The following is a 57,137-nucleotide window of genomic DNA, read 5'->3' on the forward strand; positions in this document are numbered from 1 at the left end:
AATGGCACCAGGGAGAAGTGACGCTCGACCAGGTGTTTTTCCTGCGGCCCGCAGCCTCGTTCCAGCAATACAAGATGCCGCTGCCGGGGCTGTGGCTGTGCGGGGCGGGGGCACATCCCGGCGGCAACGTCTCGGGCGCCGCCGGCGCCAATGCGGCGCGAGAGATTTTGAAAGACTTGAAGAACGCCCGGAAAGGAGCTGCCTGATGACCCATGTTCAGCATCTGAAGCCGTTCCTGAAGAAGACACCGTTCCATGAGCCGATGGAAGCCCTGATGCATGGAGCGGGATGGATCCGGTGGCAGGGTTTCTATTCGCCGGCCTTTTACGATTCCACGCAGTCCGAGTACATGGCCTGCCGCAACGGGGCGACGGTCTATGACGTCTCGCCGCTGATCAAATATGCGATCCGGGGCAAGGACGCGGCAAAGTACGCCAATTATCTGGTGACGCGTGACCTCACCAAAGTGGCGCCGATGAATGTCGCCTATACGGCCTGGTGCGACGATGACGGAAGGATGATCGAGGAGGGGACGATCTTCCGCCTTGGGCCAAATGACTTCATCCTCAACGCGGCGCTGCATCAGCTGCATTGGCTGTCAGAGAGTGCCTATGGTTTCGATGTCGAGATTGAGGAGATTTCGGACCAGCTCGCCGGCTTGTCGCTGCAGGGACCGAATGCGCGGGTGATTCTGGAGACCTTGGGCGTCCAGGGCATCGGCAAGCTGGTCCATTTCGGCATCATGGAGACATCGGTCGACGGGCATTGGCTGCGCATCGACCGGGCGGGCTTCACCGGCGATCTCGGCTATGAGATCTGGGTGAAGCCGCAGGATGCGCTGTGGCTGTGGGAAACCCTGTTCCGCATTGGCGATCCGCTGAAGATCGCGCCGATGGGCGGTCACGCCCTGGAAATGACGCGGATTGAAGCGGGCTTCATCCTGGTCGATGTCGATTATATCGGCGCCCATCACGCGATCCGGCCGACGCAACGCGTGTCGCCGATCGAGGCGGGCATCGGCTGGGCGGTGGCGCTCAAGAAGGATGCCTATTTCGTGGGCAAGCGCGCCCTGCAGAAGGAGAAGGCGGAAGGGTCCTCGCGTTTCATCCTGAGCGGGATCGAGATCGAGGGGCGGAAGCCAGCACCCGGCGCCTTCCTCTATGCCGATGAGAAAGGGACCAAGGAATTGGGCCTCACAACCTCGGCCATGTGGTCGCCGCTCTTGAAAAAGAATATCGCCTTTGCGCAAATTCCACCGGCCTATACCAAGCCGGGCACGGAAATGTGGATCGAAATCTGGTATCCGAAGGAAAAGAAGATCGAGCGCAGCATGGTGCGCTGCTGGACCCGCAACCGGATGTTCTTCGATCCGCCGCGGAAGAAGGAGGTTGTGTGAGGATGACTCACTCGAAATCCCTCCCCCTTCAGGGGGAGGGTTGGGTGGGGGTCGAAGCGATGATTGCCGCAGGTCGAGACTGGACCGCCCCCCTCCCGGCCTCCCCCCTGAAGGGGGGAGGGGACGATATTGGAAGGTACTGCTAGATGGCCCGCAATCCCGGCATCCGCAGCAATCGAAAAAAGGAGCTCATTGAGGCGACGATCTATGTGATCGCAGCATTCGGCTATCATGGCACCACGGTCAGCCGCGTGGCGAAGTCGGCCAATGTCTCGGTCGGCTTGATGAACTTCCATTTCGAGAGCAAGGACAAGCTGTTCGAGGAAGTCTTCAAATACCTCGCCAATGAATACATGCTGGTCTGGAACACGCGGGTGAGATCGGCACCGGCCGAACCCTGGGCGCGGCTGGAAGCCATGGTCGAGACCTATTTCGATCGCGACGTGTTCACCGGCGAAAAGCTGGCGGTGTGGTTCGCCTTCTGGTCGGACCCGCAATTGCGCGACAAATTCCGCGAGGCAGCGACGGCGGTCGAGCGGCGTTACGTGAAAGAGCTGGAACACCAGATCTACAACATCTGCATCGCGCAGCCGTCCGGGGTGGCGCAGGCCAAGAAAGTGGCCGTGCGCGTCGCTGGCGCCTTGTCGGCGATGATCGACGGATTCTGGCTGCAGGCGCTGCTTTATCCCAAGACGTTCAAGGTCAAGGATGCGGTCCGGTCCTGCATGGCCTTCGTCAAGCTGCTCGATCTCTATTACGATCAGAGCCAGAAGCTGGCCGCGCTGGAGAAGAAGGCCAAGCCGGACGCCTGATTGGACCGTGGGCAAGAGGGGTTGCCATGCGCTTTACCGACAAAGTGGTCTTGGTGACGGGTGGTACGACCGGCATCGGCTTCGGCATCGCCAAGCGGGCGGCGCTTGAGGGCGCCAGCCTGGCCATTGTCGGGCGCGATCCGGCGAAGGGCGCCAAAGCCGCCGCGGAACTTGGCGCATTGCCGTGCGCGGTGGCATTTTTCGCGGCCGACGTCGGCGACGAAGAAGCCGCCAAGAAGCTGATCGCCGACGTGCTGGCGCGTTTCGGACGATTAGACGTCGTGGTCAACAATGCCGGCGCCGGGGCGCGGCGTTCGGGGGTCGAGCGGGCGGACACGCCGGGTGAACGGCTGCAGAAGATCATGGCGGCCAATCTCCATTCCGCCTATTTCGTCGCGGCCTATGCACTGCCGGCGCTGAAGGCGGCCGGCGGTGGGGCGATCGTCAATATTTCATCGACCGCGACTCTGCACGGCAATTGGGGCAGCTATGGGATGGCCAAGGCGGCGATGGAATCGCTGACGCGCGCCCTGGCGACCGAAGGTGCGCCGCATGGCATCCGTGCCAATGCGGTCTCGCCTGGCTGGATCAAGACAGAGACGACGGGCGGCAGTGGCGCGGCGGAGGATTGGGAGAAGGGTGCTTCGCTGCTGGGCCGCATGGGCACGCCTGACGAAATTGCGCGTGCCGTATTGTTCCTGGCCTCGGACGAAGCGAGCTTCGTGACGGGCACCGTACTGACTGTCGATGGCGGCTTGACCATCACCGACTATCCGTCACTGCCCTATCTCGATGCGGTGGGAGCTTGGAAATTGTTTCCAGGGACGATGTAGGAGCAGGAACCGAACCAGGATGCGGCTGCCATCGATCAAGATTGCTCGGTCTTGGCCCGGGGTTTCTATAAAGAAACGGCGCCGTGTTGCCACGGCGCCGTTTTGCGTCTTCAGGTCGGTAAAGTGATTTAGCCGCTGATGCCGGGCATCAGCTTGTTGGCATCCTCACGGCCCTTGGCGAGTTCGTCGAGGGTGAGGTCGACGGCTTCTTCGAACTTGCCCAGGGTCTCGGAGAGGCAGGCCGCATCGTGCGCCGAGGAGATGAACCACGGCTCGCGGCTGTCCGGCTCGCACATGATGCCCATGTCGATGAGGATACCGGCCATGGTGTCATAGAAGGTGTAGTCGGAGAGCTTCCAATTACGGTAGGTGGTCGGCGCCTCGGCGCTGAAGAAGAGGCCCGACATCGACTGGTGACCGGTGAAGCTGTGCGGGATACCGCGCTTCACGAGCACCTTGTGCATGCCGTCCTGCATGGCCTGGCCGTAGGCGGCGATGTTCTTCAGGGCGTCGGTGTCCTTGAGGATGGTCAAGGTCGCCTCGGCCGCCGCCAAGCTCATCGCCTGGGCGGTATAGGTACCGCCATGGGCAACGCCCTTGCCGTATTTCCGGAGGATCTCTTCCTTGCCGCCGATCGCCGAGATCGGATAGCCGTTCGCCACGGCCTTGGCGACCGTGAAGATGTCGGCTTCGATGCCATAAAGTTCCTGGGCGCCGCCCTTGGCGACGCGGAAGCCGGTCTTCACCTCGTCGACGATCATCAGCACGTTATATTTCGTGCAAAGGGCACGCACAGCCTTGATGAATTCCGGCTTCGAGGGGATGCCGCAGCAATTGCCGAGGATCGGCTCGATCAGAACGGCGGCGATGGTGTCGTGGTTCTTCTTCAGCACGTCTTCGAGGCGCTGCGCGTCGTTATACGGCACCTGCCAGAAGAGCTGGCGGACGGCCTGCGGAATGCCCAGGCCATAGGGAATGACCTTGGGGTCCTTGCTCTGGTCCTTCATGTCTTCCGGATCGGCGGTCCACATGGTGGCGTCGAAGAGGCCGTGATAAGAGCCCTCGAACGTGACGTAATTGTCCTTGCCGGTGTAGCCGCGCGCGAGGCGCAAGGCGGCCATCACCGCTTCGGTGCCGGAGTTTGAGAAGCGCACCAGCTCGGCGGCCGGCATCATTTCCTTGATCAACTTGGCGACGCTGACTTCCTTCTCGGTGCCAAGCGCATAGACCGTGCCGACCGACTGCGCCTCGCGTGCGGCGGCATCGACGATGTCATTGCAATGGCCGAGGATCGCCGGGCCATAGCCGAGGCGGTAGTCGATATATTCGTTGCCGTCGAGATCCCAGAGGCGGGCACCCTTGCCCTTCTTCACGAAGACCGTGTTGTCGTCGCCCCAATAGCGGAAGTTGGAGCTGACACCGAGGGGCAAATGCTTGATCGCCTCTTTGAAATGGGCGCGATTCTTATCCATTTTGCGACGATCGGTTTTGATCGTGGTCATCTGAAAATCTCCATTGGTCTCAAAGTGATGCGGTATTGCCCCGCGCTCCGGTTGGATGAATTGACGTCTATCGACGTGCGACGGTCACCGTCCGGTCATTGAATGTTTGTATAAAAAATCTATCATGCGATTCAGAAAAGGGCAAGATCGCTGAATGAACATTTAATGTTGCGAGTGCAGCAAAGTTAAATATATCATGTAGTTATCGCGATTCTCTCCCGATGGAGCCGAAAGGGTTAAAGCGCCAATGGCCAAGGCTGAAGCAGTCAAGGAAGTCCGGCGTAAGCAGTTGATAGATGCGACAATTCGCGCAATCGGGCGGGTCGGCTATGCCAACGCGACGCTCACCCATGTGGCCTCGGAAGCTGGGCTGTCCCCGGGCATCGTCAATTTCTACTTCAAGTCCAAGGAACAGCTGCTGATCGCCACGCTGGAGCAGATCGCCGAGGAATATTCGGCCTTCTGGCAGGCGGCGATCAACAAGGGGAAAGTGGCGCCGGCCGCGGGCCTCGAGGCGATGATCGAGGCCGACTTCCATCCTACCGTCTGCAACGTCGAGAAGGTCTCGATCTGGTACGCCTTCTGGGCGGAAGCGCGCGGCAATGCCGCCTATCACGACGTGGTGTCGCGGTTGGAGCAGGATTACCTCGCCCAGACCGAAACGCTCTGTCAGCGCATCATCCAGGAGGGCGGCTATGAAGGGGTGAGCGCCGGCGACGTCGCCACCGGCCTCAATGCCATGATCGACGGCATGTGGTTCGACTGCCTGATGGAACCCAAGGCCTTCAACCGGCAGGAAGCCAAACGCATTTGCCGGCTGTATCTCGCCTCGGTCTTCCCGGCGCATTTCTCCGGTGGCGTGAAGAAAAGCAAGGGCGATAACGACAATGGCGTGGTGCTGGCCATCGACCAGGAAGTGCAGGGGCGCAATGCGCACCGGGCGCGCCTCGCCGCGGCTTTGCGCAAGCGCCTGGAACCGGTGGGGCCCTTGCGCCGCGAGGTGCTGTCGGCGGCGGCCGGCATCTCGGTGAAGATCCTGGAAAGCTGGCTGGAGGGCCGCGCCGAGCCCAGTTCGTGGCAGATCGGCCGTCTCATCGTGGCGACCGATGCGCAATTGTGGATGGAGGTTTATGGCCCGATCCATGACGAAGCGCAGCGTCTGTTCGAGGCACGCCTCGCCAACGCACAGGAACAGGCTCTGCGCGAACGCGCGGCCTTGGCGACGCTAAAAGGGTCCGAATAAAAAGAGTCTATCGTCATGCCGAGACTTGATCCGGGGATCCACAAGCGGCGCCCGTGGATCCCCGGGTCAAGCCCGGGGATGACGATGTTGGGGAGGGGTTGTTGGCACACAAACTCGATCGGCTGCTGAAGCCGAAGACGGTTGCGCTGGTGGGCGCAAGTCCGAAGGAGGGCTCGGTCGGGCGTGGCATGATCACTTCGACCGGCATGGCGGGGACGCCGTCGAAGATCTATTTCGTCAATCCCGGTTACGCGGAGATCGATGGGCAGCCTTGCTATCCGTCGCTGAGCGCTTTGCCCGAAACGGTCGACTTGGCGGTGCTGGGCATCGCCAATGCACGGCTTGAGGCAGCGCTCGACGAGGTGATCGCCTGCGGCATCGGCGCCGTCACCATCTTTGCCAGCGGTTATCTGGAAAACGACTCCGCGCCCAAGCTCACCGATCGCATCGCGCGGAAGGCGAAGGCGGCGGGTGTTGCCATCTGCGGCGGCAATTGCATGGGCTTTTATCATCTCGATTTCGGTCTGCGTATCTGCGGCTTTCCGCCGCCGGATTGGATCCGGAAAGGGAATGTCGCCTTCATCACGCATTCCGGCTCGGCCTTCTCGGCGCTCTGCCATACGGACCGGCGCTTCGGCTTCAGTCTGGCGGTTTCGGCGGGACAGGAACTGGCGACCACTGTCGCCGATTATCTCGACTTCGCCCTCGATATCCCGGCGACCAAGGTCGTGGGCTTGTTCCTGGAGACCGTGCGCGACCCGCAGGGTTTCAAGGCATCGCTCGCCAAGGCACGTGCCAAGGGCATTCCGGTGGTGGCGTTGAAAGTGGGCCGCACGGCCGAGAGTGCCGCTTTGGCAGTGTCGCATTCCGGTGCCGTCGCCGGCAACCATGCCGCCTACCGCGCGCTCTTCGACCATTACGGCGTTATCGAGGTCGCCAATATGGACGAACTGGTGAACGCCCTGCATCTCTTTTCATCCGAGCGCAAGCTGGCGCCAGGCGGGCTGACGACGATGCATGATTCCGGTGGCTTCCGCGAATTGGTGCTGGATCTGGGAATCGAGGCCGGCGTGAGGTTCGCGAAGATCGGCGAGGCCACGCGCGACAAGCTTGCCGCAAGGCTGGATTTCGGGCTGGAACCCATCAACCCCCTGGATGCCTGGGGCACGGGGAACGATTGGGACGGCATTTTCGAGGATTGCCTGCAGGCCTTGGTGGACGATCCGGACACGGCCTTGGCGACGCTCTGCGTGGAGGCGCGCGACGGATATTACTTAAGCGCCGGCTATGCCGACATCCTGCGCAAGGTCGCTGCAAAGACGACGAAACCAATCTTCTACACCACCAATGTGGCAAGCAACGCCAATCTCGATGTGATCACGCGTCTCGCCCATGACGGCGTGCCGGTACTCTCCGGTGTCAATTCGATGCTGAGCGTGGTCAAGAAGGCGATGGCGGAGCGGGACCGCGCGGCACTTGGTGCGGACCACATTGCGCCGGCCCCGAAAGGCCTGCGGTCGAAATGGGCAATGCGCCTGGCGCAGGGCAATCTCTCGGAGGCGGATGCGCTCGATCTATTGGCGGATTATGGCGTGCCGGTCATCGCGCATCAGCATGCGTCGAGCCTCGATGAGGCCACGGCGATCGCCGCGCGCATCGGCTATCCGGTAGTGATGAAGACGGCGGAACCGGGCATCCTGCACAAATCCGATGTTGGCGGCGTCAAACTCGGGATCAAGGATGCGGCTGGTCTCGAGGCCGCCTATGCCGATCTCAAAGCGCGTCTCGGCGCGCGGGTGCTGCTGATGCCGATGGCGGGGAAGGGGACGGAGATCTCCTTCGGCATGACCGCGGACCCGCAATTCGGGCCGATCGTCATGGTCGGCGCCGGTGGTATTCTCATTGAGATGATGCCGGATCGGCGCTTCGTCCTGCCGCCCTTCGGCACCATTGAGGCAAGACGGCAGATCGATCAGCTGTCCTTGCGCCCGCTCCTCGACGGCAAGCGCGGCGCGCGGCCGGCCGATGTCGCCAGCCTTGCTCAAGCCTTCGCGGCCTTCTCTGCAATGGTCGCCGATCTCGATGGGTTGGTGAGCGAGATCGACGTCAATCCGCTGATTGTCAACGCCGATGGCGCTGTCGCAGTGGATGCGCTCGTCGTCAGCACTGGTGGGTAGGTCTTTGATCCTGCGGTGATTCTGCCGTTATCATCCTGTTAACTAAGGCAGAATAACCTGCTTCCCTGCCGTCGACTGTGCTGCGGAAGTATTGAATGCCTAGTTCAAACGATTTGAGCCTGATGCCGGCTCGTATTGACGAGATCATGGCAGGAAGGCCCGAATTGGTGACCGACCAGGTTGCCATTGTCGCCATTACCGATCTTGAAGGTACGATCACCTATGCCAACGATCTCTTCGTCGAGATCAGCGGCTATTCGCGGAAAGAACTGGTGGGGGCCAATCACCGGATCCTGAATTCGGGCCTGCACCCGAAGCGCTTCTTCGAGGATCTGTTCCGGACTATTTCCGCCGGTAAGATATGGCGCGGCGAAATCTGCAACCGCGCTAAGAGCGGTACGCATTACTGGGTCGATACCCACATCATTCCGACCTTCGACGCCGATGGTTCGCTGCAATCCTATACGGCGGTGCGGTTCGACATCACCAAACGCAAACAGGCGGAAGAGGCCTTCCGCAATATCGCGCAGCTGCAGACCGCCATCCTGGATCACGCCGGTTACGCCATCATCGGGACGCGCATCGACGGGACGATCGAGGTCTTCAATCACGCCGCGGAGGTCATGCTGGGCTATTCCGCGGCCGAGCTGATCGGGCGCGCCACGCCGGCGGTGTTCCATGAACCGCAAGAAGTATTCGCACAGGCGCAGCGGCTCAGCACCATGCTGCAGATTCCGGTCGAACCCGGCTTCGACGCTTTCGTTGCAGAAGCGATCGCCGGGCGGCGCAGTGAGCATGAATGGACCTATGTTCGCAAGGATGGCGGGCGCATTCCTGTCCTGCTCAGTGTCACGGCCTTGCGCGACGAGAATGACGAACTGACCGGCTTTCTCGGCATGGCGGTTGATATCACCGAGCGGCGGGAGCGCGAGGCGGCACTCAATCGCACGAAGACTGAATTGCACAATCGCCTCAATGAACTCGAAATGGCCAAGGAGCGCATCGAGATGGAGGCGGCGCGGCAGGTGACCTTGCTTGAAGACCTTGCCGAGGCCCGCGACGATGCCCAGGCCGCGAATATCGAAAAGTCGCGTTTCCTGGCAACGATGAGTCACGAGATTCGCACGCCGATGAATGGTGTCGTCGGCGTATTGGGCCTGCTGCAGTCTAGCCATCTTTCGGCGGAGCAGGCCAATCTTGTCGCCACTGCCCTGCGTTCGGCCAATGAGCTCATTCAAACGACATCGGATATTCTCGATCTGTCAAAGCTGGAAGCGCATAAGACCGAGCTGGAAGTCGCCGATTTCGACGTGAAGGAGCTGATGACGGATGTCATCGGCCTGCTGCGTCCGACGGCCATTGCCAAGGGAATTTCCCTCGAATGCGAAGTAGCGCCCGGCCTGCCGACCTATCTGAAGGGCGATGCTCACCGTATTCGGCAGATCCTTCTCAATCTTCTCTCCAACGCCATCAAATTCACCCTGCGCGGCGCGGTGACGCTGCTGGCGGATTACGCGGTGGTGGATGGCCGGGAGCCCCTTCTGGTCCTTCGCGTGAAAGATACCGGTATCGGACTGGATCAGGAAGCGATCAGGCGCCTATTTAACCGATTTACGCAGGCCGACCAGTCGACCTCGCGTCGCTATGGCGGTACCGGGCTGGGGCTTGCGATCTGCAAGCAATTGACGGAGTTGATGGGCGGGGAAATCGGCGTCGAAAGCCAGTTCGGGGTGGGCAGCACCTTCTGGTGCCGCGTGCCGATCGGGCTTGGCGAGCCGCCGCATGCCGGCGCGACGGATCAACGCGCCGATTCCGGTGTGCTGAACTTGCGACTGCTGGTCGCCGAAGACAATGCGACCAATCAGTTCCTGATGCGCGCGATCCTGGAATCGCTGGGACACAAGGTCACGATCGCAAATAATGGTGCCGAGGCGGTGGAGATGGCGAAGAACAATGCGTTCGATGCCATCCTGATGGACGTGCAGATGCCGGTCATGGATGGCCCGACCGCAACCCGCGAGATCCGCCATCTCGGCGGGCGCGTGGCGCAGATGCCGATTGTGGCGCTGACGGCGAATGCGATGCCCGGCGACCGCGAGAGCTACATGGCCGCCGGCATGGACGATTATGTGAGCAAACCGGTAGATCCCGCGAAACTTATGGAAGTCCTCAAGGGCCTCATGACATCCAAGGCGACCGTGCGGAACTGAACGTCCTCGCACATTGTTCCTGACATTCTTCGGAAGACAGCATTGACGGCTTGCCGCAAGGGCAAGCCGTCAGCCTGCCGATGGCAGTTTACGCAGCTTCGCGGTTCAAGGGTTGGCACATGCAATGGACGCCGCCGCCGGCCCAGGTGAACATGGTCATGTCGGGGTCGTAGACGGTGAAGCCGTTGGCACGCAGCTTGGCATTCAGATCCTTGGCGCCAAGCGTTGAAAGAATGCGGTCCCTGCCAAGCGCGACGACATTGCAGCCGAGCGCCATGGTTTCCTTGAAGGTTGCCGGGATGATCTCGATCTTCTTCTGTTTCAGGAAGTCGATGATGTCGTCCTCGGTCGTCTCGAGGCACACGGCGGCCACATGTTCGTTGAGCATGCAGACCATCAGGTCGATATGGACGTAGAACTGATCGATCGGTGCGAATTTGATCTCCCAGCCTTCATCCCGCATCCATTCTGAAATCTGGCGGGCGGAAACTTCTTCCGAGCGATGGTCGGTATAGCCGATGAGGGCGGTCTTGTCGGCGATGATGTTGAAATCGCCCCCTTCGAAATTGCCCGAACTCACCATGTCGTAGACCGGTATATCGTTCTCCATATAGAAGCGCAGGCAGGAAGCATATTCGCCACGGCGGCGCGGATTGGCCATCTGGCAGATGACGGCGCCGTAGGGAGTCATGAAGGAGGAGTCGCGGGCATAGACCTGGTAGGGGTTGTGCTCGTCCAGCGGCAGGAAGTGGCAATTGACCCCGGCACTTTCATAGGCGCTGACCATTTCGCGGTGCTGGCGCATGGCGAGCTGCTTGTCGAACTTGTAGCCTTTGCGCATGGTGTCGCGCACCAGGGATGACCAGGCGGCGTTCTCCAGCCCCATCCAGCGGAAGCCTTCAGCCGGCCCAAGCAGCACGTCCTTGAGCGCACCGGATTCCGAAGCGAGGTTCCATTTTTTCATGAGCGGCGTGCCGCCGCCGATCACGCGGCCACGGAGCGGGGTCTGGGTGCTGGTCATCGGCTCGTTCCCTGTCTGATGATTGGAGGCCAAAGACTAGCAGCGGCGGGGGAGCCCGGCCCAGGGAGTAAATCTGGGCACTTGGTCCACTTTAGCTCACAGTGAATTCGTCCGGTGCGCCGGCAAGGGCCATTTCAGCCTCCAGCCAGTCGGCAAAGGCGCGGGCCGCCGGCAAGACCAAGGGCGGGAGGACGATGAAGTAGGCGCCGAGATGCTCGATCGACTGGCGGAAAGGGCGCAACAGATGGCCGCGGGCCAGATCCTCCCCTGCGGTGATCCGGTCGGCGAGGCACAATCCAAGGCCCTGTTTGGCCGCAGCGAGCAATAGGTTGAAGTCCTGGAAATAGAGGGCGCGGGGCAGTTGAGGCAGGCTGACGCCAGCCCGCTTAAGCCAGCGTAGCCAGTTGGCGCCTTGGGGATCGTCCAACAGCAAGGTGTGCTGCAGCAGGTCGTTCGGTGTCGCCAAACCCGAACCTTCCGATAGAAGGAGCGGGCTGCAGACGGGAAAGGAGCCGACATGGGAAAGCAACCTGGCGGTGCCGTCCTTCCAGACCGGCTCACCGAACCGTACGGCCAGATCGAGGCCGTCGCCCAGCACGTCCCCGCCCGCGGAATCGTAACTGGCATTGGCCGAGAGCAGGGACAGCTTCAGGGCAGGCGCCGCGTCGACGAATTTGGCCAAGCGTGGCACCAGCCATTTCTCGGCAAAAGCGGAGGGAACCGAAACGCGGAGCTCACCGGCGATGGTCTCGCCCTCAAGCCGCGCGATGGCATAGCCTAATTGGTCAAAAGCAGTGGTCGCCGCTTTAAGGAGTTTCTGCCCCTGATCGGTGAGCTCGAGGCGATTGCCGAGCCGGTGGAAGAGGGGAAAACCCAACTGGTCCTCTAGATTGACGATCTGCTTGGAAACGGCGCCATGGGTGACGCCGAGTTCGTCCGCGGCCTTCCCCATATGCAGGTGGCGGGCTGCCGCTTCAAAGGTGCGGAGCGCATTCAGCGGGGGGAGATGGCGTCTCTGCAAGGTCTTGGCAGCTCGTTAAGAAATGCTCCGCGGATAGTTCATGGAATGGCCGGCTCTGTCCAGCGATCCATAAACCCGCTGATTTTAAGGCTTTGTGAGGGCCATCACAGCGTCTTGCCTGGGAGATTCGGTTGGTCGGTGCTAGATTGCTTTCACCGCCGCGGACGGGCGACGGACACTTTTCATTCATGGGAGCTTCAAAATGAAAGTTGGTAGCCTGATCGCCGCGGCCGCGGCGCTGATGATTTCTGCTGTTCCGGCCTTCTCGGCGTCGGGCGTCAATGTCGGTTCGCTTAGCTGCAATGTGGCCGGCGGCATGGGTTTTATTTTCGGTTCGTCAAAGACGATGTCCTGCGTGTTCACGCGCGCCGATGGCTCGGCCGAGGTCTATAACGGCGAGATCAATAAATACGGCGTCGACATCGGTTTCACCAAGGAAGCGCATATGATCTGGGTCGTCTTCGCCCCCGGTAATGTCGCTCCGGGCGCGCTGGCGGGGAATTACGGCGGTGCCACGGCGGATGTTGCTGCAGGTCTCGGCCTTGGCGCCAACGTGCTGGTGGGTGGCGGCAATAGCCAGATCGCTCTGCAGCCGGTGAGCGTCACCGGCAGCGTCGGCGTGAATGTCGCCGCCGGTGTGGCGCAGATCAGCCTGCGCCCGGGTATCTAAGCGCTTTTCTGGCTCTGGTCAGACAAATTAAAGAGGGTCGCGACCTCGGTCGCGGCCCTTTTTCTTTGTCGGCGCCATCAGAATGTGACCGCTCCCACGCCTTTTAGCATTGTCTTATGTTTCCGCCGCGATGCCGAAGGATTAGACAGGCGCCGCGTAGCCCGGCCGAGCGGATATGGCCAGGGCTGGACCTTTCAGGAGCAAGTCACATGAAGCATGCAATGCCAGCCCTGCTGGCCAATGCGTTGTTGGCCAGTGCGCTGTTGGCCATCCCCGCCACAGACGCCCAGGCGGATGTCAGCGTCAAACGCGGCGAATATCTCAGTCACATCATGGATTGCGGCGGCTGCCACAATACCGGCGCCTTCACGCCCAAGCCGAATCTGGAAACGCCCTTGTCCGGTTCGGATATTGGTTTCGAAGTGCCGGGGCTCGGCGTGTTCTATCCGCCCAATCTGACGCCGGACAAGAAGACCGGCCTGGGTGCATGGACGGACGAGCAGGTCATCGCCGCCTTCACGGGGGGCGTGCGGCCCGACGGACGCCAGTTGGCGCCGGCGATGCCGTGGATGTCCTATAGCCATATCAGCAAGGACGATGCGGCCTCGCTGGTTGCCTATCTGCGCACCTTGCCGGCTGTGGAGCATGCCGTGCCGGGTCCGTTCGGCGCCACGGAGAAGCCGACGGCACCCTATATGACCGTGGTGATGCCGAAGTAGGCCGATGAAGATGCCCCTCACCCCAACCCCTCTCCCCAAAGGGGCGAGGGGCTTCTATTTTGCTCGATCGTAACTCCCTCGCGCTGCGCTAGCGGGGAGAGGGTCGGGGTGAGGAGCGCTTTTGGTTACGCCCGATACTTCACACCGGGCAGTACGCAGAGCATTTCATAGAGCAGGTTGGCAGCCAGCAAGGCGGTGTTGCCGGTCGGATCATAGGGCGGCGAGACTTCGACGAGGTCGCAGCCGACCAGATCGAGGCCGCGACAGCCGCGGATGATTTCGATGCCCTGAATCGTGGTGAGGCCGCCGATTTCCGGCGTGCCGGTGCCGGGGGCGGAGGAGGGGTCGAGGCCGTCAATATCGAAGCTGAGATAGACCGGTCCTTGCCCCAGCTGCGCGCGGATTTCCGCCATCAGCGGTGTCAGTGATTTGTACCAGCATTCTTCGGCGTGGACGACGCGGAAGCCCTGTGCACGTGGCCAGTCAAAATCCTCGGCAGCATAGCCGGTCGCACGCAGGCCGATCTGTGCCACACGCTTGCCGTCAAGCAGGCCTTCCTCGACCGCGCGGCGGAAGGGTGTTCCATGTGCGATCTTCTCGCCGAACATCGTGTCGTTGATGTCGGCATGGGCGTCGATATGGACCATGCCGACAGGACCGTACTTCTTTTTCATAGCGCGCAGGATGGGGAGGGCGATCGTATGATCGCCGCCCATGGTCAGCGGCACGCAATTGTGGCCGAGAATGTCGTCATAGGCGGCTTCGATGATGCCCATGCTCTTCTGCAGGTTGAAGGTATTGATGGCGACGTCGCCGATATCGGCCACGCTGAGGCTGTCGAAGGGTGCCGCGCGTGTCGCCATGTTGTAGGGACGGATGAGGCAGGATTCGGCGCGGATCTGACGCGGGCCGAAGCGGGCGCCAGCGCGGTTGGAGGTGCCGATGTCAAAGGGTACGCCGACAAAGGCTGCATCAAGGCCAGCGGCATTTTCCCGGGTCGGCAGGCGCATCATGGTGGCATGACCGCCAAAGCGCGGCATCTGATTGCCGCCGAGCGGCTGGTGAAAGACTTTGTCCTGGGGAATCTTGTTCATGCTCTGCCTCATTTGTCGGAGTAGTGAGCGGCTTCCGGTGCAAGTGGCGAAACGCCACCCACACTGTCGAAACGCCGATTGAAGATCAGTTTAGCATGCGCTTTCGCGCCACGCGTTCGCCTTTCAACTGCTTGAAAATACACGACTTGACCGTGTGTCGAGCGGACTCTACTCCTTGCTCGAAACAACAGGCACAAGATTCAAGTCGTGCCGCTCTTGTCGGGGAATGATCATGCGCTTTGCACAATTGACTGATCGTGTTGCCGGTGAAGGGGCTGCGGCCTGGGACCTCCATGTCGAAGCGCTGACCCAGATGCGCGCCGGCAAGGATGTCATCATTCTCTCCATCGGCGATCCGGATCTCGATACGCCCAAGGTCATTACCGAAGAAGCCGTGCGCCTGCTGCGCGGCGGCGACACGCATTATGCCGACATCCTGGGTCTGCCGCGCGCACGCGAAGCGGTGGCGGCGCAGCATTCGCGGTCCACGGGCCAGAAGATCGGCATCGACAATGTCGCCATCATGTCCGGCTGCCAGAGCGGCCTGTTCGCCGTCGCCATGACGATCCTCGATCCCGGCGACGAAGCCATCGTGCTTGAGCCGATGTATGTCACTTACGAGGCAACCATCCAGGCGAGCGGCGCCAGCTTGGTCCGTGTGCCGCTGAAGGCCGAGAATAACTTCCATCTCGATATCGCCGATCTGAAGCGGGCGGTGACATCGAAGACGCGCGCCATCTTCTTTGCGACACCCAGCAATCCGACCGGCGTTGTCCTCAGCCGTGCCGAGCTCGAAGGTATCGCTGCGGTAGCGCGTGCAAACGATCTTTGGGTCGTTGCCGACGAAGTCTACAGCACGCTGGTTTTCGACGGCGAGCATGTCAGTATCTGCGGCCTGGATGGCATGGCGGAGCGGACCGCGACCGTGAGCAGCCTTTCCAAATCCCACGCCATGACCGGCTGGCGCTTTGGCTGGGTGGCGGGTCCGGCTGAACTCATTGAGCATGTCGGCAATCTGGGGCTCGCCAGTCTTTATGGCCTGCCGCCCTTCATCCAGAATGCCTCGGCGATGGCGCTGGAGCGCGATATTCCGGAAGTGGCGGAGATGCGCGAAATCTATCGCCGCCGCCGCGACATGGCGGTGAAGGCGTTGAGCCAGCTGCCCGGCATCGTCTGCAGCAGCCCCGCCGCCGGTATGTTCATGCTGGCCGACGTACGCGGCACGGGTATGACCGGACATGAATTCTCCTGGGCTCTGTTCCGCGCCACGGGTGTGGCAACCCTCGACGCCACGGCTTTTGGGCCAAGTGCCGAAGGCCATGTGCGCATCTCCTTCGCCGTCGACGAGAAGAATCTGATGGAGGCCTGCCGCCGCATAGCCGATTTCACGCGCAGGCTGATGGAGAAGGTGGCTTAGCGCGTACCGGGTCACCGATCGAATTCGCTCAAGAAATCCTGGATGATGTTGCGCAATCGGTCCTGGCCGAAGCTGGGATAGTGGCCGCCATGGACGGCGCGGACCGGCAGGTTCAATAGGCGCTTCATGCTGGCGACATAGAGGCGCATTTCCGCTGCATTGGCGGTGTCGTAAGCCAGTTCGCCGTCATAGATGACGTCACCGGCGAAGAGCGTTTCCGTGGCGCGTTCATAGAGTGCGATCGAGCCGTCGGAATGGCCGGGCAGGTGAAAGACCTCGAAGGAGCGGTCACCGGTGTCGACGATGCTGCCTTCCTCGAGCAAAATCTGGGCGGGCGCTGCCTTCACCTCATAGCGGAGCGGGTTCCAGTCGCCGGGCGGCAAGGCGGTGAAAATGGAATCGTCCGCCACATATTTGCCGGCCACGGTGTTGTCGCGGGTCGGATGGGCCAGAATGGCGGCTTCCGCCGGATGCACGGCGCGCTCGGCGAATTCGTGATGGGTCCCGATATGGTCGAAATGGGTGTGCGAGGCCACCGCCAGGATGGGACGCTCAGCGAGCGCTGCTATCTGTTCGCGCAAGGAGACGACACCCATGCCGGAATCGATCAGCAGATCCCGGTCGCGGCCGCGCACATGCCAGATATTGCAGCGGTAGTATTCCTTGATGAACGGTTCGTAGATCCAGGTGATGCCGTCATTCATTGCGCGCGTGACGTACCAGGTCTCGGGCGTTGCGATCTTCATGTCAGGCGCGCTTCCTTTGCGGCACATTGGTTTCACTGAGGCCACCAACGAAGATGGCGACCAGTTCGCGCAGGCGCGCGTGGATATCGGCCTTGGGCATCTTATCCCGTGCCACGAATTGCATGAAGAGGCCGTTTACAAGGATAAAGAGCGCGGCGCCGGCCGTTGCCGCGTCGATGTCGCTGCGAACCTTTCCCGCTTCCTGCAGAGCCGCGACCAGTTCACCTACCTGTGCTGCCAGCAGCCGGTCATTTTCGGCATAGCCGGTACCGAAGGGGGAATCCGCCTGGGTGACCGCGGTCGCCACGGCGTTGCGCCACAGCTCCTTGGTGAGGTGGACCAGTGAATGGTCGACATAGATGGCCAGCAGGCCATAGAGGGCTGCGGCTGCCTCGCCGGTGACGCCGGCGATGTAGCGCTTGCCCTTGGCGCGTACCTGCTCGCCATCGAGGGCCACCAGCGCCATCAGCAGATCGCCCTTCGAGGAAAAGTAGTTGTAGACCGTGCCGGTGCCGACTTCGGCGAGTGCGGCGATCGCTTCCACCGAGGTGTCGGCAAAGCCGTTCTTGCGGAACAACTGGCTGGCGGCGGCGAGGATGTCGCGGCGGCGGCCGGCTTTCTGTCTTTCGCGGAGACCGGTCATGATGGCTCTTGAAAAATCTGAATTGACTTTATTTTGTAGTTCATTCACCTTTTTGGCAATAAGAAAAGTTGGGCTTCATTGTTGAGGGAGACGGATGATGATCAGTTCCATGGGTCGACAGATGATTTCGCGGCGACGTGCCTTGCAGGCGGGTGGTGCCGCCCTTGCCTCGCTGTCTTTCATGCCGAAGGGTGCGCGCGCAGCAGATGAGCTTAATCTGCTGGTCTGGTGTGACCATACCGGCGCTGCCTTGCTGGATCCCTTTGCCGAGAAACACGGCATCAAGATCAACACCAAGGAATACGACCTGCCGGGTGTTGCCTACAGCATCCTGGAGCAATCGCAACCGGGTGATTGGGATGTCTTCGTGGCGGATACCGGCGATATCATGAGCGCGGTGGCGAAAGGGTATCTTGGCGAACTGCCGGATGCCGAAATGCCCTGGGCCGATATCTTCCCCGAACTGAAGCAGCCGGATTCACACTACAAGGACGGCAAGCTTTACGCCGTGCCGGAGAAGTTCGGCTACAACACGATCGCTTTCAACAACACCAAGGTAACCCAGGAAGAGGCGCGTCAGGCCAAGGTGATGTGGGACCCGAAATTCAGCGGTCGTATCGCCATCTATGACTATTACATCCCGACCATGGAAATGGTGGCGATTGCGCTTGGCATCAAGCCGCAGGAGATCACCAAGATGCATCTCCCGGCCATCAAGGAGAAGCTGGTCGAGATGAAGAAGCTGTCTTCGCTGGTGGGCGACGTACCGACGACACAGAACGCCTTGGTAACAGGGGCCGCCGACATCATCGTCGGCGGGGGCGAGTTCGCGGTAGCCGGCCTCATGGCGGAAAAGCCGGAACTGGATTGGGTCTTGCCCGACGAAGGCGGCGTGCGCTGGTCGCAGTCCATCGGCATCTTCAAGGATTCGACCAAGAAGGATCTGGCGACCGAATTCGTCAAATACATCGTCTCGCCGGAAGGGCAGGGGCGGCTTGCCACGGCGGATTGCTATTGGGCGATGCCGGCCAATTCCAAGGCCAATCTGGACGATGCGCAGAAGAAGCGCCTGCGCTGGGACCAGCAGCCGGAATTCATTGCCAAATCCTATCCGTATTTCTTCGGCGATGCGGAGCTTGATGCGGCGATGCAGGAAGTCTGGACGGAAGTGCTCGGTGCCTAAACTGAAACTGCCTGGATTGAAGAGCTGGGGCCTTGCCCCGGCTCTCGTCTGGACGCTTCTGTTCTTCATTCTGCCGCTCATCGCCATGCTGGTGATGAGTTTTTCGGCGCGGATCGAGGGCAAGATCGAGCTTGTCTGGACGCTCGACAATTACCGGGCGTTCCTGACACGGGCCGACGGCACGTTTGTGGGTGCGCTGTGGAACTCGATCGAGGTGACGGTACTTACCACGATCATCTCGGTGCTGGTGGCCTATCCGCTCGCCTATATCCTTGCCTATCGGATCCCCAAGAACTGGCAGCGTTTCGCGCTGGTGCTGACGGTTCTGCCGTTCTGGACCTCCTATGTCGTGCGGTCCTACAGCTGGCTGCTGGTCCTTTCGGAGAACGGCATCATCAATCAATTCCTGCTGTGGTCTGGCATTCTTGATACGCCGGTCGGCATGGGTAATAGCCGCTTTGCGACGGTGCTGGGCTTTGTGCATTTCTTCGCCATGCTGCTGACGCTGACGATCTACGCCAATCTGGTGCAGATCAAGGAGAGCTACCGGAAGGCCGCGGCCGATCTCGGCGCCAATGGCTGGCAGGCCTTCTGGCATGTCACCTTGCCGCTAAGTCTGCCTGGCGTCAGCGTCGGGGCGTTTCTCACCTTCGTGTTGGCGATCGGCGACTACATCACGCCGCAGATTCTCGGCGGATCGAAGGAGATGCTGCTGCCACAGGCCGTGATGCTGCAGATCGGGCGACAGGCGGATTTCCCGCTGGCTTCGGCCCTCTCCATGATCCTCATGCTGGTGATCACGGCAGCGTTTCTGGTCTTTGCCAAGCGCCTCAAGATGGAGCGGGTCTGATGCGCATGCTTGGCCGCTTTGCGCCCTGGGCCTATCTCGGCCTGATGCTGCTCTTCATCTTCCTGCCTGTGCTGGTGCTGATCCAGTTCTCGTTCCAGAACGGCATGGCGCCGGTACCGCCCTTCGATGGCCCGAGCCTCAAATGGTGGACCAAGGTACTGGCCAACCGCAAGATCACGGATGGGCTGACGAACTCATTGCTGGTGGGGCTCGGCTCCGCTTTCGTCGCCACGGTGCTGGGGTTCCTGGCGGCCTATGCCATGGCACGGCAGAAGCGGCGTCTTTCCGGTTTCTACCAGTTTCTGCTGATGGCGCCGATCACGGTGTCCTATCTCATCATCGGCATGGGGCTGCAGATCACGTTCAACTATCTGGGCATCGGCAAGTCGCTCTGGGCGGTCGGCATCGGCCATGTAGTGATCAATCTGCCGCTGACCTTCGCGATCCTCTATGCGCAGCTCGGCGAGCATCAGGCCAATATCGAACGCGCTGCTTATGATCTCGGTGCCAAGGATTGGCAGGTGGTGCTGGAAATCACCGTGCCGATGCTATGGCCGGGGCTGCTCGCCGCATTCTTCATTGCGGCGACGCTGTCCTGGGACGAGTTCGTCATCGCGTTCCTGGTGAGCCGGTTCGACGTCACTTTGCCGGTCGTCATCTGGAGCATGCTGAAATCGGGCCTGTCGCCGGAACTCAATGCGACCGGCACCTTGGTCTTCATCATTTCCATTCTTGCCGTCGGCGTGGTCGAATTCCTGCTGTGGCGTTCAAGGAAGAGCCATGCCTAAGAATATCGGATCGGATCGCGTCGAACTGCGGCAGGTGAGCAAGGTCTATGAAGGCCTCACCGTCGTCGAGCCCCTGGATCTTACTATGGCAGCGGGTGAGTTCGTCGTGCTGTTGGGGCCATCGGGCAGCGGCAAGACGACCCTGCTCAACATGATCGGCGGCTTTGCCAATCCGACGGCTGGTCAGGTTCTGATCGATGGCGAGGATGTGACCGAGCTGCCGCCGGCCAAGCGCCCGACGGCGACGGTGTTCCAGGATTACGCGCTATTTCCGCATATGAGCCTTTCCGCCAATGTTGCCTTCGGCCTGCGCATGCGCAAGGTGCCGAAGGCCGAACGTCTGGCGAAAGCGGCCGAGATGCTGAAGCTTGTGGGTCTCGAAGGTTTCGGCGATCGCGGTGTGCACCAGCTTTCCGGCGGCCAGCGCCAACGTGTGGCGCTGGCGCGTGCGATGGCGGTGGAACCGAAGGTGTTGCTGCTCGATGAGCCCTTGGGGGCGCTTGATCTTGCTCTGCGCCGACAGATGCAGGAAGAACTGGTGCGGCTGCAGCGCCGCTCCGGCGCCACCTTTGTCCATGTCACGCATGACCAGGAAGAAGCGATGTCGATTGCTGACCGCATTGTCGTGGTCAACAAGGGGCGCATCGAGGATATGGGGCCGCCATCGCGGGTCTATTTACGGCCGGCGAGCTTGTTTGCCGCAAAATTCATGGGCGAGAGCAATGTGCTGGGCGGTCGCGTGGTCAGCGCCCATTCGGGCGAGGTGAAGATCGAGACGGCCTTGGGTCCCGTCGTCGCCCAGGGCGAAAGCCCGGTCGGCGCCGCCGTTCACATCGCTTTGCGCCCGGAGCAATTGCTGCTGAGTCAGCAGCTGAATTCGATCAGTCTGGGGCAAGGAACAGTCGAGGAACTGTCTTTCCAGGGCGCCCATTGCCGCTGCCACTGCAAGGTGGCCGGCCAGGACCTCATCCTCAGGGCGCCGGTTTCGGCGGGCTTGACCGCTGGCCAGGAAGTGAGCCTTTATGCAGCGCGCACGGATGTCGTGCTGTTGCAGCGGTAGGTAAAATGCTTACGGGAATCAATGAGTTCGGTCGCTTGAAGCGGGTCGCCATGCGTCGGCCAGCGGATGCTTTTGTCGATGACGCAAAAATCGACAAGGAATGGAAGAATCTCAACTACCACACCCGGCCGGATTTCAAGAAGGCGGTGGCCGAGCATCAGCGCTTTGCCGAGATCATCAAGAGTGTCGGCGCCGAGATTCTTTATCTGCCCTCGGACAAGAAGCTAACCATGGACAGCCTCTATGTCCGTGACGCGGCTGCCGTGTGCCCCAAGGGCGTGATCCTTGCCAATATGGGCAAGAAGCAGCGCGAGGGCGAGCCGGGCGTTCATGGGCATTTCTTCGAGGAAGCGGATATTCCGGTCCTCGGCAGCATTGCCGGACAAGGGAAGCTCGAGGGCGGCGATCTGATCTGGCTCGACGAAAAGACGGTGGCCGTCGGGCGTACCTATCGCACCAACGATGCCGGTATTCGCCAATTCAAAAACCTGGTCGGGCCGGATGTGCATGTCGAAATCGCGGTGATGCCGCATTACAAGGGGCCGACCGACGTCTTTCACCTGATGTCGGTGATCTCCCCCTTGGACAAGGATTTGCAGCTGGTCTATTCGCCGCTGATGCCGATCCCCTTCCGCGAATGGCTCTTGTCGCGCGGCCAGACCCTGGTCGAAGTACCGGACAGCGAATTCGCCAGCATGGGCTGCAATGTGCTGGCCATCGCCCCCCGGGAAGTGGTCATGGTGAAGGGGAATCCGGAGACCAAGACGCGCATGGAAGCCGCCGGCTGCAAGGTCCATGTCATTGATGCGGATGCCATTTCCGTCCCGGGCGAAGGGGGCCCTACTTGCCTGACCCGACCGCTCGAGCGGCAATAGGCTTTCGATATGTCATCCACCGGACCGGAAATGAGTATTCCGGCCCGGTTGGATGAGAAAATGACGCCATCGCGACATTGACGGCGGCGCGAAATCGACAAAAATCGGTCGCCGGCAGGCAGATGGGCGGTCTGAATCGGACCTAGTCTCTGCCATCGCGTTCCCGGGACCTTTCGCATGGGGACTGAGAGCGCCGGTTAAACGTCTTGATCCATAGGGGAATCTGCATGTCGAAAAAGGTCGGCAGCGATATCGAAATCGCCCGCGAAGCCAAAATGAAGCCGATCCGCGAGGTCGCGGCGAAACTGGGGATCAAGGAAGAGCATCTGCTGCCCTTCGGCCATACCAAGGCCAAGATCTCGATGGACTACATCAAGTCGCTGAAGGGCCAGAAGGACGGCAAGCTGATCCTGGTCACGGCGATCAACCCGACTCCAGCCGGCGAAGGCAAGACGACCACCACGGTGGGTCTGGGTGACGGCCTCAACCGCATCGGCAAGAAGGCGATCATCTGCTTGCGCGAGCCGAGCCTCGGGCCGTGCTTCGGTGTGAAGGGTGGTGCCGCCGGCGGCGGTTATGCCCAGGTCGTGCCGATGGAAGACATCAATCTGCATTTCACCGGCGATTTCCACGCCATCGGTTCGGCGCACAACCTGCTTTCGGCCCTCATCGACAACCATATCTATTGGGGCAATGAGCTGGGCTTCGACAGCCGCCGTGTCACCTGGCGTCGCGTCATGGACATGAACGACCGCGCGCTCCGCCAGATCACCAATTCGCTGGGCGGCATTTCAAACGGCTTCCCGCGTGAAGATGGCTTCGACATCACCGTCGCCTCGGAAGTCATGGCGATCTTCTGCCTGTCGACCGATCTTGCCGACCTTACCAAGCGCCTCGGTAACATCATTGTCGGCTACACCCGCGACAAGAAGCCGATCTATGCCCGTGACCTTAAGGCCGACGGCGCCATGACCGTGCTGTTGAAGGACGCGATTGCACCGAACATCGTGCAGACCCTGGAAAACAACCCGGCCTTCATCCATGGCGGCCCGTTCGCCAACATCGCCCATGGCTGCAACTCGGTCATCGCCACGACGACCGCGCTGAAGCTGGCTGACTATGTGGTGACGGAGGCCGGTTTCGGCGCCGATCTCGGCGCCGAGAAGTTCTTCGACATCAAATGCCGCAAGGCCGGCCTGAAGCCCGCCGCAGCCGTGATCGTGGCCACGGTCCGCGCGCTGAAAATGCATGGCGGCGTTGCCAAGGAAGACCTCGGCAAGGAGAATGTGGCCGCGGTGAAAAAAGGCGGCGAGAACCTGGCCCGTCATATTGAGAATGTGAAGAAGTTCGGTGTGCCTGCCATTGTTGCCATCAACCGCTTCGTGGCCGATACCGATGCCGAACTGGATGCCGTGCGCCAGCTTTGCGCGGAGCTTGGTTCGGAGGCCATCGAATGCAACCACTGGGCCCTCGGCTCGGAAGGCACCGAGAAGCTCGCCCATGCCGTGGTGAAGCTTGCGGATGGCGGCAGCAACTTCAAGCCGCTCTATCCGGACGATATGTCGCTGTGGGATAAGACCCGCACGATCGCCCAGAGCCTCTATGGCGCCCAGGGCATCATCGCCGACAAGGCGGTGCGCGATCGTTTTGCCGAATTCGAGAAGATGGGGTTTGGCCACTATCCGATCTGCATGGCCAAGACCCAGTACAGCTTCTCGACCGACCCGAACCTCAAGGGCGCGCCGTCGAACCATGTTGTGCCGATCCGCGAGATTCGTCTCTCTGCCGGCGCCGAGTTCATCGTCGTCGTCTGCGGCGAAATCATGACCATGCCGGGCCTGCCGCGCGTGCCGTCGGCCAACCACATCCGGTTGAACGACAAGGGCGAAGTGGAAGGCTTGTTCTAAGACTGGTCTTCAGCACCAAAAACAGACGGGCCGGAACGCAAGTTCCGGCCCGTTTCGTTTGCGGTTCAATTTATGTGCGATCTGTCGCAGTGCTGTAGCTCTACCGTCCGACGCGGCGGCGGTCGTTGACCATACCAAAGGGAACCGCCCCGCGGCGACGCTCCTCTGAGATCATTTGCCGGTAGGGCAGCGGGTCCAGTTGATGCAACAAAGGGGCCTCGGCCGGCCGCTGTTCGGTCAGGCAGATCTCCTCGACGCAATCGTCGAGCGCACGCCGCCAGTCAGGCAGTTCAAGCTGCAGCAGATGTTGCGTGCGGCTGCAGTCCAGTTCGGTTCGGCGCGCCGGCGCGCCGGTCACGCCGAAGCGATTGGGCGTGATCGGGACCAGTTCGGGCGGTGTCTGATAGGGGCTCGCCTGCCGCAGGGCATGGGAGGCGAATTCAAACCAGGTTGCCGACGGTGCGCCGCTGAAGTGCAGGATGGTGCCGCCGGCAAGGCTGCCGTCCGTGAGCGCCAGCCCGATGCGGCGCATGGCGGCGCAAAGTTCACGCACTGGGGTCGGGCCGGCGATATGGTCATTGGGCACATGTACCCGGCCGCCGCGTCGGCCGAGCGACAGCATCGTCTTGAGCATGTTGTGGCCCTTGGCACCGAACAGCCAGCCGGTGCGCAGGATCGCGAAGTTTCGGCAATGTGCAGCCACTTCCGCTTCGCCAGCGGCCTGGGCCTGGCCAAAGACGCTGATGGCGTCCGGCTCGTCCGTTTCGAGATAGGCCGTGAATTTGTCCCCGGCAAAGACCTGGTCAGAGGAAAGGTGGACCAGGGGGATGCCGAATTCGCCGGCGACCTCGGCCAGATCGCCCACCGACCAATGGCTTCTGGCCTGGGTCAGGATGCGCTGATTTTCGGCACCGTCGGGGGAGGCATAGCCGATCGTATTGATGATCAGGGTCGGCGCCAGGGCGTCGATATTTCGCCGCAGGCGATCGATGTCCAGAATGCCGAGTTCGATTCCGGTCAGCATGCGGGCTTCGTAGCCAGCGGGCCAGATCATCTCTTCCAGTTCCTGGGCGAGAACCGCATTGCGGCCGGCGATCAGGATGAGTTTACGGTCTTGCATCGGTCGGCTCCATGGCGCGGTCGGGAGCGAATGATTCGATTTGGGCAGAATAACACCGAGTGCAGTTTGACGATACCCGTGCACAGAAATATTACAGTTAAATCAATGGGATAAACGGAAAATTTGAGGGAAATCCAAGATAAGCATCGCTCGGCGGGAATTCCCGCTCGAGCAACAAAAAAGCCGCCGGGGCAATGCCGCCGGCGGCTTTGTTCTGAAAGCTAAAACAGCTTAGGGATTGGGTGCACGCGCGCCGATGCAGGCCGCGTTGTAATCATTGTGACGCAGTTCGACATGGCGCCAGTAATCATTGGTCGGGGCGCTGCCGCCGGCTTCTGCGAGTTCCACGTAGTCGCCGCCGAGGAGGCTGGCAACGGCCGGGTCAACTGCAACAGTCGGGCTGTTCTTGTAAACCTCGGCAGCCGTGGCAGCTTCGGCACCGGCCAGCGTCGCCATAGCGGTCTCTGCAGAGCCGCAAAGGCCCGAAACCTGCTGATGCATTTCGTATTGCGGTTCCACGGCGCAGGCCGTCAGGGCGAGGGCGCCCAGAACGGGCAACAAAATCTTCATCATGCGACTACCCCTTTTAAGTGATCCTTGGTCCCGGACAACAACCCACGCGCAGGCGCGCAAGCCCCCGATTCCGGCTTAACCTCTCAACTGCGGATAAAATCATAATAATGCGTTAACCGCAAGAGTCGAGGTGACCCGGGCATGCCCGGGTTGGCACTGCCAACCAATTGGGGGCTAACGGCATTTTCTCTCAGAAAACGAGATGCTTGGCCTGCTGGACCTGGGCCAAATCCTGCACCTGTTTCAGGAGAGGTGCGGGAATCGGCCCGTCGATCTCAACCAATGCGATTGCATCCTTCCCCGGCGCCGACCGGCCAAGGGCAAAGGTGGCGATATTGATACCGTTATCGCCCAACAGCGTCCCCAATCTGCCGATGAAGCCAGGCTTGTCGTCATTGGTGACGTAAAGCATGTGGGGCCCCAACTCGGCGTCGATCTTGATGCCCTTGATCTCGACGACCCGCGGGCGCTGATCGGCGAAAAGCGTTCCCGCGATGGAGCGCTGCCACCGTTCGGATTCGACCGTGAGGCGGATAAGGGTGTGATAGTCGCCTTCGCGGTCATGCTTGACCTCGGTAAGGTCGATGTTGCGTTCCTTGGCCACCAGCGGCGCATTTACCATGTTGACGCTGTCGGAGAGCTGCGGCTTCAGGAGGCCCTGCAGGATGAGGGCGGTGAGGGGGCGGGTGTTGAGGGCCGCGACCTGGCCTTCGTATTCGACGGTCACTTTCCGGATGCCGGTCTCCGTCGCTTGTCCGGCGAAGGCGCCGAGCTGGTCGGCAAGCTTCATGTAGGGCTTGAGCCTGGGAGCTTCTTCGACCGTCACCGACGGCATGTTGAGGGCGTTGGTGACGGCGCCATGAAGGAGAAAGTCCGACATCTGCTCCGCCACCTGGATGGCGACATTGAGCTGTGCCTCTGTCGAAGAGGCACCCAGATGCGGCGTGCAGACGACATTGGGATGACCGAACAGGATGTTCTCTGTCGCGGGCTCGGTCGGGAAGACGTCAAGGGCTGCTCCCGCCACCTGGCCGCTGTCGAGGGCGGCCTTGAGATCCTCCTCGACGATCAGCCCGCCGCGGGCGCAGTTGACGATGCGGACACCCGGTTTGCACTTCGCGAGTGCCGCCTTGTCGATGAGATTGCGCGTCTGGTCGGTCAAGGGCGTGTGCAGGCTGATGAAATCAGCCCGGGCCAGCAGCGTGTCGAGATCGACCTTTTCGACGCCGAGATCGATGGCCCGTTCCGGAGACAGGAACGGGTCGTAGGCGATCACCTTCATTTTCAGCCCTTGCGCCCGGTCGGCGACAATCGAGCCGATATTGCCGCAGCCGACGAGGCCCAGCGTCTTGGCGTAAAGCTCGACGCCGACGAAGCGGGATTTCTCCCATTTGCCGGCATGGGTCGAGCTGTTGGCTTCCGGGATGTGGCGCGCCAAGGCCATCATCATCGCCACGGAATGCTCAGCCGTGGTGATGTTGTTGCCGAAGGGCGTGTTCATCACGCAAATACCACGCGCGGTCGCTGCCTTGACGTCGATATTGTCGACGCCGATGCCGGCGCGGCCGACCACTTTGAGGTTCTTGGCGGCGGCGAGAACGTCGGCGGTGACTTTGCTGGCCGAGCGCAGCGCCAAGCCATCGAACTGACCGATGATCTCTGCCAGTTCCTTCGGCTTCATGCCGGTCTTTTCAACCACCTCAATGCCGCGCTCCTTGAAGATCTGGACGGCGGCGGGTGACAATTCATCGGAGATCAGGACTTTGGGCATGATCAGGCTTCCTTGGCGAGCGGGGTCGCGTTCTGTTTGACGCCATTGTTTTTTACTTGCGTATAGGCCCAGTCGAGCCAGGGCAATAAGGCTTCAACGTCGCTGCGCTCGACGGTGGCGCCGCACCAGATGCGCAGGCCCGGCGGTGCGTCGCGATAGGCGCCGATATCGAGGGCGACGCCTTCCTTTTCCAACAGACCGACAATGTCCTTGGCGATCGCCTGCTGACCGTCCTTGTCGTGGGCGGTGAACCAGCTGTCGGTGATCTTGAGGCAGACGCTGGTGCAGGACCGTGCGGCGGCGTCCTGCGCCAGGAAGCCGGCCCAATCGGACTTTGCGACCCAATCGGCGATCGCCTGGGCATTGGCTTGGCTGCGGGCAATCAGGCCCGGCAATCCGCCGATATCTTCGGCCCAGGCCAGCGCATCGAGTTGGTCGTCGACGCAAAGCATGGACGGCGTATTGATAGTCTCACCCTTGAAGATGCCTTCGATCAGCTTGCCGCCCTTGGTAAGGCGGAAGATCTTAGGCAACGGCCAGGCCGGCTTGTACGATTGCAGGCGCGCGACGGCCTTGGGCGACAGGGCCAGCATGCCGTGCCCGCCTTCACCGCCCAGCACTTTCTGCCAGGACCAGGTGACCACATCGAGCTTCTGCCAGGGCAACTCCATGGCGAAGACGGCAGATGTGGCATCGCAGATGGTGAGGCCGGTCCGATTGTCGGCGATCCAGTCGGCATGCGGCATGCGGACGCCGGATGTCGTGCCGTTCCAGGCAAAGACAATGTCGTCGGCGGGGTCGATGCCGGCGAGATCCGGCAAGGCACCGTAATCGGCGCGTCGGACCTTTGTCGGCAAATGAAGTTCGTTGATGATATCGCCGGCCCATTCCTCGCTGAAGCTCTCGAAGGCGAGGACCGTGATGGGATTGGGGCCAAGCAGTGACCACAGCGCCATCTCGACCGCGCCTGTGTCGGAGGCTGGCACGATACCGAGCCGGTAGTCGGCCGGAATGCCCAGGATGCGCTTCGACCGCTCGATCACGGCGAGGAGCTTGTCCTTGCCGGCCTTCGAACGGTGCGAGCGACCGTGGGTGGCCGTCTTGATGTTCTGATTGTCGAGGAGAGCGGGGGTCCAGCCAGGGCGCTTGGCGCAGGGTCCGGACGAGAATTGCGGCCGAATCGGCCGCTGGAGCGGTTTTGTCATCATGCGTTCCTTCCAGAACGAAGCGCTCCGTTGGGGGAGCGTGGCCCACCGCCGATATCGCCGATATGCCGGGGCGTGTCAAGCACGGGATAAAAAGCGTCGCTTCCTGAACGATTGGAAAGGAAGCCTTGCTACGACCTTCGTGCCCTTTGCCTTTCCGGGGCACCTGAATTAATTTCGGCGGCGATGGTTCATCGCGTTCGGCGCCTTTGGTGCCGGCCGGTGATTAATAGGGAACGCGGTGCAATACCGCGGCTGCCCCCGCAACTGTGAGCGGTGAGCTTCCTGCCAACAATGCCACTGGGATGCCTCGTCATTCCGGGAAGGCCGGCAAGAAGCAGCGAACCGCGAGCCAGGAGACCTGCCATCACCTGTTGAAACTCATGCGACCGGGCGGCGGGCCTGGCAGAGGTGGTCGATGACTCTCGCTACCGATTTATCTTTTGGCGATTTCTCTTTTGACGGCGCCGAACTCAATGCGTCGCTGCTGGCGCTTGACGCCGTGGCACACGAACCTGTGCAGATGAAACTGCTGGCCTGGGTGATGGGCCTGCCGAACGGGCTCGATCCTGCGGTCGCGGCGCGTATGGTGCTAAGCCAGCACGATGCGCGCATTTCGGCACCGCTGATGAAACTGGTCGAAGTGGTCGCGCAATATCCGCGTGAACGGCTGGCGCGTATCGTCGCCGGCAAGCGTCGCCTCGCGCTCAACTGATCATTCGCTAACCGGCGAAATATGCTCTTCGAACCAGCCGGGCGGCCTTGTTAGGTCATCCCGTTTGAACGTCATTCTTTGCGCGCCGTTCATGTCAGGGCGGTCGTCCACCGGACGAGCGCCTAGCCGTCCGAAGAAGCGGATGTTCTGTCCCCAGGCGACCATGGAGACGCTCTCGATATTCTCCATATGCATCATCATAGCCATGTTGACGAACAACGACGAGCCAAGACGGATGTTGCGCAGGTCGGGCGGTACATAGATGACCTGCAGAGCCGGCTCGGCGTCGAGGCCGAGAATGAAGAACGCGATGGGATCCTCGTTCATTCGGCCGACGCCCAGAAGGCTGGATTTATTCCCTTGAAGGGCGGTCAGGGCGTTGCCGAGCACCGTGTTGTCTTCCGGAAACAGCTGGTAACACGACGCGGCAAGCCCGCAGAGTTCGTCGAACTCCTCTTTGCTGGTAACGGGAGATATGGCGAAAGTCTGCGCAACCAAGATGCTCTCCGGTATAGAAGTATACAATATAAATAACCGTAATAGGAGTACGCAAGAAGAAAAAAATGGCGCCGATTTCTCGGCGCCATTTGCCGCGACCTGGCGGAAGAAATTACTTCAGTTTCGCCGCGATCTTCGCCACATGTTCACCCTGGAAGCGGGCCATGCCGAGTTCTTGCTCGGAGGGCTGGCGGCTGCCGTCACCATTGGCGATGGTGCTGGCGCCGTAGGGTGAACCGCCTTTGATCTCATCGACGCCCATTTGCGCGGCGCAGGAGTAGGGCAGGCCGACAATCACCATGCCATGGTGCAGCAGAGTCGTGTGGAAAGAGGTGATGGTGGTTTCCTGGCCGCCATGCTGCGTGGCCGAGGAGGTGAATACGCTGCCGACCTTGCCAATCAAGGCGCCGTTGGCCCAGAGGCCGCCGGTCTGATCGAGGAAGTTGCGCATCTGCGAGGCGGCGACGCCGAAGCGGGTCGGTGCGCCGAAGATGATGGCGTCATATTCCGGCAACTCGTCCACCTTGGCGATCGGGGCCTTCTGGTCGAGCTTGAAGTGGCTGGCCTTGGCGACATCTTCCGGTACCAGTTCCGGCACGCGCTTGACGGTGACGTCGGCGCCGCCCTTGCGGACACCTTCTGCAACGGCTTCCGCCATCTTCTCGATGTGGCCGTAGGTCGAATAATAGAGAACGAGAACTTTGGTCATGAAAGCCTCATGGAAATAAGGGGAAAGCGGGGAGTCGGGGTAGTAAGGTTGATATGTTGGGGGTCCCCGAGCATGGAGACAATGAGGCCGCTTGTGATAAGATCGTTCACTATTGGATGACAATCGGTGAGCGGCATGGATCAACTGACGGCGATGCGCACATTCAGGCGCGTGGTGGAACTGGGGTCGTTCACGGCGGCGGCGCGCGGTCTCAATCTGAGCAAGGCAGCAGTTTCAAAGCAGATCGGTGAACTCGAGGCACATCTGGGGGCGACACTCATTCACCGTACGACCCGCCGGCTATCCGTCACCGAGGTCGGCCACGCCTATTTCGAGCGCGCCATCCGGCTGCTGGATGAATTCGAGGCGGCTGAAGCCGAGGTGCGTCACCTGCAAGCTGAACCAACGGGCTCGCTGCGGCTCAGTGTCCCCAATGCCATCGGTGTGCCGCAGTTGGCGGCAACAATAAACGATCTGGCATCGCGTTATCCGAAATTGCGGCTCAGCATCGAAGCCAGCGATCGCTTCGTCGATCTTATTGAAGAAGGCTTTGATGCGGCGATCCGCATCCGTACGGAACTGCCGGATTCCAGCCTGATCGCGCGGCGGCTGTGCACCATTCCGCGCTATGTCTGTGCGGCACCGAGATACTTGAAGAAATTCGGCGAGCCCAAGCGCCCGGAAGATCTCAAGGACCATAATTGCCTGATCTACACGCAATCTCCGGCGCCCAACGATTGGGCCTTCCGCACATCGCAGGGGCGCAAGACCGTGCGCGTGTCCGGATCGATCCAAAGCAATCATGGCATGCTGCTGATGGAGCCGCTGCTCGCCGGCCATGGCATAGCTCTGCTGCCGATTTTTTCGATTGAGGAACCGTTGGCTAAGGGCAAGGTGCGGCGATTGCTTAAGGACTTTCCAACGGACGCCGTTTCGCTGCATGTCGTCTATCCGCAGAACCGGCACCTCTCGCCCAAGGTCCGCGTCTTTGTCGATCTGATGGCGGAGCATTTTGCGGCGCGCGAGCCATGGGCCGCTGCGGAGATCTAGGAAAGGAGGCCGTGCCGGATCCTGATACAATGACAGATAGATGACAGCTGCGGTTGATAAGAAATCGCCAATGTCTGCTGCTCAATAAATCGGAATTTCCGCTCAACCAACAGGACATGCCGCGCTGGACGGATTGGCGGGAAACTGCGAATCTTCAAACAGGCCGGCTCTGCCGATAGGATCGTGATGAAAAAGCGTTTTGTTGGTGCGACCGTCTTTATTGGTGCCGTTGTCGCGGGGGGACTTTTGTGGGCGTCCTCGGCGCAGCATGTCGATGGCGCCAGCCTGCCGGTCCATACGGCCGATCTCGCAAATGGCGAGTTGCTATACCATATCGGCGGGTGCATCTCCTGCCATCACCCGGCCAAGGATAGCGGGGCGGATATGTCCCTGCCGTCGGGCGGCGCGCCATTGGTGACGCCGATCGGCACGCTCTATCCGCCCAACATCACGCCGGATCAGGCGACCGGCATCGGGGCATGGACCGATGCCAATTTTGTTGACGCCGTGCAGCATGGCGTTTCGCCAACCGGCCAGCACTATGTGCCAGGCTTTCCCTACATCTCCTATGGCCGCATGAAGGTCGAAGATGTGCTCGATATTCGGGCCTATCTCATGACGCTGCCGGCGGTGAGTTCGGTGCGGAAGGAAGACGAGATTCCGTTCCCCTGGGTCATCCGGCGCGGCATTGGATTGTGGAAGAAGATGGCGACGATGCCGCCCATCGAAGCGGATGCCAGCCAATCTCCGAGTTGGAACCGCGGTGCCTATCTGGTCAACGGCGCCGGCCACTGTGCCGAATGCCATACGCCGCGCAATGCGCTGATGATGATAAAGGAGGCCGAAGCCTTTGATGGCGGGCCGCATCCGGAAGGCCGCGGCCAGGTGCCGAGCCTGCGGGATCTTATCGGGCGCAAGAAGTACAAGGACGTCGATGATCTCGCCAGCGCTCTCACTGAGGGCGAGGAGGGATTCTATGACGGCCTTGTTAAAGGCGGCATGGCCGAAGTGCAGCAGAACGTCTCGAAGCTGCCGGCCGCCGATATCCATGCCATCGCGGAATATCTCGGCAGCCTGAAATAGCCGCTATCCGGAATGGAAAACGGCAGCTCGTGGACCGGGCTGCCGTTTCCGTATCGTCGATGGATCGGGGGGTTAGTTCGATTTTTCCCGGTATTCCTTGTGGCAGGCACCGCAGGTGCCGCCGACCTTCTCGAACTGCGCACCAACCGTCGCGATGTCGCCACCACCAGCTGCCGAAGCGAGCATCGTCGCTTCGTCCTGCAGGGCCTTCGCCTTGGCGGTGAAATCGTCCCAATGCTGCCAGATTTCGGCCTTCGCCTCGTCATCGGCCGTGTCCGAACCTTGCGGGAAAAGGTCGGGAATCTTGGCGGCAATCTCGGCAATCTTCTGAGCGTGAGGGGCCACATCAGCCGCCGGTCCGCCGGCGGTGACGATCTCCTTGATCGCCTTCATGTTCTTGCCCATTTCCTTCATCGCGTCTTCACGCGGTATCTCCGCAGTCACCTGGGCGACAATTCCCCCCAAAGCGACCGCGAAGGCGGCCGCCCCGATCAGCAATTTCACACGCGTCATTTGGCTTTTCCCTCCGATTTCAGAGTGATGGCTGGTCCGAAACCCGAGTATGCAGAAATGCCGCTGCTGGCGCAGCAGAATGGCGGGGCCTCACGAAGTTGTGAATGAGGGAGACTTTTTTGGCTTGAAATGATCAAATTGTCATCAAACCGTCATTTCTTATCCCGGACGGGGCTGATTAGGATCGCGCCGGATGCGGTTGGGGACCATGAAGAACCGGGAAATCGAATTAAAGTTGGTGCTGCCCGACAGCGGTTCCAAGATGAGGCCGGCTACGTTGCGCCGGTTGATCGGCGCCAATAAGGCAGCTCATCTCCAGAATCTTGAGACAATCTACTTCGACACGCCGGACAGCTGGTTGCGCCGCCACGGCATGGCTTTGCGCATAAGGCGGCGGGGTACGCGGCGCATCCAGACATTGAAAGCGCCGGCGGAAGCTGTGGATGGGCTGCAATCCTTCTTGGAGTTTGAGGCGGAAATAAATGGAGCCAGGCCGCAATTGGCCGCCATTTCAGATGCCAAGTTGAGGCGGTGGCTGCAAAAGGAAAAAATTCTTGAGACGGCAAGGCCGGTTTTTACGACCCGCTTCGAACGCGCTGCCTGGCTGATCAAACGGGGCGAAAGTGAAATCGAGGTGGCACTGGATCAGGGAGACATCACGTCCCGTGCCGGGTCAATGCCGATTGCCGAAATCGAACTGGAATTAAAGTCAGGGCAGCCGGTCGATCTTTTTATCTGCGCTGAACGATTGGCTGAGGACATCCCGTCACGTCTCGGACTGGTCACCAAGGCAGCGCGCGGCTATGCGCTGGTCGAGGGTAGCAAGGCCGCCCCGGTTCGCGCTGCGCCGATGGTGCTCGGTCGTAAAGACAGCGCCGGTGACGCCTTTGGCGCACTGATGCGCAATTGCCTGGAGCAATTGCGCGCCAATGAGGCGGCCATTGAACAATCCGAAGACAATGAGGCGATTCACCAATTCCGCGTCGCCATCCGACGTTTTCGTGCCGGCATCGGCGCCTTCCGCGAATTGATCGACGACGGTGCCCATGCGGTCATGTCGATCGATCTGCGCTGGCTGCAGCGGCAATTCGGCCCGGCGCGTGATCTCGACGTGTTGATTGCCGATACGCTGGTACCCATGCACGCCCGCCTGCATGGGCAGGCATCGATGGCAGCGCTATTGAGCGTTGCCGAAGACGCGCGGAACGAGGCGCGGCGGCACGCGCATCTGGCCCTCGACAATCCACGCTATGCAGTGATGCTGCTGCAGATCTATCGCCAGCTTCACACCGATGGTTGGTGTGGCAGCACGGAAGAGGCTAGGGCCGGTCTCGCCCGGCCTGCGCGCGAATTCGCCAATGCCTGGTTGGGCAGGACGCATAGGCGCCTGGTGCGCCTGGGCGGCGAACATGCCGAGCTTTCGGAGGCCGAATTGCACCGACTGCGCCTGCTGGCAAAGAAGATGCGCTATGGCGCGCAGACCTTCGCATCACTCTATCGCAGCAAACGTTCCGAGAAATACTTGCTGCATCTCGGCGCGATTCAAGACCACCTGGGCTCACTCAATGACGCTGTTGTCGGGCGGCATTTGTTGGTGGATCTGATCGGTCGATTGAAGGATCTGTCACCACAGGACGCGAGTTTGCTGCAAGGTGTCGTGCTTGGCTGGCAATCGCGCCGCATTGCGCAGGACCTGGCCGGTTTCCGAGGGACCTGGGAGGCCTTCCGCGCCCAGAAGAAGTTCTGGGGCGACGACTAGTCCTTTGCCTGCTCCTTGGGTGTCATGAAGAGGCGAAGATTACCTTGTTCGCCGTCCAATTCGCGCCACGAAGCGATGTCAAAATCGATGACTGCAACTGCGCCGGTCGGGAACTTTTCCTGCATGCGGCCGAGAGTCTTTTTGTCGCCCTGGCCAGCCAACCAGTGCGCCAAGCTGCCGATGCCTGGATTGTGGCCGATCATCAGCAAGCTTTCGACCGCGTTGTCCTTGACCTTGGCCAGTACGGCGAGCATTTCCCGCGGCAGCGCCATATAGAGGCGTTCTGTCATCTCGACAGGCACATCGTCGGGCAGGTATGGACGCAGCAGGGCCAACGTCTCACCAGCGCGTTTGGCCGTGGAACAGAGTACCCGGTCGGGTTTCAGCTTTTGCTGTCGCAGCCAGCGACCCATGGCCGGAGTTGCTGTGCGCCCGCGGTCTGAAAGTGGGCGGTCGTGATCGGCCACATCGCCGGCTTCCCAGGCCGATTTTGCGTGACGCATGAGGATCAGTGTCTTCATTCTGTCATCAAATTGAAGTAATTGATTTATAAGGAATACCAACCACCAAACGAGTGTTCTATACTGTATGCGAGGTGGCCATCTTTCGCTAGCGGCCCTTTGGGTGTCGCAGGCGGAATGGCGGTGTGGAACAGGATCGGACAAGTACAGGAAGCTGCCCGTGGACGACGCACAATTGGTTGAACCCAAGTACCAGCCGGACGCGCTGAACCGCTTCATCAACCGGGAACTTTCCTGGCTGGCTTTCAACGAGCGCGTGCTTGAAGAGGCAGGTAATAAAGCCCATCCCTTGCTGGAACGAGTTCGCTTCCTGTCGATTTCGGCGAACAACCTTGATGAATTCTACATGGTTCGCGTGGCGGGATTGCGCGGTCAGGAACGTGCCCATGTCAACGTCATTTCGGCGGACGGTCTGACACCCACACAGCAGTTGGCGGCCATCAACCAGCGTTCTGGCGAGCTGATGCGCGCCCAGCAAGTGCATTGGCGCAATCTGCGCGATGAATTGCGCGAGAATGGTCTGGCTGTGATCGAGCCATCCGAAGTGACGGGCGCGGAAATGGAATGGCTCGACAACCATTTCATGGACCAGATCTTCCCCGTGCTGACGCCGATGGCGGTCGACCCAGCGCATCCGTTCCCCTTCATTCCCAATCTCGGTTTCTCGGTTGTCCTCGAACTCCGCCAACACAGCGACGGCAAGCCGATGCGGGCCCTCATCATGCTGCCAAGTCTGCTGCCGCGCTTCGTGCGGTTGCCGGGGCGGGATCCGTATAACGTCCGATTCCTCACGCTTGAATCGGTTGTTGGGCTCTATCTCGACCGGCTCTTCCCGGGCTTCGAGGTCATCAGCAAAGGCAATTTCCGCCTTATTCGCGACAGTGAAATCGAGGTGCTGGAAGAGGCCGAAGATCTTGTGCGCCACTATGAGGTGGCGCTGAAAAGGCGGCGACGCGGCATGGTGATCCGCCTCAAAGTCAATGCCGAAATGCCGGAAGACCTGCTGTCCTTCGTCATCGACGAACTCGATGCCGACCGCCAGGAAGTGTTCGTGCTCGACGGCCTTTTGGGACTTGCGGCTATGTCGCAGCTCATCATCAGTGACCGGCCGGACCTCAAGTTCCAGACCTTCAGCCCGCGCTTCCCGGAGCGTATTCGCGAGATGGGAGGGGATTGCTTCGCCGCCATTCGGACCAAGGATATCGTCGTCCATCACCCTTACGAGAGCTTCGACGTCGTTGTGCAGTTCATCCTGCAGGCGGCGCGCGATCCCAATGTCGTGGCCATCAAGCAGACGCTCTATCGTACCAGCGACGACAGCCCCATCGTCAAGGCGCTGATCGAGGCGGCGGAAGCGGGTAAATCCGTGACGGCCCTGGTCGAATTGAAAGCGCGTTTCGATGAGGCCGCGAACATCCGCTGGGCGCGCGATCTGGAGCGTGCCGGCGTACAGGTGGTCTACGGCTTTGTCGCTCTAAAAACCCATGCGAAAGTGTCGATGGTCATGCGGCGCGAGGGCGGCAGCCTCAAGACCTATGTGCATTTCGGGACCGGCAATTACCATCCGATCACGGCGAAGATCTATACCGATCTCAGCTTCTTCACCAGCGAGCCGGGTCTTTGCCACGACGCGGCGCGCCTGTTCAACTACATGACCGGCTACGCGCGGCCAGAATCCACGGAGAAGGTCGCTTTCGCGCCGACGACGCTGCGCACGACCATTTTAAGGCTGATCGATGATGAGATCGAGCATGTGAAGGCCGGGCGGGCCGGTGCCATCTGGGTGAAACTCAATTCTCTGGTCGATAGCGGGCTCATCGACGCGCTCTACCGTGCGAGCCAGGCTGGCGTGAAGATCATGCTGATCATTCGCGGCGTTTGCTGCCTGCGACCTGGCGTAAAAGGATTGTCGGAGAACATCCGGGTCAAGAGTATCATCGGCCGTTTCCTCGAACATTCGCGCATCATCTGTTTCGGCAATGGTCATCCTCTGCCGTCGCGCCATGCCAAGGTGTTCATCTCCTCGGCGGACTGGATGCCGCGCAACATGGATCGGCGGCTGGAGATCATGGTGCCGGTTGAGAATCTGACGGTCCATCAACAGGTGCTCGATCAGATCATGATGGCGAATCTGAAGGACAATCTGCAAAGCTGGGAGTTGGATTCCGACGGTGTCTATCACCGTTTGGCGCCGGCCGAGGGGGTAGTTGGTTTCAGCGCCCACACCTATTTCATGACCAATCCAAGCCTTTCCGGCCGCGGATCGGCACTGAAGAAGCAGAAGAAAATTTCGAAACTGGATTTGCCGAAAGCCTGATACGTGACCGCATCTCTCCGCAAGGCCACCGCGACCGCCCGGGCCACGAAGTCCGGGCGCGTGGCGGTCATCGACATCGGCTCCAACTCCTTACGTCTGGTGGTTTTCGATAAGCGTTCGCGCTGTCCGGTTCCCGTCTTCAACGAGAAGGCGCAGCCGGGGCTCGGCAAAGGACTGGAGCGTCACGGCCTGCTCAACCCGAATGGGACCGAAGCGGCGATCGTCAATATTCGCCGCTTTGTCAATATGGCCGAGGCAATGGGTGTCGACAGCATCGCATTACTGGCAACCGCTGCGGTGCGCGATGCCAAGGATGGCAAGGCCTTCGCTGCGCAAATCGAGAAGCAGACGGGGCGTAAAGTTCAAATCGTCAGCGGCGAGGATGAGGCCAAGCTCTCGGCGATGGGTGTGCTGGCCGGCATTCCGGAAGCAGACGGACTGATGGGGGATCTTGGCGGCGGCAGTCTCGAGCTCGTGCGCCTGCAAGGCGGAGAGATCTGCGAACATGTCACCTTGCCATTGGGGCCGCTGCGCCTGGTCGAGGCGACAAACGGCAATATCGACGAGGCGCAGCGCCTGATCGATCGACAGCTGGAGAAATTGCCCTGGCTTTCCGAAGTGAAGGGCAAGACGCTTTATCCGGTCGGCGGGACCTGGCGTTCCCTGGCGCGTATTCACATGGAGCAGGCCCATTATCCGCTCCATGTGATCCACGAATACCGCATGACGCGGCGGCAAAGCGAAGAGCTGGCCAGTGTGCTATCCCATCTTGGCAAGAAGTCGTTGGCCAATATCGTCGGCATGTCGCGCCGCCGCCTGGAGACATTGCCCTATGGCGCGCTTGTTCTTGAGCGCCTGATCAAGGCCGTGAAGCCGGAATGCGTCCTCTATTCGGCCTATGGATTGCGTGAAGGTTACCTATTCAGCACGTTGGATGCGGCTGCCCAGCAGGGAGATCCGCTTTTGGTTGGATGTGCCGAAATGGGCGGCGCCGATGGCAGATTCGGTTCGGTCAGCGATTTGTTGGACGACTGGCTGGCCCCCTTGTTCCGGTCGGAAGGGAAAGCGCGGGCGCGCCTGCGCGAAGCGGCCTGTCTGCTGTCGGATATTGCCTGGCGGGAACATCCCGACTATCGCGCCGAGCATGCGTTCCTGCGCGTATTGCGGCTGCCTGTGGCGGGCATTACGCATCCCGAGCGTGTCATTCTGGCGCTCATCATTTCGGCACGCTATGGCGGCAGCCATGACGCGCCCTATGTCCAGAACCTGACCAGCCTTCTTGAAGACAGCGACAAGGCCTTCGCGGCCCGTGCCGGCGCCGCTTTGCGCCTGGCATATGCCCTGAGCGCCGGGACCGAGCATATGCTCAACCTGACATCGATCGAAAAGCGCAATGATCGCCTGGAATTGCATCTGCCGAAAGACGGCGGCGCTCTTTTCGGGGAGGCCATTCAGCGTCGACTGGACGCCGTTGGCCGCGCCTTCGGCTTGCCGGTGGCCATCGTCTGAGACCCGGACCACACCATGCCCGGAATTTCATCCGGGCATGGGAGTCTGGTTTAGGCGATCGGATCGATCAGCGGCCGTCCGGCGAAGAAGGCGTCGAGATTGTCGAGCGCCTTGAAGCCCATGGCATTGCGGGTGTCGATCGTGGCACTGCCTAGATGCGGCAGCAGGAACACGTTCGACAATTCGCGGTAGGCCGGGTTGAGGTTCGGTTCGTTTTCGAACACGTCGAGGCCGGCTGCAAACAGCTTGCCGGATTTCAGTGCAGCAATCAGCGCGGTATCGTCGACCAAGCCGCCGCGTGCGGTGTTCACTACGATTGCGCCGGTTGGCATCTTGGCGATGCGATCGGCGTTCAGCCAATGCTGCGTCTCCGGGCCACCCGGCGCGTTGATCGAGAGAAAGTCGCAATGCGGCAGCATGTCCTCGGCGGTCTTGTGATAGATGGCGCCTTGTTCCAGGTCGGGCGCCAGGCGGCTGCGGTTGTAGTAATGGATCGTCATGTCGAAGGCGCGGGCGCGCTTTGCGACGGCCTGGCCGATACGGCCCATGCCGAAGATGCCGAGGCGCTTCCCGGTAGCATGAACACCCAGCATGTAGACGGTTGACCATGACTTCCATGTGCCTTCGCGGACAGCGCGTTCCCCTTCATAGGCGCGGCGGGCGGCGCCGAGGAGGAGGAGCAGGGCGATATCGGCGGTGGCATCCGTGAGTACGTCCGGCGTGTTCGACGCCTTGATGCCTCGCGCCTTGAGTGCCGGGACGTTGATGTGCTCAAATCCGACCGAAAAGGTCGCGATCATCTTGACCGAAGCCGGGAGTTTTTCGACCAGGTCCGGATTGATCTTGTCGACCGGGGTGACCAGCAGCGCATCCTTGCCCTGAGCCCGGGTCAGCAATTCGTCGGCGGACATGACATGGTCGTCGGCATTGAGTTCCACCTCGTAGCTGGCCGAGACACGCTTGGTGACGTCGTCGGGCAGGCGGCGGGTGATCAGCAGTTTGGGCCGGGCAGTCATCTGGTTCCCCTAGGGTCATGGCGGCCGTCGGGCGGTAGGCCCGGGGCTCGTAAAACGGCGGTTGGTGGCGTCTATCATGCAAAGTGGCTGCATGCCATACTTGCCAGGAACGGCTGCAACTGCCTCGTGAACGACAAGAAAGGGCGTCGCTTTTGTCGATCTACCGCAATTTCCTGGTCACCGCCCTGTTTGGGGGCTTCGCCTTCTTCGCTGTCGGGCCGGCCCAGGCAGACCTGTTGCCCCACCGCGTCGTCTATACTCTCGACTTGGGTACCAGTGGAACGCTCACCGGCGGCAACGGCTTGATGACCTTTGAAATTAAGGACGTCTGCGACGGCTGGGCCATGGATTTGAAGGCTGAGATCGCCTTGGCGGGGGAGGACGGCGAGATTCACCGGCTGGGCTGGAGCCAGGTCAGCTGGGAATCGAAGGACGGCAAGCGGTACCGCTATTTCACCCGCGAATTGTCGGACAAGGATGAGACCTCCCGCCGGCGCGGCGAAGCGCGTCGCGAGACGGCCGACGGTGCCGCTGAAGTCGTGGCCGACCTGCCCCAGCAGGCCGAATTCACCTTGCCGGCAGGGACGCTCTTTCCGGTGCAGCACACCTTGGCGCTGATCAAGGGCGATGCGGCGGGCGAAGCCTATGTGCTGGCCAACCTCTTCGATGGGTCGATCGGCAATGAGGCGGTCCAGGTCGGAGCGGCTTTGGGGCCAGGCGCGCTGGATTGGACACCGCCAGGCAAATCCTTCCCAGACCTCAAGGGCGTGCGCTCATTTCCGGCCGCCCTGGCATTCTACATGAGCGGTTCACCAGAAGGTGTCCCGGACACGGAGCAGGGCATGCGGCTCTATAGCAATGGGGTAGTCGGTAGCCTGACTTTCTCCTTGGGCGATCTGAAAGTCCACGCGATCATGGATGAACTGACGCCACTGAAGCCGGAGAGCTGCTAGACCTCATTTAAGGGTCTTCAGGCTGCGGCCCTTGACGATGGCGTCCTTGCCGAGTTTGGCGCGGACAGTGTCCATAGCCGCCTCGACCCGACGGCGGCGGTCTGCGTCAGGATCTGCAAGGTCGATTGGGTCTGCATCCTCGTCCCCGTGTAGGGAGTCGACACCGATGCCGATAAGTCGATACCAATCGCCGGTCGCTTCTTTCTGGAGCAGGGCAAGGCCTGCGCGATAGAGCGTTTCTGCCAGCTGCGACGGGGCGGGCAGGCGCGATTGGCGCGTCACAAGACGGAAGCCGGCTGTCTTCAACTTGATATGAACGACCTGGCCAGCCAAATTTGCTGCCTTGAGCCGATGGGCGACCTTTTCGCAAAGCGGCCAAAGCTCGCCTGCCAAAGTGTCGACATCGGCAATGTCTACATCGAAGGTGGTCTCGGCGGAGATACTCTTGGCGGCGCCGTCGGGCTCGACGCGCCGGCTGTCGAGCCCCCGCGCCAGATGCCAGATATGCGCGCCCATCTGCCCGTAGCGGCGGAAGAGGTCATCCAGGGGCATTTGCTGGACCTGGCCCATGGTAACGATGCCATCCTTGGCCAATTGCTCGCGCATGACCTTGCCGACGCCCCAGATCATGCCGACGGACCGGCTGGCCAGAAATGACATGGTCTCAGCCTTGCCGATGATGGAGAAGCCGCGCGGCTTGTCGAGGTCGGAGGCTAGCTTGGCCAGGAATTTGTTGTGGCTGAGACCCACCGACACGGTGACGCCAATCTCGGTCTCGACACGTTTGGCGAGCCGGTTCAGGGACTGCGCCGCACTCATTTTGTGAAGCGCCGCGGTTCCGGTGAGATCGAGAAAGGCCTCATCGATTGAAATCGGCTCGACGAGGGGTGACAGTGCATTCATCAATTTACGAATTTCTTCGGCAACCCGTCGATATTTGGCCATATCAGGCGGCAGTACGATAGCCTCGGGGCAAAGCTTTCGGGCCGTGAACATTGGCATGGCGGAGCGGACGCCATTCAAGCGGGCGATATAGCAGGCGGTGGAGACGACCCCTCGGTGCCCACCGCCGATGATCAGGGGCTTGTCGCAGAGTTCCGGCCGGTCCCGCTTCTCGACGGCGGCATAGAACGCGTCACAATCGACATGGCCGATGCTCAGACTTTCCAGTTCAGGGTGAAACTGGACGCGCGGCGAACGGCAAGCAGGGCAGCGCGCCGCTGGCGGTTTACCGCCGCTTTCCCCATCAGAAATGTGGGGATCGGAGAAATTAGCTTCACATTCGCGACAAAAGCCGGCCACCGTCAGGCTCCCAATTGGTCGCCATAAATATTAACGACGTTCGGATTCACCTTGGAATTTTCGTCGAACATTTACTAATATGGCATTGAAAAGTCGGCGGGAATAGGGTCGAGTGACGATTGTGCCGACCCTATGGAGTCGGTGTGTGGGGGTGCCGGTATCTGGGCCGGTGGGAGGATATATGGCAGACCAGCTAACGTCCGAAGAAAAGCGTAAAAAAGCGGCGTCCAAGACGATTCTGATCGTCGAAGATAACGAACTCAACATGAAGCTTTTCCACGATCTCATCCAGGCGCAGGGTTACAACATCCTGCAGACCAAGGACGGGATGGACGCACTTAAACTGGCGCGCCAGCACAAGCCGGATTTGATCCTGATGGACATCCAATTGCCGGAGGTGTCCGGCCTCGAAGTCACAAAATGGATCAAGGAAGACGACAATCTTCGTGCGATCCCGATCATCGCGGTCACCGCCTTCGCCATGAAAGGCGACGAAGAAAAGATCCGCGAAGGTGGCTGCGAGGCGTATATCGCCAAGCCTATTTCCGTCGTCCAGTTCCTGGAGACCGTCGACCGTTTCCTGCAATAGCACGGCAGGCTGATTAAATGTCTGCTCGCATTCTGGTCGTCGATGACATACCGGCGAACGTCCGCTTGCTTGAAGCCAAGCTGGCTGCTGAGTATTTCGAGGTTGTGAGTGCGGCCAGCGGCAAGGAAGCCCTCGAACTCATCGACAAGCAAATCCCCGATATCGTCCTGCTCGACGTGATGATGCCGGAAATGGATGGCTTCGAGGTCTGCGCGCGTATTCGCGCAAACCCCCGAACGCATTTCCTGCCCGTGGTGATGGTGACGGCGCTGAGCGACCCCAGCGACCGCGTGCGTGGCCTTGAGGCCGGCGCCGACGATTTCCTGACCAAGCCGGTCAATGATCTTGCGCTCTTTGCCCGCGTTCGTTCGCTGGTGCGCCTGAAGATGATCATGGACGAATGGCGGATGCGCGAGCAGACATCCGGCCAGTTCGATCTCCTCGGTACCAACGAACCGGAAGTGAATGAAGACCGCAACGCTTCGGTCCTGCTGGTCGAAAGCTTTGCTCCGGCGGCGCAGCGTGTGGTTCAGGTCCTGGCCAAGGACGACGATACTGTCGAGGTGACCGACAATCTCGCCAGGGCGCAGGAATTGGCGGCGCAAAAGCGCTATGATCTCATCATCACCAATATCCAGGTTGGTGGCGAGGATGGATTGCGTCTGTGCTCGCATCTGCGTTCACAGGAAGAGACGCGGCAGGTGCCAATTCTGCTGATCGTTGAAGAATTTGATATGCCCAGGCTCATCAAGGGCCTCGATATCGGCGCCAGCGACTATCTGATGAAGCCGATCGATCCCAATGAGCTGCTGGCGCGCGTGCGCATTCAAGTGCGTCGGCGCCGCTATCAGGACCGCCTGCGCGCGAATTATGAGCGCAGCCTGTCGCTGGCGCTCACCGACAGCCTTACCGGCCTCTATAACCGTCGCTATGCCATGCGCCACCTCGATGGCCTCATGGACCGGGTCAAGGAGAGTGGCAAGGCGTTGAGTGTGCTGGTCTGCGATCTCGACCGTTTCAAGACCGTCAATGATACATATGGCCATGCCGCGGGCGACGAAGTGCTGAAGCAGTTCGCCCAGCGCGCCACGGCGGCAATGCGTAACTTCGACATGGTGGCGCGTACGGGTGGCGAGGAGTTCGTATGCCTGCTGCCTGACACCGATGGCCAGGCGGCTCTGAAGGTTGCCGAACGCCTGTGCAAGCGCGTCGCGGAGACACCGATGAAGGTGGATGGCGCGCCGAATAGCGAATTGACCGTTACGGTATCGATCGGCCTGGCGGCGACGACAAAGGTCATACCGGGCGAAGAGTTGCTGAAGGTCGCTGATGCCGCCCTTTACCGCGCTAAACAGAACGGGCGTAACCAGGTTATTGCTGATCCCAGTGCCTTGATTTGATCCGCGGTCACGCGGTTTCGGCGCCGTAATAGAGCGTCACCACATGACGGGCTTCGGCAAAAAACAGCCAGCGTTCGGCTAGGGTGCCCGTTGCGTTGGCGAGAACGGCAACGACCAGCAATGGCAGGCTGAGCGCCGGCAGCAACAAGGCAAGGATTGTGCAGACGAGGGGGGTAGCGAAAGCGCTACCCCAGACGATGCGACGCAACTGCTGGGCATGCTTGCGCGCCACCTTGAACCCCATTTCCTTCAGCAGGTAATTCTCTTCCGTATGCGGGGCAGCGAACAGGCGCACCTTGCCAAATCGGCCGAGGCCCGTCGCGGTGCCGGACGTTGCCGTACCGATGTCGGTATCGACGAAGCGCCAATATCCTTGCTTGACGAAGGCCGCAGCAATCACGGTTGCCAGGCTGAGGATGCCGGTGCTCAAGCCGTACAAGGCGAATAGCGATGCCAACAGGCTCAGCCACAAGCTGCCGGTTGCAAAGCCCATGCTGAGATAAGCCGGAACGGTCCAGCCATTGCTCCAGCGACGGACGGTCCTGAGACTGGCATAGATCATCGCCGTGCAGCAGATGGTGGCCACCGCCAACAGGATCAGGAGCAGGGCAGGCAACGCCCAGATCTGCTCCCAGAAGACCCAGCCCAGTGCCGTGACGCCGGCTGGCACGAAGGTCGCTACTGCCAACACTCCCTCCCGGGACAGCCAGGACGAGCGCCATTGGGAAAAGGCGCGCCAAGCGCGCTCGGGCCTCCCCAGATGGTAGGTAGAGGACAGCAGACCCGCCGTGACGGCGATGAGGCCAACCAGAAAACCGGTCAGCCCGAACCAGCGTTCTGCCGGCAGGAGGCCAACCAGGCCAAAAGCGCTGATCAGCACCATCAACGCGTAACCTGCGCCGGATGCGGTCGTGAAGAAGATGACGGAATAGGCGGGATACATGGTGCCTCAGCGGGTCAGGAGCCGGTCGACCCAGCGCAGGAAGGGGTGCGCGGTGAGGTCGACAGAGTCAGCCCTGGTCACGGCAGGCGTTGTGTTGGCGCAGGTCGAGCCATCCTGGCGCGGCCGTGGAGGCAGATATTTGTTGGTTGGACGATAGTCCATCTCGGGCATCAGATCGTAACCCTCGCGCTCGGCGACCAATTGAGAGACACTTGAGCTGGGATCGCCGAGGTCACCGAAATGCCTTGCGCCCACCGGACAGGTCGAGACGCAGGCGGGTACGCGTTCGACGACGTCCAGCGTTTCATTATAGATGCGGTCGACGCAGAGAGTGCACTTCTTCATGACACCGACATCTTCATCGAACTCGCGGGCGCCGTACGGACAGGCCCAGGAGCAAAGCTTGCAGCCGATGCAGATATCTTCATTGACGAGGACAATGCCGTCCGCCGCCCGCTTGAACGACGCTCCGGTCGGGCAGACGGTGACACAATCCGGTTTCTCGCAATGCAGGCATGATTTGGGGAAGTGAACGGTGCGCCCCTCGGCACCTTCACCGGCTTCAAACGTATGAATGCGGTTGAACCAGACACCGCTCGGCTTTTCGCCGAAGGCGTCGAAATCGGTGAGCGGGGCCATATGGCCGCCGGCATTCCATTCCTTGCAATTGACAGCGCAGGCGTGGCAGCCGACGCAGATGTCGAGATCGATGACCAGGCCGAGGCGCCGGGCTGCTGGCTGGGTTGGAAGGGAGGTCATCCGGCGGCGCCCTTCTTCATATCGGCACCATACCGAACCGTGGCGTTCGGCGCCTGTCCGCGACGCGGCTGCGACGCAAAGCTAGGTTCCGTAGCGCCCGCCTCGTCAGCTGTGCATTTGCGCAAGCGGATCTTGAGGTCGAACCACGCGGCTTGCCCTGTTACCGGGTCAGAATTTGTGTAGCGATAGCCATCGTCGCGCGGCGGCAGCAGTTCGCTGATGACGTGGTTGAGCAGGAATCCCGCCTTCGCTTCGGGTGCCTGCGGTGCCAAATTCCAGGCGCCCTTGCGCTTGCCAATGGCATTCCAGGTCCAGACCGTGCCGGCGTGAACGCCGTCCATCAACTTGACCTCAGCCTTCACGCGGCCGTGCGCGCTTTCGATCCAGACCCAGTCGCCATCGGTAAGATCAAGCGCAGTCGCTGTCTGATGATGGACGAAGAGCGGGTTACGGGCCTGTAATTGCCGGAGCCACACATTATGGGTGCCCCAGGAATGATACATATGCATCGGCCGCTGCGTGAGCGCATGCAATGGAAACCCATCAGCCGTCTCTGCCTCGCCAAAGGGCGGATACCAGATAGGCAGCGGGTCGGCGAAGGATTTCAACCGGGCCCGATCCGCCTCATTCGGTGGCTGTTTCGGTCCGAACCCTTCGGCCGCGAGCTGGAAGCGGCGCAACGGTTCGGAATAGAGCTGCAGCACCATCGGATCCGGGCTATCGATAAGCCCACGCGCCGTGGCCCAATTGAGATAGTCGAGATTGCCGAAGCGGAAAAAGCGCGCGCCGTCCGGAATTTCCATCTGGTGGAAGCAGCCATTGGCGATATAGCGCTGGATCTGGTCCGGATTCGGCTTGCCGCGCCCTTCGTCCGATCCGTCGCCGCGGAAGCCGCTCAACATGCCGATGCCTGGCTTGCGCTCATGCTTCAAGATGTAGTCGTGCAGGCCTCCGGGATAGAGCGCGGTACCGTCCTCGGCGACCATGCCGGGAAGTTTCAAGCGCGTGCCGATGTCGAGCAGCACATCCTGGAAGGGACGCACGTCCCGGTCCGGCTTCAGTACCGGCTGGCGGATGGCGTCGCCGGCGGCATCGGCGTGACTGATCGGCCGGTCGAGCAGTGAGATGCAGTCCCACCGTTCGAGATAGGTCGTGTCGGGCAGGATGAGATCGGCAAAGGCTACCGTTTCGGAATAGTAGGCATCGCTGTAGATCACATAGGGGATGCGATATTCGCCGGTTTCCGGGTCCTTGTCCTTCAACATGTCCATGGTCCCCGCCGTGTTCATTGACGAGTTCCAGGCCATGTTGGCCATGTAGAGGAACAGGGTGTCGATTGGATATGGATCACCCTTCCAGGCGTTGTGGATGACCATATGCATCAGCCCGTGGAGGGCCAGTGGCGCCTCCCACGAATAGGCCTTGTCGATCCGCAACGGATTGCCGACCGCATCCACCAGCAGATCCTTCGGCCCCTGGGGAAAGCCCAGCGGCATCCCGGCCAAGGGCTGGTTGGGACCGACCATCGGCGACGGTGTGGGGCCAGAACCGGGAACCCGCGGGAAGGGCGGCTTGTAGCGCCAGCCGCCCGGGCAGTCGATGCTGCCCAGCAGCATCTGCAGCACATGGATAGCCCGGCAGGTCTGAAATCCATTGGAATGCGCCGACACGCCACGCATTGCATGCATTGAGATCGGTCGCCCAATGATGCTGTCATGTCGCCGGCCGGCCCAATCGGTCCAGGGTGTCTTGATCTCGATCGTCTGGGCAAAGGCCACGTCCGCCAGTTCGGCGGCGATCCGGCGGATCGTGTCTGCCGGAATGCCGATCTGGGGCGAAACAGCCTCGGGCGCGTAAGCCGCATCGAGATAGCGTGTGACCAGGAGATCGAGAACGGTCCGTGCCGGTCGGCCGTCCGGCAGGGTGATCTGGCCGATCAGATGAGGCCGTACACCAGCCCGCAGAGCATCGACGAAATGGCCGCTGCTGCGGTCGAGGCAGAGTGGGTCGCCTTCCTGGTTGCGATAGACCAGGCCGTGCTCCTCAGTGCCAGGCGCATTGACGACCAACCATGGTGCGTTTGTGTAGCGGACCAGGAAGTCGAGATCGATCTTGTCGTTGCGCAGCAATTCATGGATCAGCGACAGAACGAAGAGACCGTCCGTGCCTGGCTTGATTCCGACCCATTCGTCGGCAATCGCGGAATATCCGGTACGGATCGGGTTTACCGAGACGAACTTGGCACGGTTGTCCGCGGGCCGGCTCTTCAGCTGGCCAAGGCCGATCTTGATCGGGTTGCTGTCGTGATCCTCGGCGACGCCGAACATCAGGAAATATTTGGTGCGTTCCCAGTCGGGTTCACCGAATTCCCAGAAGGCCCCGCCGAGGGAATAGAGGCCCGCAGCCGCCATGTTGACCGAGCAGAACCCGCCATGAGCGGCGAAATTGGGCGTACCGAACTTCGATGCCCACCAACCGGTCAGGGCCTGGCTCTGGTCACGGCCGGTAAAGAAGGCAAGACGCTTTGGGTCGCTGGATCGAATTTTCGCCAACCGTTCAGTGGCGATTGCAAGTGCCTCGTCCCACTCGATTTCGACGAACTCGCCGGCACCACGTTCGCCAATTCGCTTCAAGGGCTTGGTGAGTCTGGCCGGGGAGTACTGAGTCATGATTCCGGCGGAACCCTTAGCGCAGAGGACGCCCTTGTTCACCGGGTGGTCGCGGTTGCCTTCGATATAGCGGATCTGTCCGTTCTTCAAATGCACCTTGATGCCACAGCGGCAGGCGCACATGTAGCAGGTCGTCGCTTTCACCTCGTCATCGGCAGGCACCGAATAGTCGATCTTCTGCTCGCCCGGCCGGTCGGCAGGCGTCGCGATCTTCTCCGCCAGAAAGCGCGGCTTGGTCATGGGATGAGGCGTGACCTGGCTGGTTGCACTGGCATCAGTATTCGCTGAACACTTCCTTGAAGATGCGCCAGATTTCGTCGATATCGGCCTTTGTGGCGACGAGTGCCGGCGCGCAGATTCCGGCATCGCCGGTGAACTTGATATGCAGACCCTTGGCAAACAGGCGCTTGGTGGCGTCGAAGCCACGCAGGCCAGGTCGCGCCGCCGGTGCCAGATCGATACCGCACAGCATGCCATAGCCGCGAATGTCGGTCACGGACTTGACGCTCTGCAGCGAATACATGCGGTCGAGGAAATAGGGTGACATTTCCGCAGCGCGTTCGAACAGTCCTTCCTTCTCATAGACATTGAGGGTGGCGATGCCGGCGGCACATGCAGCCGGGTGGGCCGAGTATGTGTAGCCATGGAAAAACTCGACCGCGCCATCGAGAGCGGAGCTGGTGACAGTGTGATAGATCTTCTCGCTTACCGCGACGGCACCCATCGGCAGGGCGCCATTGGTGAGTGCCTTGGCCATGGTGATGATATCGGGTGTCACACCGAAGCTTTGCGCGGCGAAGGCCTTGCCGGTGCGACCGAAACCGCAGATGACTTCATCGAACACCAGCAGGATGCCGTTCTTGTCGCAGATTTCGCGCAGGCGCTCGAGATAACCCTTCGGCGGAATCAGCACGCCGGTGGAGCCAGCGATCGGCTCCACGAAGCAGGCCGCAATGGATTTAGGGCCATAGAGATCGATAAAGCGCTGCAGGTCGTTGGCAAGATCGGCGCCATTCTCCGGCTGGCCGCGCGTGAAGCGGGCCTCCGGCTGCCAAGTGTGCCGCAGATGAGCAACGCCCGGCATGACTGCGCCGAAGGTTTCACGGTTCCGCACCATGCCGCTCAAGGAGACGCCGCCGATATTGACGCCATGATAGGCACGTTCGCGGCTGACAAAGCGCGTCCGCTGGCCCTCGCCCTTGGCGACATGATAGGCAAGCGCGATCTTGATCGCTGTCTCGACGGCTTCAGAACCGGAATTGCAGAAGAAGACGTAGTCGAGGTCGCCGGGGGTGATCTTGGCGACCTTCTGGGCGAGTTCGAAGGAAGAGGGATGGCCAACCTGGAAGTGCGGCGTGTAGTCGATTTCCTTCATGGACGCATGGACAGCGTCGATGATTTCGGTGCGGCCATGGCCGGCAGCGCAGCAAAACAGTCCAGACGAGGCGTCGATCAGTTTTTCGCCCTTGTGGTTCCAATAGTGCATGCCCTGGGCTTTGACCATCAGGCGGGGTTCCGCCTTGAAGTCGCGGTTCGAGGTGAAGGGCATCCAATGGTTTTCGAGGGTGTTCGCGGTGTATTGCATCACTGGCTCTCCCGAATCGATCCGCCTGATTTCACAGGCCTATTTGCGACAATCCTAGGCCGTTGGAGAAGAGAAAGCCAAGGGTGCAGGCAGTCCGAATACCGGGGGCCAGGGTATGAGATCGCCCGCACCTAGGCGGCACCCTCTCGGCTGCGCAGGATCTGGCTGACGAGTTCGTAGTCGGCGGGCTTGTCTACATCGATCGGCGCCTCGGCAAAGGGCAGCAGAACCGGTCGAATGTGCGCGCCGGTAAGACGCGAGACATGTGCGAAAGCATCGTCGAGGCTGAGTTGGCCACAAACCATGCGCAGGAGAGCCAGAGGCCCGACTTCCCACACCAGCCGCCAGGGCTTTTTGCGATGCCGTTCCATGCGCTGCCAATAGGCGGCAACTTTCTTAGCGCCCTCGCTACGGGCGAGAAAGAGATTGCACCCGCTGAAGCGGCGCCCCTTGAACCGATAGAATGTCCGGATGGCGTCGGGATAGACAGCTGTCACTGTCTCCGCTTCGGCAAGGCCGACGCTGAGCTCAGCACCGGGTGGCGCCGAAGCCAGCATGTGCGCCACCATCTCCGGGCGGAGAAGGGGGTGGTCGGCGGTCGTGGTGAGAAGCGGGCGGGCGAGACCAATCCTATCCAAAGCAGCGCTCAAGCTCGCCGCAGGGCTCGCCGCCGGCGGGACGATTTTTAACCGGCCGCTATTTCGCGCCTCCGCTAGCTCGGCAATTTCGTCCAGCAACGCACCGTCATCGATGCAGACGTAGACATCGCCAATGCCGGCGCAGGCGCGCATCGTCCGATAGAGCCGGAGCAACATTGGAATGCCGTTGATCGGCGCGAGAGCCTTGTGGCTGACACCGGTCAGGCTGGCGACACTGTCACCCTCGCGCCGGTTGCCGGCGAGGATCAGCGCATTGAACGTTGCGTCGGTCATGTGCCGGTCAGGCCAGCGATTTCTCATAGATACGATAGGTCTTATAGACCTTGCCACCAACGCCCTCGATGACTCGGCGCATCGGCAGATTGTCTTCGAGAATCCACGACATTTCGACGCTTTCGAGACCGCGTTTCAGGAATGGCTCTTTCAAACGGTTGAACATGAGCGGCAGCAGGGTGGCGCCCAGCACAGAGCCATGATGCTGTTTGCGAATACCCATCAAGGGAATGCGGCTCGACTTTAATGTCTTCCTCTTCAAACGCCAGAGCAGCTTGAAGACATTGAACGGCAGCAGGCTGCCATTGAAGTCGCGGATCGCCTCCATGAGATTGGGCAGGCAGACCAGCATGCCAGCCGGCTCGCCTTTCACCTCGGCGATGACGACCAGATCCGGGTCGATCAACGGCTTCATTGATTTGGCGGCCGCGGCGATTTCATCGGCAGTGAAAGGGATCATGCCCCAATTCTCGCTCCAGGCATCATTGAAGATATCCAGAATGATGCCGAGGTCGCGGGTATAGTTCTTCATGTCCAGCCCGCGCATGCGGATGGTCCCGTCGACCTGCATTTTCTCCAGCATGCGCGATGATCCCATCGGCTTATAGGCGGATTTGTCGAGGTCGTAGGCGACCAAATCCTTGAGCTTGGCAAGGCCTGCCGCTTCTACATTCTTGCCGGCATAGGGCGCATGATAGGGCATCATCAGCATGGGCAGGCTGTCGAACCCGTCGACCAGCAGCCCGGTTTCTTCATTTGTGCAGAAGCTGAGAGGGCCAACTATGCGGGTGGAACCTTCCTTGCGGAGCCAGTCGGCCACAGTGTCGATCAAGGCGCGATAGATCGCCGGGTCATCTTCAGCATCGAGCCAGCCAAAATGCCCTGTACCGGGTCGGAGTTTCTGCTCAAGCGAGCAGACCTGTGCCGAAATCCTGCCCACGGTCGTACCATCGCGCCTGGCGATGAAAAGCTGCGCCTTGGCGTGGGTGAAATATGGGTTTTTCTTGGGAGACAGGACCTCTTCACGCTCCATGTCGAGTGGAGCGACATAACCTTTTTGCCCCTGGTAGAGGCGCTTGGGCAAGGCAATGAAGGCTTTCAGCCCGGCCGCGTCGGTGACCGGAACAACCTCGATCTTTGCCATGGAAGTCAGCCTTTACGAATGAAGATGCTCAGGCGGTCGGATTGCTATCCGTCGCACCGTCACCGGTGCGGAAGCGGCGGGGATTGCCGTCACCACGGGTGTTGTTGGATAGCTGCGCCACCCAAGGGTAACGCTCGGCCATTTCCGCCGTATAGCCGATGTTGAAGACGGTCGGGCTCTTAGGAACCATATTGGCCCTCGAGTAATAGGTCTTGCCCAGGCGATCCCAAAGGAAATTGGTGATGCCGAAATTGCCCTGCTCGTTGTGGAAGTGATGCCACATGTGGAGCTGTTTCAGGCGCTTCATGAACGCCGTCTTCGGGCTGGTATTGAGGTGCTGCACGCAGTGGCAGAATTCATAGAAGCAGGTGGTCAGTAGCCCGGTTGCAAAGGCCATAGCAGCCGCGGGTAGACCACCGACGGCATAGCCGATCGGCATGGTAACGAGCGCAATAGTCGGCAGCGTTGTGTAGAGCGCGCCGAACAGGACGACGAGATTGTGCGGGTCCTGGTGGTGATCGAAATGGATGCGCTTCCACACCTTGGCCGTCAGCGGCGATTTGTAGAGGAACTGACTGTGCAAGACCCAGCGGTGCAGCACGTACCAGACCAACGGATAGACCAGGACGGACAAACCAACGGCGATCGCCAACGGCGCCCAGCCGGCGTACCAGCGATAGACAAAATAGAGGCTGACCGCCGCAAGGCCAAAGTAAGCGTGGACCGACGGATAGGTGGCGAATGCCGCAAAGAGATCGGCGAGCGACATGCGCGATAGATTATGGGTCCGGTCTTTCCAGAAGCCGAAACGAAGCATGGCGGCGGACTCGCTAGCTGATGTTGTCTAGATTGAAACTTCGCCGGTAATCTAGTCGGATCAACATTTTAGGGCAAGCATGGGATCGATCGGCGCATTTATGTGGGCTTGGAAACGGCCGGGCGGAACGTCATCAGAATCCAGATCGTGCGCAGCCCATGGTAAGCACAGGTAAGGGCCTGCCAAAGAACGATGAAATAGAAGGCCTCAATTCCCCAACCAAGGGCATAACAGACTGTAAACAATGGGAGATTTATGTTTCTGCGCGAGATGAAGGTGCGCACGAATGCATCCATCGGCGCATGCGTGTGCAAGCCACGTTTATACTTTGCGCGGTAAACCGCCAAAATCAACCGATCGAGGATGTAGAGCCCGAGCATCCAGAGGGCCGCATGCCACAGAGGCGAAGCGGGATCCATTGCAGCCCATCCCCCCAACAGCCCGATGGCCCAGCCAAAATACCAGAAGGGCGGGTGGACGATATCGAGGCCATGGTCCAGGACGTTGCCGATGGCCGAATCCGTAAAGGTGAGGCGAGCAAGCTTCCCATCGACGGAGTCCAGCACACTCATGCCATAGGCGCAGGCAAAGCCCCACCAGAAATGGCCGGTCGCAAAGAGTGGCACTGCCAGCACGGTGAGAATGATGCTGACGATCGTCACCGCATTGGGATGTACCCGCGCCCGCGCCAGGGGCGGGACCATCATCCAGACCAAAGGCGGGTAGACGTATTTCGTGAAGAAGTCGGTCGAGCCTTTGTAGTTTGACCAGAAAAGGAACTTTTCGACGCTCTTTCGTTCTGCTGGGCCTGTAACTGAGAAGAGATAGTAGGGCAGTGAACGACGCAGCTTGGCAACGAAGGCCGGGAACTCATCCTGGCTGACTTCGGCAAGATGGCCGGTAGCGGCATCAAGTGTCGGTGCCGGCAGGACGGCGGCAGCGTCCACCGGTTCGATGCGGCCAATCGCGCCCTTGTTGGCGCGGATGGCACAACTGCCCTTGCGATCGGCGAGGTAGCGATAGAGGCGCGCGTCCGCGAGGCTGGCCGCATCGGTGACCAGAAGGACTTCGCCGGCTTCAAGTGCACGTTTCAATCTTGTGCCGCAGTCGCCGTCGCCGGACACGATTCTCACAGGACAATGCAGCCGCGGTTCCGATGTCCAGGTCGGCGCGGATCCGGCACCGATATCGATGATGACTTCGCTGAGATCTAGCTTCTGATGGCGGGCGGCCTTCAGATGGCGTTCGATCATATCGATGCCAAAGACCCGCTCGGCGCTGAAGCGCCCGGCGTCGATCCACAGCTTCATGGCTCAATAGCCTTCTTGCTTGATCAGCCAGGCGCCGCCGATGGCAGCAAAGAGCAGGATCGGAAGCCAAGCGGCAAGGAACGGTGGAACAGCGCCGGACTCACCCAGGGAGAGGACCAAACCATCCGTCAGGAAGTAGAGGAATCCGAGCCCGAAGCCGACCGTCATGCCCATGGCTAGCCCACGCTCGCGCCGGTGCAGTGAGTGAGCCACCGGTGCTGCAAGCAGGATCATCAGAATTGAGCTCACGGGCAAGGCGATGCGCTTCTGCAGCCAGGTTTCGTAGAAATAGGTGGGTCTCACGCCGACCTGGGTCGAGGAGATAAAGCCCCAGATTTTGCCAAGCGTCATGGCCTGGGGCTTTTCAACCAGGTCCGAAAACTCGGCCGGCGTCAGGCGCGACTTCCAATCCCATCTTTCACTGTGCAGGGTCTGAGCGGCTCCATCGGGTGGAACGACGGTAGTCCAGACATTTATAAGACGCCAAGTCTCTTCCGCCGCATCGTAATGGGCGTCGTCGGCAAAGATCTGTCTGACGATCTTGCCCTCAGCGTCGCGCTCATAAATGCGCAAATGACTGAGCACCATGCCATCCTGGCCAACCGCGCCAGCTTCGATGACGGAATTGCCTTCCTGTACGAAAAGCGGTTCGTCCTTTGCCTCATTTTTCGATTTGTTGCGCTCGGCGGTCAGGTCGCGTGCGATCAGGGTTTGAATCGATACCGGTACAATTCGGTCGGCAAGGAAAAAATGGAGAACCGCGACGATACCGACCGCGGGGAGGAAGGCCCACAGCACGGTGAAATAGGGAGCCCCGGCCGCCTTATAGGCCATGATCTCGTTGTTGCGTTCCATTTTGCCGAGCGTCACCAGCGCACCCATGAGGACGGCGAATGGAACAAGAAACGACGTAATTTCAGGTAGCCTCAGAGCGGCGTATTCAAATACGGCGCTGATCCGGCCCATGTGGTCATTCAGAATATCGGCACTGTTGTTGAGCAGGTCAAAGAGTTGCAGCAAGGCGGTGAACCCGATCAGCAGCAGCAGGAACTGCCAAAGGAAGTTCTTCAGCACGTAGCGCGAAAAAGTGTTCATTCCGCGATCTCCTGCGTGCGACGAGACAGGGCACGTCGGGTGCGCTTCCAGAGCCAGTCAGTGCTGTCCGAAATCGATTCAAAGACATGAGCCAGCGGATCGGCACCGGGGCGTGAATTGGCGAGGTAGAAGAGCCAGATGCTGATGCTGCCGAATACGGCAAAAGGGACCCACAAAGCCATGACAGGTCCCAGGATACCGGCTCCTACCGCGTCACGCCCGAATTGGAGGATCTGAAAGTAGGCCACCAGGAACAGGATGCCTACCAACATGCGCATGCCCTTTGACGTGCGACGGGAGGAGACACCGATCGGCATGGCGAGAAGGGGCAGGAAAATGATCGAAATGGTACGTACAAGGCGGCTGTTCAATTCAGCCTTAACATCGTCGATGTGTAGAGCCGGCGGTGTATTGAAGAGCGCTTGCACCAACTCGATGAAATCAAGTTCGCTTTCCCGCTCGCCGCGATTGCGGAACGGTTCGGGCGCTATCGTATCCATCGGCAGTTCGATTTCGGTGAACTCGACCGCCTTGGCATCCGTGGTCCCGGGCATGGCCTCGGTTCGCACGCCATTGTGCAAGGTCAGGACCAAGGACAAATCCGAATTGCGCTCGAGCTGCCCGCTCTCAGCTGTCGTGACAATGTCCTGTCCGTTGTCATCAATCTCTTTGACGAAGATTTTTGAGAGACGACTGCCACCTTCGGAGATGTCGCCGATGAGGATCGTCTTGCCGCCAAAGCCCGTGAAAAAGGCGCCGCGTTCAATTGCAGAATCCCAGGCGGTTTCGACAACGAGGTGCACCAGCGCACGATAGGCAAAGCGGGTATATGGCTGCAGGAAGCCGATGAGATAGGCGCTGGCGATGACCAGCACGACCGACAATGCCAGGATCGGCATCATGAGGCGACGCAATGACAAGCCGCTCGCCCGCATGGCGTCGAGTTCGCTGTCCGAAGAGAGGCGCATGCTGGCATAGAGCACACCGACGAAAAGCGCCGCCGGGACGGCAATGCCAAGATAATGCGGCACCAGATTCGCGAGCATCTTGAGGACGATATTCATCGGCCCGCCGCGATTGGCGAAGAGGTCCAGCAATCTGATGAGGCGCTCT

Annotated in this window: 51 protein-coding genes and 1 riboswitch (2 of these 52 only partly in view); of the genes, 25 read left to right on the top strand and 26 right to left on the bottom strand. The window is 60.6% G+C overall.

The genetic code is table 11. From position 1 onward, the window contains the following. The 4 genes from ACE3OA_RS17665 to ACE3OA_RS17680 form a co-directional block, all read left to right on the top strand. Positions 1-206: the end of a phytoene desaturase family protein gene (locus tag ACE3OA_RS17665; protein ID WP_374313161.1), read on the top strand. It extends 1,393 nt beyond the left edge of the window; 206 of the gene's 1,599 nt are visible here — the last part of the coding sequence; the start codon falls outside the window, past its left edge; the stop codon is at positions 204-206. Next, the gene (locus ACE3OA_RS17670; protein ID WP_374313163.1) at positions 206-1,396 is read left to right on the top strand and encodes an aminomethyltransferase family protein; all 1,191 of its coding nucleotides are present in this window, start codon (positions 206-208) and stop codon (positions 1,394-1,396) included. Before ACE3OA_RS17665 ends, ACE3OA_RS17670 begins: the two co-directional genes overlap by 1 nt. A gap of 146 nt (positions 1,397-1,542) precedes the next feature. Beyond that, positions 1,543-2,208, top strand: coding sequence for a TetR family transcriptional regulator C-terminal domain-containing protein (locus ACE3OA_RS17675; protein WP_374313165.1), 666 nt, complete (start codon positions 1,543-1,545; stop codon positions 2,206-2,208). Positions 2,209-2,234: 26 nt separating this feature from the next. After that, the gene (locus ACE3OA_RS17680; protein ID WP_374313167.1) at positions 2,235-3,041 is read left to right on the top strand and encodes an SDR family NAD(P)-dependent oxidoreductase; all 807 of its coding nucleotides are present in this window, start codon (positions 2,235-2,237) and stop codon (positions 3,039-3,041) included. 128 nt (positions 3,042-3,169) lie between these two features. Here ACE3OA_RS17680 and ACE3OA_RS17685 read toward each other — a convergent pair whose 3' ends face one another. Beyond that, positions 3,170-4,543 (bottom strand): aspartate aminotransferase family protein, encoded by a 1,374-nt coding sequence (locus tag ACE3OA_RS17685; RefSeq protein WP_374313169.1) that lies wholly within the window; start codon positions 4,541-4,543, stop codon positions 3,170-3,172. 247 nt (positions 4,544-4,790) lie between these two features. On the opposite strand from ACE3OA_RS17685, the gene betI reads away from it, so the two are divergent. From betI to ACE3OA_RS17700, 3 genes are all read left to right on the top strand, one after another. Beyond that, a complete protein-coding gene (betI, locus tag ACE3OA_RS17690) occupies positions 4,791-5,786 on the top strand; it encodes a transcriptional regulator BetI (RefSeq protein ID WP_374313171.1) in 996 nt (331 codons plus the stop codon). A gap of 101 nt (positions 5,787-5,887) precedes the next feature. Then, entirely contained in the window at positions 5,888-7,963 is a 2,076-nt protein-coding gene (locus ACE3OA_RS17695; RefSeq protein WP_374313173.1) for an acetate--CoA ligase family protein, read from the top strand. Positions 7,964-8,058: 95 nt separating this feature from the next. Further along, the gene (locus ACE3OA_RS17700; RefSeq protein ID WP_374313175.1) at positions 8,059-10,173 is read left to right on the top strand and encodes a PAS domain S-box protein; all 2,115 of its coding nucleotides are present in this window, start codon (positions 8,059-8,061) and stop codon (positions 10,171-10,173) included. 88 nt (positions 10,174-10,261) lie between these two features. Here ACE3OA_RS17700 and ACE3OA_RS17705 read toward each other — a convergent pair whose 3' ends face one another. Together ACE3OA_RS17705 and ACE3OA_RS17710 are read right to left on the bottom strand one after the other, a co-directional pair. Beyond that, positions 10,262-11,194 carry a dimethylarginine dimethylaminohydrolase family protein gene (locus ACE3OA_RS17705; protein ID WP_374313177.1) on the bottom strand — a complete coding sequence of 311 codons (933 nt, stop codon included), beginning with the start codon at positions 11,192-11,194 and terminating at the stop codon, positions 10,262-10,264. 91 nt (positions 11,195-11,285) lie between these two features. Further along, positions 11,286-12,215, bottom strand: a complete 930-nt coding sequence (locus tag ACE3OA_RS17710) for a LysR substrate-binding domain-containing protein (protein WP_374313179.1) — start codon at positions 12,213-12,215, stop codon at positions 11,286-11,288. A gap of 202 nt (positions 12,216-12,417) precedes the next feature. Here ACE3OA_RS17710 and ACE3OA_RS17715 point away from each other — a divergent pair, with 202 nt between their 5' ends. After that, entirely contained in the window at positions 12,418-12,885 is a 468-nt protein-coding gene (locus tag ACE3OA_RS17715; RefSeq protein ID WP_374313181.1) for a DUF992 domain-containing protein, read from the top strand. A 209-nt stretch (positions 12,886-13,094) separates the two neighbouring features. Further along, positions 13,095-13,604, top strand: coding sequence for a c-type cytochrome (locus tag ACE3OA_RS17720; RefSeq protein ID WP_374313183.1), 510 nt, complete (start codon positions 13,095-13,097; stop codon positions 13,602-13,604). A 125-nt stretch (positions 13,605-13,729) separates the two neighbouring features. Here ACE3OA_RS17720 and speB read toward each other — a convergent pair whose 3' ends face one another. Next, positions 13,730-14,698, bottom strand: a complete 969-nt coding sequence (gene speB / locus ACE3OA_RS17725; protein WP_374313185.1) for an agmatinase — start codon at positions 14,696-14,698, stop codon at positions 13,730-13,732. 232 nt (positions 14,699-14,930) lie between these two features. On the opposite strand from speB, the gene ACE3OA_RS17730 reads away from it, so the two are divergent. Then, on the top strand, positions 14,931-16,115 hold the full coding sequence (locus ACE3OA_RS17730) for a pyridoxal phosphate-dependent aminotransferase (protein ID WP_374313187.1): 1,185 nt from the start codon (positions 14,931-14,933) through the stop codon (positions 16,113-16,115). 11 nt (positions 16,116-16,126) lie between these two features. On the opposite strand, the gene ACE3OA_RS17735 is transcribed toward ACE3OA_RS17730, so the two are convergent. Together ACE3OA_RS17735 and ACE3OA_RS17740 are read right to left on the bottom strand one after the other, a co-directional pair. Continuing rightward, positions 16,127-16,861 carry an MBL fold metallo-hydrolase gene (locus tag ACE3OA_RS17735; protein WP_374313190.1) on the bottom strand — a complete coding sequence of 245 codons (735 nt, stop codon included), beginning with the start codon at positions 16,859-16,861 and terminating at the stop codon, positions 16,127-16,129. 1 nt (position 16,862) lies between these two features. After that, entirely contained in the window at positions 16,863-17,504 is a 642-nt protein-coding gene (locus ACE3OA_RS17740; protein ID WP_374313192.1) for a TetR/AcrR family transcriptional regulator, read from the bottom strand. Between the two features lie 94 nt (positions 17,505-17,598). Between ACE3OA_RS17740 and ACE3OA_RS17745 the strand changes: the two genes are divergently transcribed. The 6 genes from ACE3OA_RS17745 (at position 17,599) to ACE3OA_RS17770 (ending at position 24,167) form a co-directional block, all read left to right on the top strand. Then, positions 17,599-18,687, top strand: a complete 1,089-nt coding sequence (locus tag ACE3OA_RS17745) for a PotD/PotF family extracellular solute-binding protein (RefSeq protein WP_374313193.1) — start codon at positions 17,599-17,601, stop codon at positions 18,685-18,687. Further along, entirely contained in the window at positions 18,680-19,537 is an 858-nt protein-coding gene (locus ACE3OA_RS17750) for an ABC transporter permease (RefSeq protein WP_374313195.1), read from the top strand. The genes ACE3OA_RS17745 and ACE3OA_RS17750 overlap by 8 nt, the downstream gene beginning before the upstream one ends. Then, positions 19,537-20,325: an ABC transporter permease gene (locus ACE3OA_RS17755; protein ID WP_374313197.1), complete on the top strand. Its 789-nt coding sequence runs from the start codon at positions 19,537-19,539 to the stop codon at positions 20,323-20,325. The genes ACE3OA_RS17750 and ACE3OA_RS17755 overlap by 1 nt, the downstream gene beginning before the upstream one ends. Then, positions 20,318-21,385 carry an ABC transporter ATP-binding protein gene (locus ACE3OA_RS17760; protein WP_374313199.1) on the top strand — a complete coding sequence of 356 codons (1,068 nt, stop codon included), beginning with the start codon at positions 20,318-20,320 and terminating at the stop codon, positions 21,383-21,385. The genes ACE3OA_RS17755 and ACE3OA_RS17760 overlap by 8 nt, the downstream gene beginning before the upstream one ends. A gap of 5 nt (positions 21,386-21,390) precedes the next feature. Next, entirely contained in the window at positions 21,391-22,260 is an 870-nt protein-coding gene (locus ACE3OA_RS17765) for a dimethylarginine dimethylaminohydrolase family protein (protein WP_374313201.1), read from the top strand. Between the two features lie 227 nt (positions 22,261-22,487). Further along, positions 22,488-24,167 (top strand): formate--tetrahydrofolate ligase, encoded by a 1,680-nt coding sequence (locus ACE3OA_RS17770; protein WP_374313203.1) that lies wholly within the window; start codon positions 22,488-22,490, stop codon positions 24,165-24,167. A 100-nt stretch (positions 24,168-24,267) separates the two neighbouring features. Here the strand turns inward: ACE3OA_RS17770 and ACE3OA_RS17775 are convergent, their stop codons facing one another. The 4 genes from ACE3OA_RS17775 to ACE3OA_RS17790 form a co-directional block, all read right to left on the bottom strand. After that, entirely contained in the window at positions 24,268-25,287 is a 1,020-nt protein-coding gene (locus ACE3OA_RS17775) for an NAD(P)-dependent oxidoreductase (RefSeq protein WP_374313205.1), read from the bottom strand. Positions 25,288-25,518: 231 nt separating this feature from the next. Beyond that, positions 25,519-25,860, bottom strand: a complete 342-nt coding sequence (locus tag ACE3OA_RS17780) for a hypothetical protein (RefSeq protein ID WP_374313207.1) — start codon at positions 25,858-25,860, stop codon at positions 25,519-25,521. Positions 25,861-26,050: 190 nt separating this feature from the next. Then, positions 26,051-27,631: a phosphoglycerate dehydrogenase gene (gene serA, locus ACE3OA_RS17785; RefSeq protein ID WP_374313209.1), complete on the bottom strand. Its 1,581-nt coding sequence runs from the start codon at positions 27,629-27,631 to the stop codon at positions 26,051-26,053. A 2-nt stretch (positions 27,632-27,633) separates the two neighbouring features. Further along, entirely contained in the window at positions 27,634-28,836 is a 1,203-nt protein-coding gene (locus ACE3OA_RS17790) for a phosphoserine transaminase (RefSeq protein ID WP_374313587.1), read from the bottom strand. Positions 28,837-29,006: 170 nt separating this feature from the next. Continuing rightward, a riboswitch (cobalamin riboswitch) is annotated at positions 29,007-29,220 on the top strand. Between the two features lie 34 nt (positions 29,221-29,254). Between ACE3OA_RS17790 and ACE3OA_RS17795 the strand changes: the two genes are divergently transcribed. After that, a complete protein-coding gene (locus tag ACE3OA_RS17795) occupies positions 29,255-29,551 on the top strand; it encodes a hypothetical protein (RefSeq protein WP_374313211.1) in 297 nt (98 codons plus the stop codon). On the opposite strand, the gene ACE3OA_RS17800 is transcribed toward ACE3OA_RS17795, so the two are convergent. After that, positions 29,552-30,049 carry a hypothetical protein gene (locus ACE3OA_RS17800; RefSeq protein WP_374313213.1) on the bottom strand — a complete coding sequence of 166 codons (498 nt, stop codon included), beginning with the start codon at positions 30,047-30,049 and terminating at the stop codon, positions 29,552-29,554. A gap of 112 nt (positions 30,050-30,161) precedes the next feature. Next, positions 30,162-30,758 carry an NAD(P)H:quinone oxidoreductase gene (gene wrbA / locus ACE3OA_RS17805; RefSeq protein WP_374313216.1) on the bottom strand — a complete coding sequence of 199 codons (597 nt, stop codon included), beginning with the start codon at positions 30,756-30,758 and terminating at the stop codon, positions 30,162-30,164. Between the two features lie 135 nt (positions 30,759-30,893). Here wrbA and ACE3OA_RS17810 point away from each other — a divergent pair, with 135 nt between their 5' ends. Together ACE3OA_RS17810 and ACE3OA_RS17815 are read left to right on the top strand one after the other, a co-directional pair. Beyond that, positions 30,894-31,808 (top strand): LysR family transcriptional regulator, encoded by a 915-nt coding sequence (locus ACE3OA_RS17810; RefSeq protein ID WP_374313589.1) that lies wholly within the window; start codon positions 30,894-30,896, stop codon positions 31,806-31,808. A gap of 186 nt (positions 31,809-31,994) precedes the next feature. After that, complete coding sequence (locus ACE3OA_RS17815) at positions 31,995-32,891, top strand: cytochrome c (protein ID WP_374313218.1); 897 nt, start codon at positions 31,995-31,997, stop codon at positions 32,889-32,891. Positions 32,892-32,963: 72 nt separating this feature from the next. Here the strand turns inward: ACE3OA_RS17815 and ACE3OA_RS17820 are convergent, their stop codons facing one another. Continuing rightward, positions 32,964-33,404: a cytochrome c gene (locus ACE3OA_RS17820; RefSeq protein WP_374313220.1), complete on the bottom strand. Its 441-nt coding sequence runs from the start codon at positions 33,402-33,404 to the stop codon at positions 32,964-32,966. Between the two features lie 193 nt (positions 33,405-33,597). Here ACE3OA_RS17820 and ACE3OA_RS17825 point away from each other — a divergent pair, with 193 nt between their 5' ends. After that, positions 33,598-35,163, top strand: a complete 1,566-nt coding sequence (locus ACE3OA_RS17825; protein ID WP_374313222.1) for a CHAD domain-containing protein — start codon at positions 33,598-33,600, stop codon at positions 35,161-35,163. On the opposite strand, the gene ACE3OA_RS17830 is transcribed toward ACE3OA_RS17825, so the two are convergent. Beyond that, a complete protein-coding gene (locus ACE3OA_RS17830) occupies positions 35,160-35,726 on the bottom strand; it encodes a histidine phosphatase family protein (RefSeq protein WP_374313224.1) in 567 nt (188 codons plus the stop codon). The genes ACE3OA_RS17825 and ACE3OA_RS17830 overlap by 4 nt on opposite strands. Positions 35,727-35,844: 118 nt before the next feature. On the opposite strand from ACE3OA_RS17830, the gene ACE3OA_RS17835 reads away from it, so the two are divergent. Next, a complete protein-coding gene (locus ACE3OA_RS17835) occupies positions 35,845-38,001 on the top strand; it encodes an RNA degradosome polyphosphate kinase (RefSeq protein WP_374313226.1) in 2,157 nt (718 codons plus the stop codon). 3 nt (positions 38,002-38,004) lie between these two features. Next, a complete protein-coding gene (locus tag ACE3OA_RS17840) occupies positions 38,005-39,510 on the top strand; it encodes a Ppx/GppA family phosphatase (protein ID WP_374313228.1) in 1,506 nt (501 codons plus the stop codon). A 50-nt stretch (positions 39,511-39,560) separates the two neighbouring features. On the opposite strand, the gene ACE3OA_RS17845 is transcribed toward ACE3OA_RS17840, so the two are convergent. Further along, positions 39,561-40,526 carry a 2-hydroxyacid dehydrogenase gene (locus tag ACE3OA_RS17845; protein WP_374313230.1) on the bottom strand — a complete coding sequence of 322 codons (966 nt, stop codon included), beginning with the start codon at positions 40,524-40,526 and terminating at the stop codon, positions 39,561-39,563. A 152-nt stretch (positions 40,527-40,678) separates the two neighbouring features. Here ACE3OA_RS17845 and ACE3OA_RS17850 point away from each other — a divergent pair, with 152 nt between their 5' ends. Continuing rightward, positions 40,679-41,479 carry an EipB family protein gene (locus ACE3OA_RS17850; RefSeq protein ID WP_374313232.1) on the top strand — a complete coding sequence of 267 codons (801 nt, stop codon included), beginning with the start codon at positions 40,679-40,681 and terminating at the stop codon, positions 41,477-41,479. 3 nt (positions 41,480-41,482) lie between these two features. Here ACE3OA_RS17850 and ACE3OA_RS17855 read toward each other — a convergent pair whose 3' ends face one another. Beyond that, positions 41,483-42,781, bottom strand: a complete 1,299-nt coding sequence (locus tag ACE3OA_RS17855; protein WP_374313234.1) for a DNA polymerase IV — start codon at positions 42,779-42,781, stop codon at positions 41,483-41,485. Between the two features lie 181 nt (positions 42,782-42,962). Here ACE3OA_RS17855 and ACE3OA_RS17860 point away from each other — a divergent pair, with 181 nt between their 5' ends. Then, positions 42,963-43,370, top strand: a complete 408-nt coding sequence (locus tag ACE3OA_RS17860; RefSeq protein WP_320502777.1) for a response regulator — start codon at positions 42,963-42,965, stop codon at positions 43,368-43,370. Between the two features lie 17 nt (positions 43,371-43,387). Then, on the top strand, positions 43,388-44,770 hold the full coding sequence (locus ACE3OA_RS17865; protein ID WP_374313237.1) for a PleD family two-component system response regulator: 1,383 nt from the start codon (positions 43,388-43,390) through the stop codon (positions 44,768-44,770). Positions 44,771-44,777: 7 nt separating this feature from the next. On the opposite strand, the gene ACE3OA_RS17870 is transcribed toward ACE3OA_RS17865, so the two are convergent. The 10 genes from ACE3OA_RS17870 to lptF form a co-directional block, all read right to left on the bottom strand. Continuing rightward, entirely contained in the window at positions 44,778-45,713 is a 936-nt protein-coding gene (locus ACE3OA_RS17870; RefSeq protein WP_374313239.1) for a dimethyl sulfoxide reductase anchor subunit family protein, read from the bottom strand. A gap of 6 nt (positions 45,714-45,719) precedes the next feature. Next, a complete protein-coding gene (locus tag ACE3OA_RS17875) occupies positions 45,720-46,472 on the bottom strand; it encodes a 4Fe-4S dicluster domain-containing protein (RefSeq protein WP_374313241.1) in 753 nt (250 codons plus the stop codon). After that, entirely contained in the window at positions 46,469-49,381 is a 2,913-nt protein-coding gene (locus ACE3OA_RS17880; RefSeq protein ID WP_374313243.1) for a molybdopterin oxidoreductase family protein, read from the bottom strand. Before ACE3OA_RS17880 ends, ACE3OA_RS17875 begins: the two co-directional genes overlap by 4 nt. A 34-nt stretch (positions 49,382-49,415) precedes the next feature. Further along, positions 49,416-50,726, bottom strand: coding sequence for an aspartate aminotransferase family protein (locus ACE3OA_RS17885; protein WP_374313245.1), 1,311 nt, complete (start codon positions 50,724-50,726; stop codon positions 49,416-49,418). 131 nt (positions 50,727-50,857) lie between these two features. Continuing rightward, positions 50,858-51,658 (bottom strand): NTP transferase domain-containing protein, encoded by an 801-nt coding sequence (locus ACE3OA_RS17890; protein WP_374313247.1) that lies wholly within the window; start codon positions 51,656-51,658, stop codon positions 50,858-50,860. Positions 51,659-51,665: 7 nt separating this feature from the next. After that, positions 51,666-52,802 (bottom strand): dATP pyrophosphohydrolase, encoded by a 1,137-nt coding sequence (locus ACE3OA_RS17895; RefSeq protein ID WP_374313249.1) that lies wholly within the window; start codon positions 52,800-52,802, stop codon positions 51,666-51,668. 28 nt (positions 52,803-52,830) lie between these two features. After that, complete coding sequence (locus ACE3OA_RS17900) at positions 52,831-53,619, bottom strand: sterol desaturase family protein (RefSeq protein WP_374313251.1); 789 nt, start codon at positions 53,617-53,619, stop codon at positions 52,831-52,833. Positions 53,620-53,717: 98 nt separating this feature from the next. After that, positions 53,718-54,929 (bottom strand): CDP-alcohol phosphatidyltransferase family protein, encoded by a 1,212-nt coding sequence (locus ACE3OA_RS17905; protein WP_374313254.1) that lies wholly within the window; start codon positions 54,927-54,929, stop codon positions 53,718-53,720. 3 nt (positions 54,930-54,932) lie between these two features. Next, positions 54,933-56,024, bottom strand: a complete 1,092-nt coding sequence (lptG, locus tag ACE3OA_RS17910; RefSeq protein ID WP_374313256.1) for an LPS export ABC transporter permease LptG — start codon at positions 56,022-56,024, stop codon at positions 54,933-54,935. Continuing rightward, on the bottom strand, positions 56,021-57,137 hold the 3' portion of the coding sequence (gene lptF / locus ACE3OA_RS17915) for an LPS export ABC transporter permease LptF (protein WP_374313258.1). The gene runs 92 nt beyond the window's last position; 1,117 of the gene's 1,209 nt are visible here — the last part of the coding sequence; the start codon falls outside the window, past its right edge — the gene reads right to left on this strand; the stop codon is at positions 56,021-56,023. Before lptF ends, lptG begins: the two co-directional genes overlap by 4 nt.

The organism is Dongia sp., from assembly GCF_041906375.1.
Taxonomy (GTDB): domain Bacteria; phylum Pseudomonadota; class Alphaproteobacteria; order Dongiales; family Dongiaceae; genus Dongia.

What these genes read in the sequence shown, in the direction of transcription:
- ACE3OA_RS17670 (WP_374313163.1), top strand. Translation starts at nt 206, where the DNA reads ATGACCCATGTTCAGCATCTGAAGCCGTTCCTGAAGAAGACACCGTTC.
- ACE3OA_RS17675 (WP_374313165.1), top strand. Translation starts at nt 1,543, where the DNA reads ATGGCCCGCAATCCCGGCATCCGCAGCAATCGAAAAAAGGAGCTCATT.
- ACE3OA_RS17680 (WP_374313167.1), top strand. Translation starts at nt 2,235, where the DNA reads ATGCGCTTTACCGACAAAGTGGTCTTGGTGACGGGTGGTACGACCGGC.
- ACE3OA_RS17685 (WP_374313169.1), bottom strand. Translation starts at nt 4,543, where the DNA reads ATGACCACGATCAAAACCGATCGTCGCAAAATGGATAAGAATCGCGCC.
- betI (WP_374313171.1), top strand. Translation starts at nt 4,791, where the DNA reads ATGGCCAAGGCTGAAGCAGTCAAGGAAGTCCGGCGTAAGCAGTTGATA.
- ACE3OA_RS17700 (WP_374313175.1), top strand. Translation starts at nt 8,059, where the DNA reads ATGCCTAGTTCAAACGATTTGAGCCTGATGCCGGCTCGTATTGACGAG.
- ACE3OA_RS17705 (WP_374313177.1), bottom strand. Translation starts at nt 11,194, where the DNA reads ATGACCAGCACCCAGACCCCGCTCCGTGGCCGCGTGATCGGCGGCGGC.
- ACE3OA_RS17715 (WP_374313181.1), top strand. Translation starts at nt 12,418, where the DNA reads ATGAAAGTTGGTAGCCTGATCGCCGCGGCCGCGGCGCTGATGATTTCT.
- ACE3OA_RS17720 (WP_374313183.1), top strand. Translation starts at nt 13,095, where the DNA reads ATGAAGCATGCAATGCCAGCCCTGCTGGCCAATGCGTTGTTGGCCAGT.
- speB (WP_374313185.1), bottom strand. Translation starts at nt 14,698, where the DNA reads ATGAACAAGATTCCCCAGGACAAAGTCTTTCACCAGCCGCTCGGCGGC.
- ACE3OA_RS17730 (WP_374313187.1), top strand. Translation starts at nt 14,931, where the DNA reads ATGCGCTTTGCACAATTGACTGATCGTGTTGCCGGTGAAGGGGCTGCG.
- ACE3OA_RS17735 (WP_374313190.1), bottom strand. Translation starts at nt 16,861, where the DNA reads ATGAAGATCGCAACGCCCGAGACCTGGTACGTCACGCGCGCAATGAAT.
- ACE3OA_RS17740 (WP_374313192.1), bottom strand. Translation starts at nt 17,504, where the DNA reads ATGACCGGTCTCCGCGAAAGACAGAAAGCCGGCCGCCGCCGCGACATC.
- ACE3OA_RS17745 (WP_374313193.1), top strand. Translation starts at nt 17,599, where the DNA reads ATGATGATCAGTTCCATGGGTCGACAGATGATTTCGCGGCGACGTGCC.
- ACE3OA_RS17755 (WP_374313197.1), top strand. Translation starts at nt 19,537, where the DNA reads ATGCGCATGCTTGGCCGCTTTGCGCCCTGGGCCTATCTCGGCCTGATG.
- ACE3OA_RS17760 (WP_374313199.1), top strand. Translation starts at nt 20,318, where the DNA reads ATGCCTAAGAATATCGGATCGGATCGCGTCGAACTGCGGCAGGTGAGC.
- ACE3OA_RS17765 (WP_374313201.1), top strand. Translation starts at nt 21,391, where the DNA reads ATGCTTACGGGAATCAATGAGTTCGGTCGCTTGAAGCGGGTCGCCATG.
- ACE3OA_RS17770 (WP_374313203.1), top strand. Translation starts at nt 22,488, where the DNA reads ATGTCGAAAAAGGTCGGCAGCGATATCGAAATCGCCCGCGAAGCCAAA.
- ACE3OA_RS17775 (WP_374313205.1), bottom strand. Translation starts at nt 25,287, where the DNA reads ATGCAAGACCGTAAACTCATCCTGATCGCCGGCCGCAATGCGGTTCTC.
- ACE3OA_RS17780 (WP_374313207.1), bottom strand. Translation starts at nt 25,860, where the DNA reads ATGATGAAGATTTTGTTGCCCGTTCTGGGCGCCCTCGCCCTGACGGCC.
- serA (WP_374313209.1), bottom strand. Translation starts at nt 27,631, where the DNA reads ATGCCCAAAGTCCTGATCTCCGATGAATTGTCACCCGCCGCCGTCCAG.
- ACE3OA_RS17790 (WP_374313587.1), bottom strand. Translation starts at nt 28,836, where the DNA reads ATGACAAAACCGCTCCAGCGGCCGATTCGGCCGCAATTCTCGTCCGGA.
- ACE3OA_RS17795 (WP_374313211.1), top strand. Translation starts at nt 29,255, where the DNA reads ATGACTCTCGCTACCGATTTATCTTTTGGCGATTTCTCTTTTGACGGC.
- wrbA (WP_374313216.1), bottom strand. Translation starts at nt 30,758, where the DNA reads ATGACCAAAGTTCTCGTTCTCTATTATTCGACCTACGGCCACATCGAG.
- ACE3OA_RS17810 (WP_374313589.1), top strand. Translation starts at nt 30,894, where the DNA reads ATGGATCAACTGACGGCGATGCGCACATTCAGGCGCGTGGTGGAACTG.
- ACE3OA_RS17815 (WP_374313218.1), top strand. Translation starts at nt 31,995, where the DNA reads ATGAAAAAGCGTTTTGTTGGTGCGACCGTCTTTATTGGTGCCGTTGTC.
- ACE3OA_RS17820 (WP_374313220.1), bottom strand. Translation starts at nt 33,404, where the DNA reads ATGACGCGTGTGAAATTGCTGATCGGGGCGGCCGCCTTCGCGGTCGCT.
- ACE3OA_RS17825 (WP_374313222.1), top strand. Translation starts at nt 33,598, where the DNA reads ATGCGGTTGGGGACCATGAAGAACCGGGAAATCGAATTAAAGTTGGTG.
- ACE3OA_RS17845 (WP_374313230.1), bottom strand. Translation starts at nt 40,526, where the DNA reads ATGACTGCCCGGCCCAAACTGCTGATCACCCGCCGCCTGCCCGACGAC.
- ACE3OA_RS17860 (WP_320502777.1), top strand. Translation starts at nt 42,963, where the DNA reads ATGGCAGACCAGCTAACGTCCGAAGAAAAGCGTAAAAAAGCGGCGTCC.
- ACE3OA_RS17865 (WP_374313237.1), top strand. Translation starts at nt 43,388, where the DNA reads ATGTCTGCTCGCATTCTGGTCGTCGATGACATACCGGCGAACGTCCGC.
- ACE3OA_RS17870 (WP_374313239.1), bottom strand. Translation starts at nt 45,713, where the DNA reads ATGTATCCCGCCTATTCCGTCATCTTCTTCACGACCGCATCCGGCGCA.
- ACE3OA_RS17875 (WP_374313241.1), bottom strand. Translation starts at nt 46,472, where the DNA reads ATGACCTCCCTTCCAACCCAGCCAGCAGCCCGGCGCCTCGGCCTGGTC.
- ACE3OA_RS17880 (WP_374313243.1), bottom strand. Translation starts at nt 49,381, where the DNA reads ATGACCAAGCCGCGCTTTCTGGCGGAGAAGATCGCGACGCCTGCCGAC.
- ACE3OA_RS17885 (WP_374313245.1), bottom strand. Translation starts at nt 50,726, where the DNA reads ATGCAATACACCGCGAACACCCTCGAAAACCATTGGATGCCCTTCACC.
- ACE3OA_RS17890 (WP_374313247.1), bottom strand. Translation starts at nt 51,658, where the DNA reads ATGACCGACGCAACGTTCAATGCGCTGATCCTCGCCGGCAACCGGCGC.
- ACE3OA_RS17895 (WP_374313249.1), bottom strand. Translation starts at nt 52,802, where the DNA reads ATGGCAAAGATCGAGGTTGTTCCGGTCACCGACGCGGCCGGGCTGAAA.
- ACE3OA_RS17900 (WP_374313251.1), bottom strand. Translation starts at nt 53,619, where the DNA reads ATGCTTCGTTTCGGCTTCTGGAAAGACCGGACCCATAATCTATCGCGC.
- ACE3OA_RS17905 (WP_374313254.1), bottom strand. Translation starts at nt 54,929, where the DNA reads ATGAAGCTGTGGATCGACGCCGGGCGCTTCAGCGCCGAGCGGGTCTTT.
- lptG (WP_374313256.1), bottom strand. Translation starts at nt 56,024, where the DNA reads ATGAACACTTTTTCGCGCTACGTGCTGAAGAACTTCCTTTGGCAGTTC.